Source organism: Trichococcus paludicola, from assembly GCF_003052295.1.
GTDB lineage: Bacteria > Bacillota > Bacilli > Lactobacillales > Aerococcaceae > Trichococcus > Trichococcus paludicola.
Genome location: NZ_QBLC01000004.1, coordinates 57,672 through 115,342, shown reverse-complemented (window position 1 = coordinate 115,342; position 57,671 = coordinate 57,672). Strand labels below are relative to the sequence as shown.

Here is a 57,671-nt window from a genome sequence, read left to right as displayed (position 1 = left end):
GTGTATCTGAAACAAACCTTGCAGGAAATCAGTCTCCGTGTTTATGACGATGGCGTCGGCTTTGATACTTCGGTCGAAAAATCCGGCAGCTATGGTCTGATGAACATTAAGGAGCGCGTGCAGGGGATGGGTGGGAGCTGTAAAATCATTAGTTTCCCTAAAAAAGGGACCGTGATCGAAATACGCATCCCTAATACGAATGTGAATACAAACGACGCAAGTGCTGAATAGGATGACAAAAATTTCTGAGAAAAAGTTTCTTTAGGAGGGTTCAGATTGATACGTGTATTGATTATCGACGATCACGAGATGGTGAGGCTGGGATATTCGGCCTATTTGTCCATCCAAGATGACATTGAAGTAATAGGGGAAGCGGAAAATGGCTTAATTGGCTATGAAATGGCCTTAGATTTGCGCCCAGACATCATTTTGATGGATCTGGTCATGGAAGTCATGGATGGCATTGCTTCGACAAAAGCGATACTGAACGAATGGCCCAAAGCAAAAATTATCATCGTCACCAGTTTCATCGATGACGAGAAAGTCTATCCGGCATTGGAAGCTGGGGCTTCCAGTTACATGCTGAAAACTTCTTCAGCGCATGAAATCGCAGACGCGATCCGTTCGACTTATCACGGCGAGTCAGTCCTGGAGCCAGAAGTGACGGATAAAATGCTGGAGCGCTTCTCGAAAAGAAATATCCGGCCGTTGCATGAAGAGTTGACCGCCAGAGAGCGGGAAGTATTGCTGCTCATCGCGCAAGGTTACTCCAATCAGGACATTGCCGACCAACTGTTCATCACACTGAAGACAGTCAAAACGCATGTATCCAACATTTTGACAAAATTGGAAGTGGATGACAGAACCCAGGCTACGATTTATGCATTCAAGCATCATCTGATCCAGTGACTTTGAGCAAAGTGTTATAAAATGATGCTTCCTTATGATAAGATGATTATGATAGAGAGTAGTGAGGGGGGCAGGCTGATTATCCGATCAGCGACTAGATGAAAATAGAGATCAGTGAACGCGCACAAAAGTGGTTTGAACAGGAAATGGGCATTTCAGGCAAAAAAGGGGTTCGTTTCCTTGGGAAAGTGTATGGCAGTAGCCAAATACATGAAGGGTTCTCGGTTGGGCTTGATGTGGATGAGCCAGTATCTCCGATTGGAAAAGCCGAGTACAATGGCATTTTATATTATGTAGAGGATGCGGATGATTGGTTCTTTAATGGCTATGACCTGCAAGTCGGTTTCGATGAAAATCAACGCGAACCGGAGTATAACTTCATCGCACAAAATAAAGAGGATAAATGAAAAAGAGGGCATTGGATTTTTGATCCAGGCCCTCTTTTTGTGTTCAGTTCAGGTTTTCAGGTTCAGACGCCCATAATGACGGGAACAATCATAGGACGGCGCTCCGTTTTTTCATACAGGTAAGGCTGAATGGCGTTCGTAACCGTGTCCTTCAATTTCTTCTCGGTTACAGCATCAGGGCTCTTCAACAAAGAAAGAACATCCTGGCGGACGATTGCTTGTGCTTCATGGATCAAATCGCCTGATTCACGCATATAGATGAATCCCCGCGAAAGGATGTCCGGCCCCGCCAATAAATCTTTGTTGCGGAAATCGACGGTCAATACCACGACTACAAGGCCATCCTCGGAAAGGACACGGCGATCGCGCAGGACGATGTTCCCGATATCACCGATGCCTTTTCCATCCACATAGACGTCCGTTGCCGTAAAGCTACCGGCGCGTCTCGCCGACTCAGCCGTCAAAGCAAGGATCTCCCCATTATCGGATATGAAGCAATTCTCGGTTGGAATGCCGACTGCTTCTGCTAATTCTGTATGAATCTTCAGCATCCGGTACTCTCCATGGACAGGCATGAAGTATTTTGGTTTCATCAAGGTCAACATCAACTTCTGCTCTTGTTGCCCACCATGTCCGGAAGTGTGGACGTTGTTTACTTTACCGTGAACAACGGCTGCCCCAGCTTCCAAAAGCAGGTTGATGACGCGATTGACACTGGTTGTGTTGCCCGGAATCGGTGAACTTGAGAAAATGACCGTATCACCCGGTTGAATGGAAATCTGTCTGTGTGTGCCATTAGCAATCCGGCTTAATGCAGCCATCGGTTCGCCTTGCGATCCCGTACACATGATCAGAACCTTATCCGCAGGAAGGCTATTCAATTCACGCGTGTCGATGAACAGATCATCCGGTGCCACGATGAAGCCTAATTCTCTAGCCGTACGGAAGTTCGTCTCCATGCTGCGACCAAATATAGCGATTTTCCGGTCCGTTTCGAGCGCGACTTCAGTGACTTGTTGCAATCTGTAGATATTGGACGAGAAGGAAGCAAAAATGATTCTTCCCGAAACTTTTTGAATGATGTTTTTAAGGGATTGACCAACAATTTGCTCAGATTGGGTAAATGTCGGTGTTTCCGCATTTGTGCTGTCGCTCAGAAGTAAAAGCACGCCTTCTTCACCGATTTTAGCCATCTTATGGATATTTGCCGGTTTTCCGTTTGCAGGTGTGAAATCGAACTTGAAATCTCCTGTAAACACAATGTTACCAGGAGGAGTCTTGACCACGATCCCCATAGTGTCCGGTATGCTGTGCGTTGTTCCGAAGAAGCTGATGCTGGTTTTACGGAATTTGATGATTGAATCTTCATTGATTTCGTGCAGGATAGCATCCCTGAGCAAGCCGTGCTCATCCAATTTGTTGCGGATCATGGCAAGCGCCAGTTTGCCTGCATAGATAGGGACATTCAATTCTTTCAAAAGAAACGGGACACCACCGATGTGATCTTCGTGTCCGTGAGAAATGAATAATCCTTTGATTTTGGATTGGTTTTGCACCAAGTAACTGTAGTCGGGTATCACATAATCAATGCCAAGCAAGTCATCTTCCGGAAACATGATCCCGGAATCAAGAATGATGATTTCATCCTGGAATTGTATGCCATACATATTTTTGCCGATTTCCCCTAAACCCCCGAGGGCAAATACACCGACTTCATTATTTTTTATGTTAGGTTTCATACATTGAACTCCGTGATTTTAAAATTCGGATCTTTTTGTTCGTATTCTAAATGGCTGCCTTCCAAAGGTTGAATGAATTCAATGTTGTAAGGGGTATTTTGTTCAACTAATCTTCTGGCTATTACGATGTCTGATGCCTCCACGTATAGAGATTCCGTGTTCTCTCTGGTAGGTGCATCAAATTTTGCTGGTTGGTATGTTACTTTAAATATCATATAGTTCACTCCATTTTTCTTATTGTTTTTGATAGTACTGTACTTAAAAATTACAATCTTAGTTTGTTAACTTGGTCAATAGTTGTATTTTTTCATACAATCGGTACTATAAGTTTACCACAATTAAGGCAGTTAGTATAGAAATGACTGGCAAAATCATTTTTGCAGAGGTGCAAGCCTTTCCAATAGTAAGGCAATTCTCTTTTGTTTTTTTTAACGAAAGCAATCAATATTTTTGTAGACTTAAACACAGTAATTGGCTAGACTGGATACAGAGGGTTTGGAAGGCTGGACAGAAAAACGAGAATGTTTTTTTTTTGCCCTGAAGAACCCCGACGAATCGTTTTTATTAAGGTAGGTGTATCGAAATGTCTTTAATTTGGCGTTATATCAGTCGATATAACAAATTATTTTTATTAAATGTCTTGGGAGCTTTTGGCTTTGTGCTTGTGGAATTGGGATTGCCCACGATGCTTGCGGGCTTGATCAACGAGACGGTTGCAGGTGGCGGAAAAGGGAATATTTTGCGCACGACTGCGGTTATGGTCGGCTTGGCCTTGATTGGTTTTGTGGGCAGAATCATTGTCGCCTATGCAACGGGCAGAATCACTACCAACATGGTAGCGGATATGCGCAATGACATGTACCAAAATATCCAGACTTTTTCCCACGAAGAATATGATCGCATCGGCGTTTCATCATTGGTGACGCGGGTCACCAATGATGCCTTCATCCTGATGCAATTCGCCCAGATGTTGCTGCGTATGGGGTTGATGACCTTCATTATGATGTTCGCAAGCGCATTTATGATAGCGCGCACGAGTCCGGACTTATCGATTATCTTGTTGCCGGCTTTTCCGGCATTGCTTGTGATGATCATTGTAATCGGCAAAAAATCACAGCCGTTATCTGAGGCGCAACAGCAAAATCTTGATGACATCAACGGGAATTTAAGGGAATCGCTTTCCGGTATGCGTGTCATCCGGGCCTTTGTACAGGAAGCTTTCCAAGCTGAACGTTTTGAGGGAGTCAACAATGCCTACAGCGTGGTTTCAAAAAAACTCTTCCGCCTGATGGCCTGGAATCAACCTGTGTTTTCTCATGTCATCAATCTGATCATCATCGCCATAATGTGGTTTGGTTCCGAGCAAATCGAGGGAGGCAGCCTTCAGCTGGGGGACATGACAGCTTTCATCGAATACAGTTTCCATGCCTTATTCTCGTTTCTGAATTTTGCGGTCGTCTTCATGATGTACCCACGGGCGTCGGTTTCCGCAAAGCGGATCCAGGAAGTGTTGGACACTGCCAGCAGCATTTCCCCGAACGAAGAAGGGATTACGGAAACCCTGACGCATGGTTATCTGAGTTTTGAAGCAGTCAGTTTTGCCTATCCTGGGAACACTGACACCCCGGTGATCAAGGATATTTCCTTTTCGGCTGAACCTGGACAAACGATCGCTTTCATCGGCAGCACAGGGAGCGGCAAATCGACGTTAATCCAGTTGATTCCGCGTTTTTATGATGTCACAAAAGGGCGCATCCTGCTTGATGGGCATGATGTGCGCGATTATAATCTGAAATCTTTGCGCAAAAAAATCGGCTTTATTCCGCAGAAGGCCTTGCTTTTCACCGGAACGATATCCGAAAATCTTCGTTACGGGAAATGGGATGCCTCAAAAAAAGAAATCGAAGAAGCTTCCGATATTTCCCAAGCCAAGGAATTCATAGCGCGCAAACCGAAACGTTTCGATGAACATTTGGCGGAGGGCGGAAGCAATCTTTCCGGCGGGCAAAAGCAGCGCTTATCCATCGCCAGAGCCATTGTCCGCAAACCGGATATCTATATTTTCGATGACAGTTTCTCGGCATTGGATTACAAGACGGATGCGACCTTGCGCGCGCGGCTCAAAAAAGAGACCGGAAAAGCGACAGTCATCATTGTGGCCCAACGCGTGAGCACGATCATGCATGCAGATAAGATCATTGTAATGAATGAAGGTGAGGTCGTCGGTCAGGGGACCCACAGAGACCTGTTGCGGAATTGTGAAATCTATTATGATATCGCGTCCTCGCAAATGAGCAAGGAGGAACTCGCATGAAAAAAGTGGACAAAAAAACGTTGCTCCGGGTATGGGATTACCTCAAATTTTACAAACTGAAGTTCTTCGGCTCCATCCTTTTGAGCATAGCGATGACGATACTGAACGTACTGGAGCCTTTCATCATCGGATTTGCCATCACGGAAATAGGCAGAAATGTTTCGGATATGTTGAAAGGCGTGGAAGGTGCCGGCATCAATTACGATTATTTATCGAGAGTGCTGATCATCTATTTTGTTCGGGCACTGTTTTACCAAGCTACGAATCTCTATTCGCAATTGTTCATGACGGATGTCGTTCAGGATGCCATGCGTGATTTGCGCAAGGATCTGAGCGACAAATTGAACCGGTTGCCGATTGCCTACTTTGACCGCAACCAATTCGGCGACATACTGAGCAAAGTGACGAACGATGTCGATTCCATCGGCAATGCGCTGCAGCAATCGTTGCTGCAGGTGCTGAATGCCGTTTTGGGAATCACCTTCGCGCTCATCATGATGTTTGCGATCAGTTGGAAGCTGGCTCTCACCATGGTCGTGCTGATTCCGATGGCCACCATCCTTTCCAAAAAGATCACGCTGCTGTCGCAGCCGTATTTCCGTGGGCAAGCGAAATATCTCGGGCAGCTGAACGGGTTTGTCCAGGAATCGCTGACCGGCTTCTCCATTATCAAGCTTTACGGCAAAGAAGGGGATGCTTTCGATGAGTTCCATTCCATCAATGAATCCCTGACAAAGAATGGTTTCAAGGCGGCTTTCATTTCCGGATTACTGTCACCGGCTGTGGCACTCGTCACCAATGCTTCCTATATCATCATAGCTGTGCTCGGGATTCTGCAAGCGATGGCTGGAGCGATGACGATCGGTAATGTGCAGGCTATGGTGCAGTACGTCTGGCAAGTGAACCAGCCAATCTCGACGATCACACAATTATCGGCCATCATCCAATCGGCTGCTTCTTCCATCCAACGCGTCTTCGATCTCCTTGATCAAGAAGAAGAGGTGCAAGCAGAAGTGAAAATGAGTTTGCCGAAGGAAATCCGCGGAGATGTCACTTTTGAAAATGTCTCCTTCAGCTATGACAAAGAAGATCCACTGATCAAAAATTTCAACATCGACGTAAAAAGCGGCGAAACAGTGGCTATCGTCGGTCCGACAGGCGCCGGCAAGACTACGATGATCAATCTCTTGATGCGCTTCTATGAGGTGGATTCGGGCTCCATCAAAATAGACGGTTATGACACGAAAGATTTGACTCGTGCTGATTTGCGCTCCCAATTCGGCATGGTGCTGCAGGACGCTTGGCTCTACAAGGACACGATCACAGGGAATATCCGTTTCGGAAAACTGGATGCGACCTTCGAAGAGGTAGTGGATGCGGCGACCACAGCCAATGTGCATCACTTCATCCAGACTTTGGGTGCAGGCTACGATACGGTCATAAACCAGGAAGCCTCCAATATTTCCTTGGGGCAAAAGCAATTGCTGACGATCGCCCGCGCTTTCATCGCGGATCCTAAAATCTTAATACTTGACGAAGCGACTAGTTCCGTAGATACTAGATTGGAAGCTTTAATCCAAAAAGCGATGAAACGCATCATGCAAGGCAGGACCAGTTTTGTGATCGCGCACCGACTTTCCACCATCCGCGACGCTGATTTGATTCTCGTTATGGATCAAGGTGAAATAATCGAACATGGCAAACACGTAGAGCTACTGGAAAGAAAAGGATTTTATTACGATTTGTACACGAGTCAATTCAAAAATGAGGCAGAATAAGAGGAGCAAAAAATTTGGAAAACAAAAAATTCATTTTCTTTGATATCGACGGAACATTGCTGAACGATGAAAAGATGCCGCTTGAGAGCACTCTCCAAGCTTTGCGCCAACTGCAGAAGAATGGGCACGAAATCGCGATCGCGACGGGACGGAATCTGTTTTTGGCCCAAGAGGTCATCGATACGTTCCAATTGGACAATTATATCGTTTGCAACGGTGCTGCAGGTTACTTCAAACATGAACTCAAGTATGAAAACAAATTGGATCTGAATGCATTTGAAAAATTGCTGCAGATTTCCGATCAGAGTGGCCATCAGATTGTCTACGAATCAGCACATGCTCTGGCTCGTCGCCACGAATCGATTGAGAACAACGCAACTGAAGCAATGCAGAGCATCGAGTTCGATGTCCCTGACCATGATGAGGCTTTTTATCTGAACAATCCGCTTTATCAAGCACTCTTGTTTTATAAAGAAGACGAGAAAGCAATCTATGAAGACGGCACTTTTCCGGAATTCCGCTTTGTGCGCTGGCACGATGCCGGTGTCGATGTGTTGCCGAATCCGGGATCAAAAGCACAGACTGCCCTGTGGATGGCGAAACATCTGGGCTTTGCGCATGAAGATACAATAGCTTTCGGTGACGGAAACAACGATTATGAACTCATTTCCAGCGTCGGCTATGGGGTCGCAATGGGCAATGCGGTCGATCCTGTCAAGGATGTCGCCAAATTTGTCACGAAAGACTGTAATTCAGGCGGAATTGCCTACGCACTTGAAAAATTAGGCTTGTTATAGAAGTGAAAATAGGGTATCATATCATTCATAAGGCGTTTTTGCCGAACGTCGTTGATACCCTGTTATTTCGGGGGCGTAGCTCAGTTGGGAGAGTGCTTGACTGGCAGTCAAGAGGTCGTGGGTTCGAGCCCCATCGTCTCCATCATGTAAAATTAATAGACCCTAGAAGCGTTGATACAGAGCCATTTCTGTATGTTTCTAAGGTCTGTTTTTTTGTTTTGAGCATGTAATTGACCATGTAATGCTAAAAGTTCACGTATGCGGCAAATTTATCTGCCGTTTCGCCATAGGAGAAACGGAAATTGCTGCCATATTGCGGCCGGGACTTTTGTTTGAAAAAGGCAGGGGTTAAGTCGCCCATCAAGTGATAATATGAGGAAGAGGTGAAATGATGAGAAAGACAAAATATTACATAACCACGAGGGCGAATCGGAAAAATTTCCTTTTGAAATACGGCGACTGGATGTTTAAATACGTCCCGGAGAGCAGAGCCTGGGAATCATCCGATTATTGGTACGAAGAAATCATCATGAATGACTTTGCAGATTTCGAGGAAATAACCGAGGAACGCGCGAAAGAGATAATCGCGAATGGCGGCGTCTTTCAAATTTAATTTTAAAAATGAGTATCTAATTTTTGTGTGCAAAATAAAAGGAAACAGAATCACAGGCAGCATCAATGGCATCCTAATATTGTAGAAGTAGGCAAAAAAACTGTTGTCCTTCTTTCTCAAACGCTTCGACAACGGGTGGCGGATGTTTTGTTTAAAATCGACATCCGGTACGGAAAAATAAGCGGAAGGTTTGTTATTACTCATGGGATTACGAGGTCCATCAATAGAAAAAAGCACCTATTCTTCTTTACAAGGAGAAAGGTGCTTTTTTCGTTTCCGCATATCTTTGTGCAGATTGGATGTTTTGTCCGATATCAAAAAATGAGAGAGAAGAAAAGTAAGCACTGCAAACGTTAGCATGCCAGAGCATAAAGTTTAGGTGCCTTTCACCAAAAGCGATGTAAACGCCGCAAAAAATTCTCTCGATTGGCTTGGGAAAATCCATGGTAAAACCAGCCTAAACCGCTGTTTTGGAGCTGAAACGCTCGCTAGACAAGTTATAGGTGTTCCCAGAGGCTCGTTACTTCAATGCCGATGTAGTTCACCTGTTTATTTTTGCTTTTTTTTCAAATACTCCGCACGTATTTTTTCAAGTTGCTGCTTTTTATCAAATTTGGCAGGCGTCTGTTTTTCATGATACTTCGTCACAGATGCCTGACCTTTGTAATCCAATTGATATTTCCCCACTTTGTTCACCTACTTTTCTTGTCCTTAAAGAGAATCTCTTCAACAAATATATTATACCGTATTTTACTGAAGTAAACCTTATTACTTTATTGTCGCTGAATGTTATGAATTCGCTCTACTGAAGACTGAACTGGAGCGGATGGGCATATGGGATAACCCGAGCAAGATTCGGTATCAAAATGAGTACGACAACCACCAGGTACCGAGTGCGCCTATCTTTCTCAAGTGCTTCGACTGCGGGTAGGCAAATGTTTTGATGAAAATCTATATCTGTTACGGGAAAAAAGCAGTAGGATTGTTGTTACTCATGGGATTATTTTCAATGCGCATGTGCAGATGAGTGTCCAGGAGGTCCATCAATCAGAAAAGCACCACGAATTTATAAATACACGATTAAAACCAACGCAGACAGCGAATTTTTCGGTGTCTGCGTTGGTTTTATTTCCATCCGTGTTGATTAAAATATCAACTGATATTTTTAAGTGATTAGTCTATGTCGTCCGTCGGTTCATTAAACACATATACATTCAAATCAACGGAGTTATCCGTTACACTTTTTGCCATAATATGCATACCTTCACACATTAATTCCTCTCCCACAAATATTGGTGTTACGCGATAACGAACAACTGAGCCATGTTGAATAGCTGTCTTAACAATATCTTCTGCAGCAAAATACATTGTTGGATAATTAGCATTGCGGTATAGAGTGACCAGATTACGCCAGTCTTCTCCACTTCCGCCCAGTACATCTGCTAACAGATGCCCTCTATTAAGTTGTTCTGGGTTGCCTGCGTTCTGCTCACTTTTTTTCCATCCAGTTGGCAGTATACGACCGTCGGCATCTGTGCCGGTGTCATACATATTAGGTGTTACCATAGCATCCATGGTCGTCACACGATTCCAATTATCTAAATTTCCATACACAGCCCATCCTACACCGTCATACTTTAACTCTGCTGCTGTAAAGGTACTGTTTCCACCATTCAGTATTACTTCATCTACCCCAGTGTATAGCGGAACGTCTGCTGCTGTTAAGATAGCAGAATATGATTGTTCTGGTGTATCCACTGTTGCTTCAACAGAAGTGGAATTTTGGAGGTCTGAATCTGAAGAAACCTCAGAATCCATTTCTTTTATAGACTCAAATTCTATTTCTGGATCTATTATGCTAGTGGATTCGATTATAATTGATTCTTTCTCTTCAACTTCGAAGCTAGATATTTCGTATGTTTGACTCACTTGTTTTTCTGTTTTTGCATTCGATGGATCGATGCTCACCACAATGGAAAAAACAATAGCGGGAATAAGCAACATCCCTAAGAGGTCGAAAAAAGGATTATTATTATTTTTTTTTGACATATATCTATCCTCCTTTCAATTACTATTTCTATCTTAACATCGCAGATAAAAATTTTCCTTAGTATAATTGCTATTTATATATATTAATATTAAACTATGATTATAACGGTAATGTGTTTGTTATAAATTCTTAATAAAGGAGTAATGAAAATGAAAAAGATTATGAAATTATTTGGCGTATTACTTGCTTCTGTCTTTGTTATTGCTATTTTCCAGCTAATATCCCCCGTGCTTTTAATAATTTTCGGATATGGTATTTGGCATTACATGAAAAAGACTCCCAATCCTAAAAAAATGAAACTTGCTATTGTTGGTACGGTCATCAGTTTGTTTGGTACCTTCGCATTAATGACATCTGGGGAGGGAAGTACTGCCTCAGAATCAACGGCAAAGCAATCCCTAGTAGAGACTGCATCTACGAAGGGAAATACGGAGAAAGAACTTGCAGCAGAAGAAAATGCAAAAGCAGAATCAAATCAAAAAAAATTATTGAAAAGTGCCACTGCCGCGATTACTGTTGCTGATTCATGGCCATCTCGATCTAATTTTGAGACTGCCACAAAAACCTTAGATAAAGTAGATGAGCCTTCCCAAGCACTTCAAAATAAATTGAAAGCTATTGAGGAAGAAGTAATTCGAGAAGAAGAAAACATAAGATTAGCGGAGGAAGCAATAGCATCGGCAGAAGCAAATTTAACGGGTGAATCAATTGAGAATGCAAAAACCTATTTAGCGGCTGTCGTCACCCGGCAAAAGGACTTTTCTTCACGTATATCTAGCGTAGAAAGAACTATTGAAGAGCAGGCTGCTCAAGCAGAGGCTGATAGAATCGCTGCAGAGCAAGCTGCTGCGGCTCAAGTAGAAGCTGATAGAATCGCTGCAGAGCAAGCTGCTGCGGCTCAAGTAGAAGCTGATAGAATCGCTGCAGAGCAAGCTGCTGCGGCTCAAGTAGAAGCTGATAGAATCGCTGCAGAGCAAGCTGCTGCGGCTCAAGTAGAAGCTGATAGAATCGCTGCAGAGCAAGCTGCTGCGGCTCAAGTAGAAGCTGATAGAATTGCTGCAGAGCAAGCTGCCGCAGCCCAAGCAGAGGCAGATAGAGTAGCAGCAGAGCAAGCAGCGGCTGCCCAGGCGGAAGCCAACAGAGCGGCCGCAGCTCCACAACAAAATTATGGGCAGGTTGTTTTAATTACTCCAACTGGCTCAAAATACCATAATCATAAATGTGGAAATGGGACATACATTGAATCGACAATGGACCAGGCTCTATCATTGGGATTAGAACCGTGCTCGAAATGTTATTAAGTAATAAAATGTTCCGTTGATGAGTTTAGTTTAATAAGTTGGCTTTAGGATTTAAATTCACACTAAATAATCTTCTCCATCACATTACAAATTTAACCTTCAGAAGCGTTGATAGGACAGTTTTCCTGCGACGCTCTGAAGGTTATTTTTTTATGTTCACGCCTATTTCCGCTACATTTCGTTTGGAATATCCATGTGTCATGACAGCGGATGCTTTTGGCAGGGCTTCCAGATTCAAAAAGTTGTTGACATTATTCCCCGCAGAACGTAATGTGTGAATAATATATTATGTTGGATGAAGAGAGGATGAGAATTCGGGTGAAGAAATCGGTTTTGACTTTCCGCAATGCCAAGCAGAAAAATGAGCGTCTCACGATGCTGACTGCTTACGACTATTCCACTGCCAAACTGATTGATGCTGCAGGGATCGACTCAGTATTGGTTGGCGACTCGCTGGGGATGGTGATGCTGGGGTATGAAGACACCTTATCGGTAACGATGGAGGATATGATCCACCACACGAAAGCTGTCGCCAGAGGGGTAAAGGATGCGTTGGTCGTAAGCGATCTGCCGTTCATGTCCTATCAGACCTCCGTCTATGACGCGGTCTCCAATGCAGGCAGGCTGATCAAAGAAGGCCGGGCGCAGGCAGTCAAACTGGAAGGCGGCCTTGAAGTCTGCCCGCAGATCAAGGCGATCGTGGAAGCTTCCATACCGGTCATGGCGCATATCGGACTGACGCCACAATCCGTCAATGCTTTCGGCGGATTCAAAGTCCAAGGTAAAGATGAAGAGGCTGCGCGCAGCTTGATTGAGCAGGCGAAAGCGGTGGAAGCGGCAGGAGCTTTTGCGGTGGTGCTGGAATGCATCCCGGCCAGGCTGGCCGATCTGATCACAAAGAGCATCTCGATTCCGACAATCGGCATCGGCGCGGGGAACGGCTGCGACGGCCAAGTGTTGGTCTACCAAGACATGCTGGGGCTATATTCCGATTTCACACCGAAATTCGTCAAGCGCTACGCGGAGATCGGACCGCAGATGCAGACAGCCATCGAGGGCTACATAACCGAGGTGAAAAGCGGCGCGTTTCCGGCAGCGGAGCACACCTTTGCGCTGTCCGATGCGGTCATCGAAAAATTATATTAGAGGAGTAACCACGAATGAAGATTGCAGCAACGGTTGAAGAAATCCGCAGTGCCGTGAAGGCCTGGAAAAAGGAAGGTTTGTCGGTCGGCTTCGTACCGACGATGGGCTATCTCCATGAAGGCCATCAAAGCTTGATGCAGAAAGCCGTCAGCGAAAACGATCGGGTGGTCGTCAGCATTTTTGTGAATCCGATGCAGTTCGGCCCATCCGAAGATTTGGAAAGCTATCCAAGGGATCTGGAAAAGGATGCCGCCTTGTGCGAAGCCAGCGGAGTGGACCTGATTTTCCATCCCGAGCCGAAAGAGATGTACCATCCCGATTTCAGCAGCTTTGTTGACATGCATGGTCTGACGGAGAGCTTGTGCGGAAAGAGCAGGCCGGCTCATTTCCGGGGCGTCTGCACAGTCGTGACAAAGCTGTTCAACATCGTGCAGCCGGACCGCGCCTATTTCGGACAGAAGGATGCCCAACAATTGGCGGTCATCCAGCAGATGGTCCGCGACCTCAATATGGACGTCACAGTCATCGGTTGCCCGATCATCCGGGAAGCGGACGGATTGGCGAAAAGCTCGCGCAACAGTTATCTGTCAGCGGATGAGCGCAAGGCAGCGTTGGTGCTGAGCCGGGCGCTCGAAGTCGCGAAGCAAATGCTTGCGGATGGCGAGCAGGATGTTGCCAAAATCCTCAAGGCCATTTCGGAAACCATCCAAGCGGAACCGATGGCAAAGATCGATTATGTGGAGTTGGTGGATGCGCGTACGCTGCAGCAAGTGGAAAGCGCCGAGCGACCTGTATTGGTGGCTTTGGCAGTCTATATCGGTAAAACGCGTCTGATCGATAATTTTATCACGGAATAAGTGGGGGGGAAAAACAATGCAACTAAATATGCTAAAAAGTAAAATACACCGCGCCGTCGTTGTCCAGGCGGAGCTTTCCTATGTAGGCAGCATCACTGTCGACAAGGATCTGTTGGATGCTGCAGGCTTGATCGAATATGAGAAGGTCCAGATCGTGGACATCGACAACGGGGCCCGGTTCGAAACTTACGTCATCGCAGGCGAACGCGGCTCGGGCATGATCTGCCTGAACGGTGCCGCCGCCCGTTGCGTTCAAGTTTCCGACAAAATCATCATCATGGCTTACTGCATGATGGATGAACAGGAAGCGAAGGAACACAAGCCGCTTGTCGTGTTTGTGGATGAGCAGAATGCCATCACAACCGTGACAAGATATGAAGAACATGGCAGACTCAGCATGTAGGCTGGCCGTATAGGGACAAAAAAGAAGCGCCACCGCATCGATCCAGTCGGACCTGATGCGATTGCGCTTTTCCTATTGCACGGATTGCAGCGTGAGCTGGATATCTTTGATGGAGAGTTGCAGTTTTTCGTATTCCTCGTCATCGAGAGGCAAGGGAATCTGTTTCTCCAAGCCGTTCCTGCCGATGATGCAAGGCATGCTGAAGGCCGCTTCACCTTGGCAGTTGTATAAGCCATTGACAGTTGCGGTCACAGGGAAGATGCTTTTCTCGTCCAGCATGACTGCCCGGGCCAAGGCTGCTGCGACTTCCCCGATGCCAGAATTGGTCCAGCCTTTCCAGTTGAAGACATCGGAAGCTGTGTGCACGACTTCTTGGCTGACGAATTTTTGGTCCAATGGTTCGGTTGGATCCAATAAGGCATCACATTGGGGAAGGGTGAGCGCACCCACAGTCGTGCTGCTGAAAGCCGGGAAGGCTGTGCTGCCGTGTTCGCCCATGATGTAGCCGCTGACGGTTTTGGGATCGACCTGATAGTGGGAAGCAACAAGCTGACGGTAGCGGAAAGTATCCAAAGTCGTTCCGGTGCCGAAGATTTTGCCTTTCGGATAGTCGAACTCATTCTCGGCGATATAGGTGATCGTATCGACCGGATTCGTTATCAGGATGATGATGGCGTCTTTTGTGTGCTGGGTGATGCCGGCCATGATCTTGCGTATTTCAACGGCATTTTCTCTGCCCATCAACGCTCTTGGGGGCATCGCCTCACCCGGGCGAGGCTTCTCGCTGACGCCCGCGGAAATGATGATGACGTCCGCATCGGCGCAGTCCGCATAATCACCGGCATAGATTTTGCTGTTTGTCCGGTAGCTGGCGGCCAGCGCATGGCGGTGGTCCAATGCTTCTCCTCTTGCCGTTGCTTCATTGCTGTCGATCAGGACGATGTCGGAAAATAGGTTGAGGTGGCTGCAGTCGGTCAATACTTGCGAACCGACATGGCCGATACCTATGATGGCTAATTTTGTTTGGATCATAAGTCACATTTCCTTTCGTTTTGAGATATTGTCATGAATGGCTTGGTGCATGTCTGCTACAGAATAGAAGGTTGGCTCCAGCACCACTTTTTCATCTTCCGGTTTCCGGCGATGGTTGTACCACAACGATGTCCACCCAGCAGTCTGTCCGCCGATGATGTCCGTTTCGAAGGTATCCCCGATGAAGAGCAGCTCATCAGGGTTCGCTCCCAAAGCCTCCTGCACATGCGCGAAAGCCGCTGCGTGGGGTTTTGGATAACCGATTTTTTCGGAAATGAAGATGCGCACTGGCGGCACCCATCTCTCCAGTCCCAACGCGTTAAACTTTTTCATCTGGTGCTTTTCAGGGCCGTTTGTGAAGACCGCAATCGGAATGTTCTGACTTTTCAGCTCATTCAACAGCTGCCCGATCCCTGGGCTTAACGTGATTTCTGCTTGCCTTTTTTGGTAGGTTTCCTGGAAGTGCATGGCCTCTGCGGTAGTGAGCGTAAGACCCAAGTCGGCAAACGTATGCTGTGTGCGCATAATGTGGGACTCGGCCAGCGTCAGATTCCCGTTGGAGAACAGGTCGAAGGCCGCATCGCAATGCTCGCGGAAAAGAGCAAATGTGGCTTCGTCGTTGTAGCTGGTCTCCAAGCGGTAATTTTCCAACGCTCGGAAAAACGGACTTGCTGTGTCGTATAAAGTATCGTCCAAATCGAATAGAATAGTAAGCATTATTGAAGTAGTTCCTCCCTTTGGTTGTTGCAGTCAGTATAGCATCCGAAACCGGTTTTTTGAAATGGGAAAAATAGGGAAGGCGCGCCAAGATGCACGGCAATGGAATTGGCTGCTCAAATGGCGGGGCAAAGCGCTTTTTGTTGCAAATTAAAAATCAGTACAGTATAATAACATACAATAATGTCATACGATCATACAATAATGGAAGAGGCTGCGAACATCAAGAGTAAAATGCCCGTTTGAAAGGGGTGTTCGCCGAAATGCAGCGTTTGCTGTGTTGGGGTCAGGGTTAAGAATCCTGACACTGTCAGAACGATTTGCCCAAAATCGTTTGTGGAGTACTTTCGGTATTGCGGGCAGAAGGAAGCTGGATTATAGGGCCTTTTGCTTTATAGTCTATTTTTTTGCACAAAAACGGACTGAATTATCGTTGTTATGACGCTCTATGGGTAGAAAGGTGGATAAAAAGCGGCCGTATAAGAAGGGTTATTTGTTATTATTTTTGAGCAGTTAAAAAGGACTATATACATTAGGAGGAAATAGAGATGACAGTAAAAACATGGAAAAAAACAATGGCGGCATTGACAGGCTTGTTTATTTTGGCGGGTTGCGGTAACGGAGCCACTGATGATTCATCCGCGGCTAATGGCACAGCGGATTCTGAAACATTCACAGTTGGAATGGAAGCGGGCTATCCTCCTTTCAACTGGACCCAAAATGACGACAGCAACGGTGCTGTGAAAATCGACGGTGCTGATGGTTATGCAAATGGCTATGATGTTCAGATGGCACAAAAAGTGGCAGATGGATTAGGCAAAGAACTGGTCATCGTCAAGACGGAATGGGATGGCTTGGTGCCGGCATTGGTTTCATCCAAAATCGATGCTATCGTTGCAGGTATGTCGCCAACGGAGGAACGTAAAGAAGCGATTGATTTCTCGGATTCCTACTACACGACTGAACTTGTGATTGTCGTAAAAGCGGATGGCGCTTATGCAGATGCGACAGCTTTAGCTGACTTCGCGGATGCGAAAGTCACAGCACAGTTGAATACATTGCACTATGGCGTCATCGATCAGATCGAAGGCGTGCAAAAGCAACCGGCAATGGACAGTTTCACTTCCATGCGCGTAGCTTTGGAGTCAGGTACAATTGATGCTTACGTATCGGAACGTCCAGAAGCCATCAGCGCTTCAGCAGCCAATTCTGCATTCAAAATGATCGAATTGGATGAAGCGGATACGTTTGAATTGTCCGCAGCTGATTCAGAAATCGCAATCGGTTTGATTAAAGAAAGTGAATTGAAAGATCAGATCAATGAGATTTTGAGCGGCATCACCGAAGAAGAACGCATCCAAATGATGGATGAAGCAATCCAAAACCAGCCGTCAGCTGAATAATCAAGGCGGACGGAATATCAAAAAGGAGCATACATTAAATGGAGTTTAGTTGGGTTATCCGAATCATCGAAGAAAACTGGAGACAGTTTTTATCCGGTGCATGGACAACATTATATATCGCTTTAATCGGAACTGTAATCGGACTGGGTATCGGTCTTATGATCGGCGTCATCCGTACGATCCCGGTTGCGGAATCGGGCTGGAAAAAACACGCGTACAATGTGGTGAATTTTTTGCTGTCATGCTACATCGAAATTTTCCGAGGAACGCCGATGATCGTGCAAGCGATGGTCATCTATTATGGGGCGGCTTTGGCATTTGATATCGACATGAACCGCATTTTTGCAGCGTTGCTGATTGTATCAGTCAACACGGGAGCTTATATGTCGGAGATTGTCCGAGGTGGGATCATATCCATCGACAAAGGGCAATTCGAAGCTGCTCAAGCGATCGGGATGAATCATCTGCAAACGATGCGGAATGTCGTCATGCCGCAAGTAATCCGGAATATTCTGCCGGCTACAGGGAACGAATTCGTCATCAACATCAAAGATACATCCGTATTGAACGTCATATCCGTTTCGGAATTGTTCTTTACGACCAAATCGATTTCCGGGAATAACTTCCGTTATTTCGAATCATTCTTCGTGGCTTCAATCATTTACTTCGTCATGACCTTCACGGTGACGCGCGTCCTGCGTGCCATTGAAAGAAAAATGCAAGGTCCTGATAATTATCAGATGATGGGTGCAGGGCAAGACCAATTGACTACACCAGAATTAATGGCTCGCAAAAAACAAGTAGGAAGAGACAGAGCAAATTAATTGCCACAGGAGGAATCATTTGATGGAAAAAGTAATTGACGTACAGCATCTGAAGAAAAACTTCGGTCAACATGAAGTGCTGAAGGACATCGATTTCAGCGTGAATAAAGGAGAAGTTGTGTGCATCATCGGTTCATCGGGATCCGGTAAATCGACTCTGTTGCGCTGCATCAATCTGCTTGAAAAACCTACAGCGGGAGAAATCATCTACAACGGCGAAAACGTTTTGGATTCGAAGCATGACATCTTCAAGTACCGCAGCAAATTGGGGATGGTATTCCAGCAGTTCAATCTGTTCAACAACTTGGACGTGTTGCATAATTGCACGGTAGGGCCTGTGAAAATCCTTAAAAAATCCCAGCAGGAAGCCGAAAAGATCGCCATGGGTTATCTGGAACAGGTCGGCATGGGGAACTTCATCAACGCCAAACCGGATCAATTGTCAGGCGGCCAAAAACAACGCGTCGCTATCGCCCGCGCGTTGACGATGGAACCGGATGCGCTATTGTTCGATGAGCCGACATCGGCTTTGGACCCCGAAATGGTGGGAGAAGTATTGAAGGTCATGAAGGATCTTGCCAACAGCGGTTTGACGATGATTGTTGTGACGCATGAAATGGAGTTCGCGAAGGAAGTTTCCGATCGCGTCATCTTCATGGATCAAGGCGTCATCCTGGAGCAGGGAGCCCCTGACCTTATCTTCAATCATCCAAACGAAGCGCGCACAAAGCAGTTCCTGGAAAGATATCTTACAAAATAAAAACAAAGAAGAACGGTTCTGCAGTAGCTGCAGGTCCGTTCTTCTTTTTCATTTCCTATTCAATTATGATGACGTCGTCTTCAACGGCAAAAGGCGCTTGCTCATTGATGTGGTCGTAGAACATGACCCCGTTGAGATGGTCGATTTCGTGTTGGACCACGATGGCTATGTAGCCTTTGTAGCGAGCCTTATGTGTCACTCCTTCGGCATCCTGGTAAGATACCGTAATACGGCTATGTCTGACGATGAACCCTGGTACTTCGCGATCCACTGAAAGGCAACCTTCGCCACCTTTAAGGCAGGCACTTTCGATGGAATGGCTGACGATTTTAGGGTTGAACATCACTTTGGCCAATTCTGGAGGATCATCTTCATACTCCCCTGGTATCAATAGTGCAACGATGCGCTTGGAAACGTCGATTTGCGGAGCTGCCAAACCGACGCCTGCCCGCAAGTTGAGTTGCTCGGCGATTTTTTCATCCTGACTGTTCGAAAGGAACTCCATCATTTCTGTGGCGATTTTTCGATCCTCTGCAGATAAAGGGAAAGTGACCAAGTCAGCCGACCTCCGCAATGTAGGATGACCTTCACGGATGATGTTATCCATAGTGATCATTCATGCATTCCTCCTTTTGCTGGTTTTTATATTGAAATGATTGGGCTAGCAAACTACAAAACACTTCACGTTACATAGTACACGTTTCGAAAAAAAAAAGCTAGACCGATCTTTTCCCTTGTAATAAAGAAGGGGTATGTGTAAAATAGGAAAATGAAAAAATGATTACACGACGGTGTGAGGTTTTTTTAACTTTATAGCGAAAGAAGAGATGATTTTTATGACAGTTGCTAAAGATTATATTGAAAAAGTCTATAAAAAGGTTGAAGACAGAGGCCCGCATCAAAAAGAATTTTTACAGGCGGTAAGGGAGTTGTTCGACACGATCGAACCAGCTTTGGAAAAGAATCCGCACTACATAAAATGGAATATCCTTGAAAGAATGGTAGAACCTGAACGCATCGTTTCCTTCCGTGTTCCTTGGATGGATGACAAAGGGGACGTTCAAGTCAGCAAAGGTTTCCGTGTCCAATTCAATTCAGCAATCGGACCATACAAAGGCGGTTTGCGTTTCCATCCGACCGTCAATGAAAGCATCTTGAAATTTTTAGGTTTCGAACAAATCTTCAAAAACAGCCTGACCGGATTACCGATTGGTGGCGGTAAAGGTGGATCTGATTTTGATCCTAAGGGCAAAACGGATGCAGAAGTGATGCGTTTCTGCCAATCCTTCATGACTGAGCTGCAAAGGCACATTGGTCCTACTTTGGACGTCCCAGCTGGCGATATCGGTGTTGGTGGACGCGAAATCGGCTACATGTATGGCCAATACAAACGCTTGAACGGCGCTGAGACAGGCGTTCTGACCGGCAAACCGGTAGTCATGAACGGAAGTTTGGCTCGTACAGAAGCGACTGGATACGGACTGGTCTACTATACACAAGAAATGCTGAAAGCGAACGGAAAATCGTTTGCCGGCCAAAAAGTGGTAGTGTCCGGAAGCGGAAATGTTGCCATTTATGCTATCCAAAAAGTTCATGAATTTGGCGGAACCGTTATCGCTTGTTCCGATTCCAACGGATATATCTACGACGAATCAGGTATCGATGTTGCTTTGCTTCAGGATATCAAAGAAGTTCGTCGCGAAAGATTGACTGCCTATGCTGCCGAAAAAGCGACAGCGGTATACAAAGATGGCAGCGTGTGGGACTTCGATCTGAACTACGATATTGCCTTGCCTAGCGCAACCCAAAATGAAATCGATAAAGAACAAGCTGAAAGATTAGTCAAAGCTGGTGTTTATTGTGTCAGCGAGGGCGCGAACATGCCGAGCACTTTAGAAGCTGTAGAAATCTATGCAGCCCATAACATTTTTTATGGGCCGGCAAAAGCAGCCAATGCAGGCGGAGTAGCGACTTCCGCGCTGGAAATGGCGCAAAACAGTGCCCATAGTCATTGGACATTCGAAGAAGTCGACGGCAAGTTGCAAGAGATTATGACAAACATCTTTAAGACAGCTGAAAAAACAGCTGAAGAATATGGCATACAAGGCAACTATTTAGCCGGTGCCAACATCGCGGCGTTTGTGCAAGTTGCCGATGCTATGATTTATCAAGGTTTAGTTTAAAATAAGTTTCAGCATAAATTTTAATATAAAAGGTTATTTCTTAATTGAAATGGCCTTTTTTCTTTGTTTTTGAGAGGAATGCACATGCGTTTTAATCCTATTTTCATAGTGACGAGATTGTGATTTCGTGAATGAATGGAATAGCGGGCTGAAAACCGCGAAAAAATAGCAAACTGGTTATGAAAAAGTACTGAAACTGGTTATCCTAAAAAGGGTAGTTATAATAAAAAGACTGTTATACTTTTGAAAGCCTATTCCATCAATGATTTACAATTTTAATAGAAACAGTTTTCGTGAAGTTTTAATACAGAGTCTTTGTGTCTGATTGCGGCAATCTGTAAACATACATAACAATAATGAATCAATAAAAAAACACATATACAAAAAGAATGTTCGTTACATACTGAACAAAACACTAATGTTAAACGCTTACAATTAAGTAGTAGCAGATATTCTGTGCACAAAATATGAAAACTTTCCTTTTGCCTTGCATATATCTCGGATGCGTGGTAAATTATTCATGTAACAACTGTGAATTGATACAGTTGAAATCATCTGTATAAACCTCATCGACAGAGATGAAATATCAAGGAATAGAGAGGAAAGTGTTAGCATGGCTACAAAACAAACAAAAATCGACATTGACGCATTATTAAGCAGCACGAACACAGATTTTCGCATGGTCCAAATCATGGATGAAGAAGGGAATATTGTAAACCCTGACCTTATGCCAGATCTTTCTGATGAACAATTGGTTCAATTCATGACAGATATGGTATGGTCCAGAATTTTACATGAACGTTCAACTGCATTGAATCGTCAAGGTAGATTAGGTTTCTATGCGCCGACAGCCGGGCAAGAAGCAAGCCAATTAGGAAGTATCGCAGCAATCGAGAAGGAAGATGTCTTGTTGCCTGGTTACCGTGATGTTCCTCAACTGGTCAAACACGGTTTGCCATTGACGCAAGCTTTCCTTTGGTCAAGAGGCCACGTGGATGGCAATAAATACGCTGAAGATATCAAAGCTTTACCACCACAAATCATCATCGGCGCACAATACGTGCAAGCTGCCGGAGTCGCGTTGGGCTTGAAGAAGCGCAACAAGAAAAATGTAGCGATTACATATACTGGTGACGGCGGAAGCTCGCAAGGGGATTTCTATGAAGGAATCAACTTTGCCGGATCCTACAAAGCACCTGCTCTCTTCTTCATCCAAAATAATGGATGGGCGATTTCAACACCTCGCCACGTGCAGACCGCTGCTCAAACTTTGGCGCAGAAAGCTGTCGCTGCCGGAATCCCTGGTATCCAAGTAGATGGAATGGACATGCTGGCTGTATACGCTGTAACTAAAAAAGCAAGAGAATATGCTGTTGCAGGAAATGGCCCTGTATTGATCGAAACAATCTGCTACCGCTTTGGTCCGCATACCTTATCAGGTGATGATCCAACGCGTTACCGTGACACTGCTGAATTGGAAGGCTGGCAAGCAAAAGACCCATTGATCCGCATGCGCAAATTTTTGACGGCAAAAGGTTTATGGTCTGAAGAAAAAGAAAATGAAGTAATCGAATCAGTCAAAGAAGAAATCAAAGATGCCATCAAGGAAGCTGACCAAGCTCCTAAACAAAAAGTATCTGACTTCTTGAAGAGTATGTTCGAAGAACCAAACCAAACTATGGCAGAACAAATCGCGTACTACGAAGCAAAGGAGACTAAATAATCATGGCACAATTAACTATGATCCAAGCCATCACTGATGCACTTGCAATTGAACTTGCAAACGATCCAAACGTTTTGATCTTCGGAGAAGACGTTGGTAAAAACGGCGGTGTATTCCGTGCGACACAGGGACTTCAAGAGAGCTTCGGAGAAGACCGCGTGTTTGATACTCCTTTAGCTGAATCCGGTATCGGTGGTTTGGCATTCGGTTTGGCACTGGAAGGTTTCCGTCCTGTTGCGGAAATCCAATTCTTCGGTTTTGTATTTGAAGTAATGGATACTGTTGTAGCACAAGCTGCACGTACACGTTACCGTATGGCAGGCACGCGTAATCTGCCTATCGTTTTCCGCTCTCCTTTCGGTGGCGGTGTGCATACACCTGAATTGCACTCGGATAACTTGGAAGGCTTGATGGCTCAATCGCCAGGTTTAAAAGTGGTTATCCCTTCGAACCCATACGATGCAAAAGGGTTGTTGATTTCAGCTATCCGTGACAACGATCCCGTTGTCTTCTTGGAGCACATGAAATTGTACCGTTCATTCCGTGATGAAGTTCCTGAGGAAGCATACACTGTTCCTATCGGCAAAGCTGCCATCACAAAAGAAGGATCTGACGTGTCCGTCATCACATACGGCGCGATGGTCCGCGAAGCTATCAAAGCTGCAGAAACACTTGAAAAAGAAGGCATTTCGGTTGAAGTAATCGATTTACGTACTGTTGCTCCACTTGATGTCGAAACGATCATTGCCTCTGTACAAAAAACAGGCCGTGTCGTAGTAGTTCAAGAAGCGCAGCGTCAAGCAGGTGTGGGCGCGATGGTCATGTCCGAAATTTCTGAACGCGCAGTATTATCTTTAGAAGCTCCTATCGGACGTGTAGCTGCTCCGGATACTGTCTTCCCGTTCGGTCAAGCGGAAAACATTTGGTTGCCGAATGCTACTGATATCGAAAATAAAGTAAGAGAAACTTATCATTTCTAAGAGCTGAAAGCTTGAACAAATACAATTCCATATCCCATAGAATTGTATTTGTTCGCTTTTGTGCGTTGGAAATCCAAAAATAGACAAATGAAGGGAAGTTAAGAAAATGTCTTTTAAATTCAAGTTGCCTGCTTTAGGCGAAGGTATCATGGAAGGTGAAATCGTTTCTTGGTCAATCAAAGAAGGCGACACCATCAATGAAGATGACACATTATTAGAAGTGCAAAATGATAAATCAGTCGAAGAAATCCCATCCCCAGTGACCGGGAAAGTCTTGAAGATTGTTGCGCCAGTAGGTACGGTTGCAGTCATCGGTGATGTATTGGTGGAAATCGACGCTCCAGGTTATGAAGATGAAGGTTCTGCAGCTCCTGCAACAGCTTCAGCGGCATCAACTCCAGCAGCACCTGCAGCTTCGACAGGAGGATTGTTCCAATTCAAATTGCCTGCTTTAGGCGAAGGTATCATGGAAGGTGAAATCGTTTCTTGGCCCATCAAAGAAGGCGATATGATCAACGAAGATGATACATTGGTTGAAGTACAGAACGACAAATCTGTTGAAGAAATCCCATCTCCTGTCACAGGTAGAGTTGTCCGCATCGTAACGCCAGTAGGCACAGTAGCGGTCATCGGCGATGTATTGGTCGAAATCGATGCACCAGGCCAAAACGGCCCAGCTGCAGCAGCACCAAAAGCAGCCGCAGCACCTGCAGCAGCTTCAAATGCACCTGCGTCATCAGGCGTGGTTGAAGCAGCAAATCCTGACAAACAAGTTTTGGCTATGCCATCCGTTCGTCAATACGCACGCGAAAAAGGCATCGACATCACTGCAGTTGCACCGACCGGAAAAGGTGGACGTGTACTGAAGGAAGATATCGATAACTTCAGCGGAGTGGCTCCAGTGGCAGCAAAAGCTGTGACTCCAGCAGTTCAAGGTCAAGCTTCGGCACAAGCAGCGGTCCAAGCAGCTCCAGTAGCAGCAGCGGCTCAAGCAGCACAAACTACAGCGCCAGCTCAACCATTCACTTCCAACATGGGCGAAGCGGAAACACGCCAAAAAATGTCTCCAACAAGAAAAGCGATTGCCAAAGCAATGGTCAACAGCAAGCATACAGCTCCTCACGTAACCTTGTTTGATGAAGTAGAAGTGTCCAAATTATGGGATCACCGTAAGAAATTCAAAGATGTTGCTGCAGCACAAGGAACAAAACTTACTTTCTTGCCGTATGTCGTTAAGGCATTGGCAGCGACTGTACGCGACTTCCCTATATTGAATGCGTCTATCGACGATGCAGCTCAAGAAATCGTGTTGAAGAACTACATCAACATTGGTATCGCTACAGACACCGACAATGGTTTATATGTACCGAACGTTAAAAATGCTGATTCAAAAGGCATGTTCAAAATTGCCGATGAAATCAACAACATGGCTGCACAAGCCCATGACGGCAAACTGGCAGCTGCGGATATGAGAAACGGCTCTGTTACTATCAGCAACATCGGTTCTGTTGGCGGTGGATTCTTCACGCCAGTCATCAACTACCCTGAAGTAGCCATCCTAGGTGTTGGAACGATCGCACAACAAGCTATCGTCAATGCAGAAGGCGAATTGGCAGTCGGTCGCGTTATGAAACTTTCATTGAGTTTCGACCACCGTATCGTTGACGGCGCAACTGCTCAAAAAGCAATGAACAACATTAAGAGATTATTGGCTGATCCAGAATTATTATTGATGGAAGGGTGAAAATAGACAATGGTAGTAGGCGATTTCGCAGTTGAATTAGATACAGTTGTTGTTGGAGCAGGACCTGGTGGCTATGTAGCTGCAATCCGCGCTGCACAATTAGGACAAAAAGTAGCAATCATCGAAAGAGAATGGATCGGAGGCGTTTGTTTGAACGTCGGTTGTATCCCTTCAAAAGCTTTGATTTCTGCTGGACATCATTATCAAGAAGCGTTGGATTCCTCCGTTTTCGGTATTACAACTGAAAATGTGAAACTTGACTTCTCGAAAACACAAGAATGGAAAGACAATAAAGTCGTCAAAACATTGACATCTGGTGTCGAGTACTTGCTGAAGAAAAACAAAGTTGAAATTATCCGTGGAAATGCATTCTTCAATGACGGAGAGACATTGCGTGTCTTCACCGAAGATGCAGCACAAACGTATACTTTCAAAAATGCGATCATCGCTACTGGTAGCCGCCCAATCGAAATCAAAGGTTTCAAATTTGGCGGACGCGTCATCGATTCCACTGGCGGATTGAATTTGACTGAAGTTCCTAAAAAATTAGTCATCGTCGGTGGCGGTGTCATCGGTACTGAACTAGGTGGAGCATACGCTAACTTAGGCGCTGAAGTGACTATTCTTGAGGGCTCTCCACAAATTTTGCCGACATTCGAAAAAGATATGGTTAAATTTGTTGAAAAATCATTCCAAGAAAAAGGTGTTACAGTCGTCACAAAAGCAATGGCTAAAGAAGCTGTTGATAACGGAGACAGCGTAACGGTTAAATATGAAGCAAACGGTAAAGAAGAAGTTATCGAAGCTGACTATGTGATGGTTACTGTCGGTCGCCGTCCGAATACGGATGACCTAGGACTTGAAGTAGTCGGAGTTGAAATGACTGAACGTGGCTTGGTTAAAGTTGATAATCAAGGCCGCACAAATGTAAAACACATTTTTGCGATCGGCGATATCGTTCCAGGTGCTGCATTGGCTCATAAAGCTAGCTACGAAGCTAAAATTGCGGCTGAAGCTATTGCCGGACATCCTTCTGCCGTTGATTACCGCTCTATGCCAGGGGTTGCCTTTACGGATCCTGAATTAGCGACCATCGGTTTTACCGCTGCTGAAGCGAAAGACAAAGGTCTGGACGTAAAAGCATCCAAATTCCCATTATCAGGAAACGGCCGTGCTTTATCATTGAACCAAACAGAAGGCTTTGTCCGTTTGGTTACGACAAAAGAAGATAACGTTCTGGTCGGTGCGCAAGTTGCCGGTGTGAACGCCAGCGAAGTCATCGCTGAGCTTGGCTTGGCGATTGAAGCTGGAATGAACGCAGAAGATATTGCGCTGACAATCCACGGTCATCCATCATTATCCGAAACAATCATGGACGCTGCCGAATTGGCTTTGGGTATGCCAATCCACATCTAATTCCAAAATAGTCACAAGTAGAGAGAATCCGGGTCCGGATTCTCTTTATTTTTTTTGTCATGTATAATATAGTAGAAACAGGAATCAGATGGAGGGAATAATATGCAACATTACGACTATCCGTTCGAAGTGGAGTGGTCCAAAGAGGAGATCGTTAAAGTCATCTCTTTATGGAATGCTGTAGAGCGAGCTTATGAAAGTGGAATCAGCAAAGAAGATTTTATGCAGGCTTACCGAGAATTTAAGACGGTGTTGCCTTCAGTCGGTCAAGAAAAGAAATACGGCAATCAGTTCGAAAAAGAGTCAGGCTACTCTTTGTATAAAGTGCTGCAGGAAGTAAAGAGAAGCGAAAAAAACAAAATTTTTCTAGGGGAGCGTTAAATGACTGGATAAGTCGCAGCTAGAAGAGCGGCAGAAGGGAGGAGCCGGATGGATCAAATCGAAAAAAGACACAGCCTGATCAAGTCTTGGTTGTATGAAGCTGCAGACTTGCTGCGGGAATCGTTCAACAAGGAGCTTGAAATTAAAGAAAAAACATCGCGAACGGATCTGGTGACAAACATGGATCGGGAAATCGAGGTGTTCCTGTATGAGAAAATCACCGCACATTTCCCGGATGAACGTATTTTGGGAGAAGAAAGCGTCGGTCATGATATACAGGATCTGGAAGGAATTGTCTGGATCATCGATCCGATTGATGGCACCCTCAATTTCATCAAGCAGAGAGCGAATTTTGCCATCATGATCGGTATCTATGAAGATGGCGTCGGTCATTTGGGATATATTTATGATGTCGTAAGGGACGAGCTCTATTTTGCGATCCGGCATAACGGAGCTTACTGCAACGACCGAAGACTGCCGACAGTAGAGGAAATCCCTCTTTCTGAGGGGTTGGTGGCAATCAGCAACCGTTTGGTGGTCTCGGATGCGGGGGAAGCGCGCAGAATCGCAAAAAACAGCAGTGGGTTACGCGTGAATGGCTCCGCCGGGTTGGAAACAGCTTGGGTTGCTTCCGGCAAACTCGTAGCCTATATTGCTCCTTCCTTGGCACCGTGGGACATTGCTGCTGGGTTGGTCATTGCCGAAGAGGTGGGTTTGGTCTATAGACAAGTCACGGGAGAAAAAATAAACCTGCTTCAGAACAATGCAGTGATTGTCGCCAACAAATATGCTTTCCAGGAGATCAGGGACGAATGGCGATGAGCGATCGAACCTTCCCAACATTAGAAATAAAGTGGACAAGATGCAGAAAAATGCATTTTGTTCATTTTTTTTCGGTTCACGAAAGATGTCAGGATTCATGACATGGAAAGGTATGAGGTAAGCGGTTTTATTCACTTGTGCTGAAAAGTAAAATTACTTTTCTCAGAAAGAGGATTCGATTAAAAATAATAAATGTGAAAAAAATCCATAAAATGATAATAAAATGAGGATATGCGAGCCTTTTTAATGAGATTTCATTAGGCGGAATTCTCATTTTCGAGGCAATCGGAAAGGCTCTCTCATTTATTCTAATGAAAAACCTTACAAATCCATGTAAGGTTTTTCCGGTTGTTCTTGCGTACTTGCGGTATTTTTTTTCTTTAAAACATTTACATTTGATTAAATTATGGTTATAATTTTCGTATTCAGTGAGTTGAATGTGAAACAGATGATAAATGGGGGTTATACAATGTCAGATTTTAATCAAAATGCCATAGCTTCTTTTAGTTTAAATGGTCATCAGTATGAGTACTATAAATTAAAAAAATTAGAAAACAATGAAAAAATAAAAATCGCTAAACTGCCTTACTCGATCCGAGTGCTTCTCGAGTCCTTGTTACGTCAAGTCGGAGAAAGCGGCATCAAGGAAGAACATGTTGTCACTTTATCTAACTGGAGTGCAACGGAAACGAATGAAGGCGAAATACCCTTCAAACCTTCCCGCGTTATTCTGCAGGATTTTACGGGAGTACCGGCAGTCGTTGACTTGGCTTCCTTGAGAAAAACAGTCTTTGATTTAGGCGGAGATCCAGCAATCATCAATCCGGAAGTGCCTGTTGATCTGGTCATCGATCACTCCGTACAAGTCGATAACTTCGGATCTCCACAAGCTTTGTTGGCTAACATGCGGATGGAGTTCTTACGCAATCAGGAACGTTATCAATTTTTGAGCTGGGCGCAAAAAGCATTCGACAACTATCGTGCTGTACCACCTGCTACTGGTATCGTACATCAAGTCAATATTGAATACTTGGCATCAGTCGTCACCGAAAAAGTGATCGATGATAACAGAAGCTTAGTTTTCCCAGACACATTGGTGGGGACGGATTCGCATACGACAATGGCAAATGCGCTTGGCGTATTGGGCTGGGGAGTAGGCGGAATCGAAGCGGAAGCCAGCATGCTTGGCGAGCCTTCCTTCTTCCCTGTTCCTGAAGTCGTCGGGGTACGCTTCATCAATTCATTGCAGGAAGCAGCTACCGCAACCGACTTGGCATTGAAAGTCACACAGAAATTGCGTGAAATGAAAGTAGTCGGAAAATTTGTCGAATTCTTCGGTCCTGGATTATCTTCCATGACGTTAGCGGATCGTGCGACCATCGCCAACATGGCACCTGAATATGGTGCGACCTGCGGCTTCTTCCCGGTTGACGATGAAGTGCTTAACTACTTGACGTTGACAGGAAGAGATGAAAAGCATGTTTCTATAGTAGAAGAGTACGTTAAGGCAAATGATCTTTACTATCGTGTTGAGGATCCGGAACCGGAATATACCACAGTCGTTGAAATCGACTTGAGCACAATCGAGGCCAACGTTGCAGGACCAAAACGTCCTCAAGATTTGGTGCCGGTATCAAAATTAAAAGAAGATTTCCAAAGATCCTTGATTGCGCCGAAAGGCAATGCCGGATTTGGATTATCCGAAGATGAAAAAGAAAAAGAAGTCTCGCTGATCCTCGATGGAGAAGAAGTGAAGATGAAAACAGGTGACATTGCGATCGCGGCCATCACAAGCTGTACGAACACATCCAATCCATACGTAATGTTGAGTGCCGGATTATTAGCGAAACGAGCAGTCGAGTTGGGACTGAACGTTCCGAAATACGTCAAGACTTCTTTGGCACCCGGATCAAAAGTGGTTACTGCTTACCTGGATAATGCCGGCTTACTGCCTTATCTGGAAGAGTTGGGCTTCAATACTGTTGGCTATGGCTGTACGACCTGCATCGGAAATTCAGGACCGCTTTTGCCTGAAGTGGAAGAAGCAATCAAAAACAACGACTTATTGGTTTCAAGCGCATTGAGTGGAAACCGTAACTTTGAAGGCCGGATCCACGCATTAGTCAAAGCCAACTACTTGGCATCACCCCCATTGGTAGTCGCTTATGCGTTGGCCGGTACGATGAACATCGATCTGAAAACAGAGCCAATCGGTAACGGCAAAGACGGTCAACCTGTCTACTTAGCTGATCTGTGGCCGGAAAGACACGCTGTCGAAGCGATGATCCGTGATTTTGTGACACCTGAGATATTCAAAGAGGAATATCTGCATGTATTTGATGACAATGCGGAATGGAATGCGATCGAAACGAATGATGACGCTTTGTACCAGTGGGAAGAAGGGTCGACTTACATCGCAAATCCGCCATTTTTCGAGAATTTATCGCCTGAACCGAAACCAATCGTATCTTTGAATGGGCTATCGGTATTGGGTAAATTCGGTGACTCGGTTACGACCGATCACATTTCCCCTGCAGGAAGCATCGACATCAGCACACCTGCTGGACAATATTTGTCTTCTAAAGGCGTGGGAGTCCGTGATTTCAACTCATACGGCGCAAGACGCGGAAATCATGAAGTGATGATGCGCGGTACGTTGGCGAATATGCGAATCCGCAATCAACTGGTATCCGGCAAAGACGGTGGCTTCACGATTTACTGGCCGACCGGCGAAGAGATGAGTATCTTTGATGCATCAGAAAGATACCGTCAAAACGGAACAGGATTAGTGATTTTTGCAGGTGACGATTATGGGATGGGTTCTTCCCGCGATTGGGCTGCCAAAGGTGTCAAACTTCTTGGAGTCGAAGCAGTCATCGCCAAGAGTTATGAAAGAATTCACCGTTCGAATCTTGTGATGATGGGTGTATTGCCTTTGCAATACCAAACAGGCCAAGATGCTGAAAGTTTGGGACTGGACGGATCGGAAAAAATCACGATCGATTTGAACGATAGTGTCGGCATCCATGCGGAAATTCCGGTGACAGCAGTCAAATCGGATGGCCAAGAAATCAAATTCACGACCATTGCCCGTTTTGATTCTGAAGTCGATATGACTTACTACCGTAACGGAGGCATCCTGCCGATGGTGATCCGTAAAAAAATGGGGCTTGCCTATTAAGCAGCAAGCCATCCAATTTGCTGAAGAGAGGTTTTTGAGAGGAGAGAAAAATCATGGAAGTACATAAAGGATTAGCAGACGTTGTCGTATCAGAAACCTCCCTAAGCGCAATTGTTGAGGGACAATTATCCTATTCAGGATATAATATCGACGAATTAGTGGAAAAGGATGCATCGTTTGAGGAAATCATCTTTTTGTTGTGGAATTCAAGAATGCCTGATCGGGAAGAATTCGTACAGTTGAAGCACGATCTTCACACGCATATGGCCTTATCTGAAAGTGTCATTGCTTGCCTGAAAATCCAGTGCCGCCAAAATTTGCACCCGATGAGTGTATTGCGCACGACTGTCTCACTATTGGGTGTATTCGATCCTTATGCGGAAGACATGGACGAACGTTCTGTCTATATTCAAGCAATCTCGATACAAGCAAAAATTCCGACGATTGTAGCCGCCTTCGCGCGATTACGCAAAGGTTTGGATCCGATCGCGCCACGCGAGGACTTGTCGTTCGGAGCCAATTTCCTGTATATGTTGACAGGCGAAGAGGCGAATCCGGATTTGGTCAGAGCGTATAATCATTGTTTGGTACTCCATGCCGATCACGATCTTAACGCATCAACCTTTACTGCACGCGTTGCAGCCTCCACACTGACGGATGTCTATTCTTGCATCACTGGCGCCATCGGAGCTCTCAAGGGTCCCTTGCACGGTGGCGCAAATGAGCGCGTATTCGATATGCTCTCCGAAATCGCTGAATCAGAAACCAGAGATGTTCCAGGCTATTTGAAATCAAAATTGGACAATAAAGAAAAAATCATGGGATTCGGTCACCGTGTATACAAAACGGAAGATCCCCGCAAAAAACATTTAAAACGCATGGCTAAGGAATTGACCCAGGAATTTGGAAAAGAAGATTTATATGACCTTTCCTGCGAGGTAGAGGATTATCTATTGAAGGAAAAAGGATTGATTCCGAATGTCGATTTCTATTCTGCCACTGTTTATCACTGCTTCGGTATAGAACATGACCTCTTCACGCTGTTATTTTCAATGAGTCGTGTTTCCGGGTGGTTAGGGCATGTATTTGAGCAAAAACGTGAAGCTACCTTGATCCGTCCACGTTCAAAATACGTGGGAGCGGTTAATCTTACTTACATCCCTTTGACTGAAAAAGAAACTATTGGAGGTACTGCACAATGACAGTTGGCGAAAAGATTGTTATGAATGAAACAGGGTTGCATACACCTGATTTTCCGATCATCCCTTTCATCGAAGGGGATGGCATCGGTCCAGAAATTTGGCAAGCATCCAAAAAAGTATTTGAAGCCGCAGTTGAAAAAGCCTACGGCGATTCCCGGAAAGTAGTTTGGAAAGAAGTTCTGGCAGGTGGAAAGGCTTTCGATTTGACCGGTTCTTGGTTACCTGATGAGACCATGGACGTCATCCGTGAGCATTTGGTGGCCATAAAAGGACCACTGACGACACCAATCGGCGGAGGAATCCGCTCCTTGAACGTCGCTTTGCGTCAGACGTTGGATCTGTTCGTCTGTCTGCGCCCTGTCCGTTATTTTGAAGGCGTGCCGACACCATTGAAAGAACCTGAAAAAACCGATATGGTCATCTTTCGTGAAAATACTGAAGATTGCTACGCAGGGATTGAATTCGAAGCGCAAAGCGAAGAGGCAAAACGAATCATCGAGATTCTGCAGACCCAATTCGGTGTGGACAAAATCCGCTTCCCTGAGACATCAGCAATCGGGGTCAAACCTGTTTCGATCGAAGGATCGGAACGCTTGATCCGCAGCGCCATCCAGTATGCGTTGCAAAATGGACGCACTTCCGTGACGTTGGTCCACAAAGGCAACATCATGAAATTCACGGAGGGTGGCTTCAAGAAGTGGGGCTATGCCCTTGCGGAACGCGAATTTGGCGATAAAGTCTTCACTTGGGCGCAATATGATGCCGTAAAAGCTGCGGATGGCAGAGCGGCAGCGGATAAAGCTTATGAAGACGCTATAGCGGCAGGCAAGTTGATCATCAAGGACCGGATTGCTGACATCTTCCTGCAGGAGATTTTGATGAACCCAGAAAACTATGACGTCATCGCTACATTGAATCTGAACGGTGATTATATTTCTGATGCGTTGGCTGCTCAAGTGGGCGGAATCGGGATTGCACCGGGTGCGAACATCAATGAGGACACTGGGCATGCCATTTTCGAAGCTACACACGGTACTGCACCGGAATATGCCGGTTTGGACGAATTGAATCCTTCGTCGGTGTTGTTGTCAGGCGCTATGTTGTTCGATTACATCGGCTGGAATGAAGTCAGCGACTTGATTACTCGTGGAATCGAAAAGACGATAGCGAACAAAACGGTCACACGCGATTTTTATTATCTGATGAAGGACGAAGCTGCTCAAAAAGTAAGCTGCTCCGGATTCGCGGAACTGGTCATCAAAAACATGTAGGAACCAATCAAAAAATCAGAGACATAATCATTCTGGATTATGTCTCTTTTTGCGGATAAATCCATAAAGAAGGCAGGGGCCTGAATCCGTGCTGGCCAGGGGCATCCAAGGCGGAGGGACAACAGAAAGAATAACTTTTCCAAGAAAGCCGTTACATTGAACTTTTTTCTTTCCAAATGGTTCCGGAGGTGATAGACTGGATAAGTTGATAGTTGTCTTCATGAGTTTTCAGCGGATTTTCACCTACTCCGCAAACGAAAACTGATGGGAAGTTCAAATTCAGAATTGTGATCGACTATATAATGGCAGTAGCAGTTGGCATATCAAACAGCAGTGAAAAACAAGTAAAATTTTGGAGGAAAACAACAAATGGAATTTAGAAAAGATATTCGTAATGTTGCAATCATCGCCCACGTTGACCATGGTAAAACAACATTAGTAGATGAATTGTTGAAACAATCGGATACATTGAACGCTAGAACTGAGCTTATGGAACGTGCAATGGACTCCAACGATCTTGAAAAAGAACGCGGAATCACGATCTTGGCGAAAAATACAGCCGTACAATACAAAGGTACGCGCATCAACATCATGGATACACCAGGCCACGCGGATTTCGGTGGAGAAGTAGAACGTATCATGCGTATGGTTGATGGTGTAGTGCTTGTTGTTGATGCTTACGAAGGTACGATGCCGCAAACGCGTTTCGTATTGAAAAAAGCCTTGGAGCAAAAACTGATTCCTATTGTCGTAGTAAACAAAATCGACAAACCGACTGCTAGACCAGCTGAAGTTGTTGATGAAGTTCTGGAATTATTCATCGAATTGGGCGCTGATGACGAACAATTGGAATTCCCGGTTGTCTATGCTTCTGCAATGCATGGTACTTCAAGCATGTCAGATGATCCAACTGAACAAGAAGATACAATGGATAACGTTTTTGATGCAATCATCGAACACATCCCGGCTCCAATCGACAACTCTGCTGAACCATTGCAATTCCAAGTAGCTTTACTTGACTACAGTGACTTTGTTGGCCGTATCGGTATCGGACGCGTATTCCGTGGCACAATCAAAGTTGGGGACCAAGTATCCTTACTTAAATTGGATGGCACATCCAAGAATTTCCGTGTATCAAAACTGTTCGGCTACTTTGGTTTGGACCGTATCGAAATCGAAGAAGCAAAAGCGGGCGATTTGATTGCCATTTCCGGTATGGAAGATATCTTTGTTGGTGAAACAGTGACTCCGGTTGATCACCGTGAAGCTTTGCCGGTTCTGCATATCGACGAGCCTACATTGCAAATGACTTTCCTTACAAACAACTCTCCTTTCGCAGGCCGTGAAGGTAAATGGGTCACTTCCCGTAAAATCGAAGAGCGTTTGATGAAACAATTGCATACGGACGTATCTTTGCGTGTTGATCCTACCGACTCTCCTGATGCTTGGATCGTTTCCGGACGTGGCGAATTGCACTTGTCCATCCTGATCGAAAACATGCGTCGTGAAGGTTACGAATTGCAAGTATCCCGTCCAGAAGTTATCATCAGAGAAGTTGATGGCGTTAGATGTGAGCCGTTTGAACGTGTTCAGATCGACACCCCTGAAGAATACATGGGTTCCGTAATCGAAACAATCAGCCAACGCAAAGCTGAAATGCAAGATATGCAAAACAGTGGCAATGGCCAAGTCCGTATCATCTTCCTTGTTCCATCACGTGGACTGATCGGTTACTCTACTGAATTCTTATCCATTACACGCGGTTATGGTATCATGGCTCATACGTTTGAAGCGTACTTGCCAGAGTTGCCAGGCAAAATCGGCGGACGCAGCAAAGGCGCGCTTGTCTCTACTGAAACAGGCAAAACAACAACCTACGGCATCATGGGCGTAGAGGATCGTGGAACGATCTTCATCGAACCTGGTGTGGAAATCTACGAAGGTATGATTGTCGGCGAAAATGCCCGCGACACTGACATCGCTGTTAACATCACAAGAGCGAAACAAATGACAAATATCCGTTCTGCAAATAAAGATTCTACAAACGTGATTAAACGTCCACGTTCATTGACGCTGGAAGAATCGCTTGAATTCATGGGAGAAGATGAATATTGCGAAGTAACGCCTGAAAGCGTCCGTCTGCGTAAACAAATCTTAGACAAAAATGAGCGCGAAAAATCTGCTAAACGCAAGAAAAAAGCAGAATAATCCGACAGTAAGTTCTGAAAAAGGGTCCTTGGCAACCATTGCCTCGGGCCTTTTTCTCTACCATTCTCCGCAATCCGCTAGGGGATGAATGGCGGTAGGCGTCAGCCTATTTATTTGGTATAATAAACTTGAAAGACCATACGTTTTTTGTGTCAACCGCAAAGAATGCGGGGTAATTTGAGATTAAATGAAGTAACTTTTGAGGGGAGGAATTAAAATGGATAGCATCAACAAAACGACTGCTTTGGAAATCTTGATGCAGGATGCTGAAAAGATCTACAAATTAATCAATAGCCAAAAAGAACACCTCTGCTTTGCGAACTGTCCAGCCTTTGAGGATGTGGTGGATACGCAAATGTACGGATTCTCCCGTGAAGTTGATTATGCCGTGAAATTGGGGATCATCTCGAAAGAAGAAGGACACAAGATATTGAGTGATTTGGAGTCTTCTTTGAACGCCATGTACACGAACTATTTTGATCAATCGAAAAACGATTCCGCCGACAAAGGGGTTTAGTTGTCTACATGATTAAAAATACAATCAAGAAAAAATTCTCCTATATGGATTGGCGTCTTCTGATCCCATACATCATCCTGTCAGGTTTCGGAATACTGATGGTCTACAGTTCCAGCAGTTATCGTGCCATGACGGATTACAATAATTCGGAACATTTCTTTTACAGGCAAATGTTATTCGCAGTCCTGGGTTTGTTCGGTGCGCTGTTTGTTTCATTTCTTTCAAAACGTCTGCTGAAAGATGAAAAGCTGCTTACGTATGTTTTGTTTGGTCTTTTCGTTATCTTGACTTACCTTTTACTTTGGCCGGGTACGGCGACAAAAGGGGCGCGCGGGTGGATTTACATTGGATCTTTCGGATTCCAACCCGCCGAGTTCATGAAATTGAACCTTATCCTTTACTTATCCTGGTTCATTTCCAAACACCAATCCCGCATCAATGCTGTTTTTTACGATACGATGAAGAAACCGCTCCTAATAGCAGCGGCAGCAGTGGTAATGGTCTTCTTACAGCCCGATCTCGGTGGGGCTGCCATCATTGCTTTCATCTGCCTCGTGTTGTTCCTGCACAGTGGAGTCAAGGTCAAATATGGGGTAATGATTTTTGGGGCAATCGGAGCGACATACGGGCTGATTATTGTAATGGTGAAAACACTCGGGAGCAGCATCCCATTCATCCAGTCCTACCAGATGGAAAGGATCACATCATTCATCGATCCGTTTGCCGACATACAGGATTCCGGTTACCAAGTGGTGAATTCTTACTACGCTTTAAGCAGGGGCGGCCTTTTCGGTGTAGGCATCGGTGAAAGTATCCAGAAGTCCGGGTATTTGCCGGAACCCCACACCGACTTCATATTGTCCATCATCGGGGAAGAATTGGGCTTGGTGGGTGTTGCATTCGTTTTAGTGCTGTTTTTCTATATGGTCTATCGTATTTTTAAGAATGCGATCAAAATCAAAGATCCGTTTGCCCAACTGGTCTGTATCGGAATCGGTACTATGTTCCTGGCTCAAGGAGTCATCAATGTGGGTGGTGCAACCGGCCTTATGCCCTTGACCGGAGTCACCTTTCCGTTCGTGAGCTACGGGGGATCCAGCTTATTGGTATCCGCCGTATCGATCGGTCTGGTCAACAATATGCACATCAACGATCAGATTTCCAAACAACCAAAATAAGCATAGTAAAAGAGCCGGAAAACCGGCTCTTTTTTTGAATGGTGGCTTCGATTCCGCAATCTGTGGGTACCTCCGAACAGCAGCTGCCGGAAAGCTTTTCGTATGAAGCAAAAATAGAGTATAATAGGATTTATCGTGGTATTCTTTGCCATCTTACGTTCAAAAATCACAAGGAGGGATAGGGATGAAATTTTCCATCAAAGTAGTGTCACTGTTCATTTTGTTCACTTTTATTGCCTATACGCTCCCTCTCTATGTGGACAATGGAGAACGAACCACACCGCCTGCAAGCATCGCGAGGAACGAGCAAGCTTCCATTGATGAAAATGAAGGGTATCCTTTGCCAGTGACGGGTTATGAATCCTACATCGGTCAGCCCATTGCCGCCTACACGGCCAAGCATGGCGATCCGATTCGCATCGGCAAAGCCTATGGAGGTAGTGAGTGGTGGGTATTCGGAACAAATGCTGTCGACTACATCCAAATCGGTGTCAAGGATGATATCATTCGCTCCCTCTATATTTTGGGAAACAAAATCGAAACGGGCATGTACACGATTGGCATGACCCATGAGAATGTACTCGATGAGGGTTACTTGGCACGGAACTTTCAGCTTACTGTCGACGATACGCCTTATGAACTGGCATTATCTAAAAAGCAAAAAAAATTGACGCCGTTGATTCAGTTCGAGAACGGAAGCTTTGTGATTTTGCTGTTTGACGACGTGACAGAAACGGTTTATGGGATGTACTTCCTTTCGAATGAGGCGCTGCTGGATTTGGGATATTATTCTGTCGTCTCAGAAGCAACCTATGAAATCGAACGTGACGACTGGGAACGAAGCGTTGCTGCGGACGAGGAAAATCTCCTGCAAATCAAAAGCATATTAGGCGCACTGCGGGAACGTAGAGGGTTGACGATGTTCCAGGAATCTGAAGAGTTGATTGCAGCTGCGGGTGACCTTATGCCGAGTGAAGCAGGCATCAATGACTTTACGGCAGCCTTCACTTTATCGGATCAACGTATCGATAAAAAATTAGCGGAAGTTGTCCCCGATGCGCGAACTGGCTTTGTCTTTGACGATGAATGTTACAGTGTTCCCGCTCTCTTCCTGAAACTGTTGCAAGAGGATAATGTCATTTTTGATGACTATCTGACGCGCTACGCTGTTGCAGGAAATGAACATTACCAATTGATCCTTTTGAGCGAATAGAGTGTGCAGACCGATAAAAAACGGTTGAGTCGCCCGTTATTTCAAGCTATACTACAAAGTAGACATCATCAAAACACACAAGGCAGGGGAAACAGATGATCATAAATGAAGCGTACTTTGCGTTGGAAGACCAAACGTTCCGGCTTGTGGAAGCAATTTGTAGCGGAGAAATTATGTCATCTTATAAGGAAACGAAGCGTCTACTGGCAAAAAATGAAGAGGCTAACGCTAAGATAAGGGCATTTAATGAAGCGAAAGAGGCATTCGAGCGGGTGGAAGCCTACCCTGACTTTGCGCCGGATTATGCGGAAATCAAACAACGCGTTTACCAAGCGAAGAGAATCATGGACTTGGATGAATCCGTCTATCGCTTTCGTGCAGCAGAACGTGAATTACAAGTGCTTTTGGACAAAGTTTCCGAGAGATTGGCGCATGCCATTTCACCGAATATATTGGTTTCTGCAGGGGACCCATTTTTTCAATCAGGGGATTCAAACATGCCTGCAGCTTGTCAGATACATATTTCCAGTAGGGGGTAAACATATGAGCTTAGAAGTGACCAAAAGGCAGGGAATCGTTGTCTGGGTTTATACCTTGAGACAGATCAAGAATTTGAAAAGATATGGTTATATCCATTATGTTTCCAATAGGATGAAATATGTCTTATTGTACGTCGACCAAGAAGAGGCGCAGGCCACAGCAGAAAAATTGAACAGTCTGCATTTTGTCCGGAAAGTGGAATTGTCTCATCGTCCTGAAATCGACATGACCCTGAAGAACGCACTTCCTGACAGGAAAGATCGCAGTAATCCTGAAGCGGAATACAACGTGTCCGCTTTTGAAACGAAGACTTATTCTTTTTAGAATGCATACCGAAATAAAAAATATTTGTTTGTAGGTGAGGACATATGCGAGTTATCGCAGGAGAATACAAAGGCCGCAGATTAAAGAGCGTTCCTGGCAGCAATACACGCCCGACGACCGACAAGGTCAAAGAATCCTTATTCAATATCATCGGTCCGTTCTTTGATAGCGGAATCAGCCTGGATATGTTTGCGGGCAGCGGTGGTTTATCGATTGAAGCGGTTTCCCGCGGGATCGACAGAGCGGTAATGTTCGAAAAAAACCGCAAAGCGCTTGATACGATCAGGGAAAACATCGCCGTAACGAAGGAAGAGGAAAAATTCACTATTTATGCAGGGGATGCGCGAAAAAATCTTCGTGTCTTCGCCTCGGAAAATCCGAACACACAATTTTCTTTGGTTTTTCTTGATCCGCCTTATGCTGAAGAAAAAACGGTGGCTGATATCACTGAAATGATCGCCTTGCAGTTGGTCAACGAAGAAACGGTATTTGTCTGTGAAATGGCAAAAGAAAACACCTTGCCTGAACAGATCGGGCCATACGGAAAATGGAAGCGTGCCGTTTATGGAACCATCGCTATCGAAATGTTCGACTACAATCAGGAAGGTTGATCCCATGAAAAAAACAGCGCTATTTGCGGGGAGTTTTGACCCTTTGACAAACGGGCATATCGATACGATTTCTCGCGCAGCCATTGTTTTCGACGAAATCGTTGTTGCCGTGTCGACCAACACATCCAAGCAATCTTTATTTGACGGGGAACAAAGAATTCAGTTGGTTTCCGAAGCTTTGCGTGACCTTCCACAGGTCCATGTCATCCGCCATACCGGTGGGCTTACGATCGAAATGGCAAGGGATGTGGGTGCCTGCGCGCTTTTGCGCGGAGTGCGAAACGTAAAGGACTTCGAGTATGAACACAGCATTGCCTCGATGAACAAACTGCAGGCTCCAGATCTGGAGACGGTGATTCTGTTTTCTTCGGAAAATTATCGCTACCTCAGCTCCAGCCTGATCAAAGAAGTCGCGATGTTCGGCGGGGATGTATCCACCTTGGTGCCGGACAACATCAACACCGCTATCCTTCAGAAGTTCAAGAACAGCGTATTCAAGGGTAAAAAAATATCGGAATGAACCGAACATTTGCATAAGGTTAGGAGAGGGGCCACTGGTTCCTTTCCTAACCTTTTTATTTTGCTGGCCAAGTGGAGAGATATTTTCGGAATGCTGAATATTTCTGTGCCTTTTCGCGTATGTTATTAATGGATGCGAAAGGAGGGATAGCTTGGATGCTATTCGGGAATGGTTTGCTTGCCATAAGCAGGAAGTGATTAGATTTGCCGTATTGTTTTTATTTCTTGCTGCAGGTCTCTTTGGAGTAGGTAGATTGATATACGGCAATACATCAGAAACCGGCACGGGGGAACTGCAGTTGGATGATGCCTATCTGGCAGCAAGCTCTGCTGAGTCAAACAAGCCGCCGGAGCACCCGGAAGAGTCGGAGCCAATCCAGGAAATCATCATCGTCGACATCAAAGGAGCCGTAGAAAATCCAGGTGTATACCAGGCTGAAGCTGATATGCGCGTCATTGACATAATCGACTTGGCGGGTGGCTTGAGTGAAACGGCTGATGCCGACACAGTGAATCTGTCCCAACGCGTGACGGATCAGATGGTGATCTATATCCCTGCGGTCGGGGAAGAAGCCAATCGTCCGATTGCGGCGCCGGAAAACACGCTGACTGGACAAGAAACTGAAAATGAAGAGGCTGAAACTGATAAAGTGGACATCAATACGGCGGATGCGGTGTTGCTGCAGACATTGAACGGGATAGGTGAAAAAAAAGCTGCGCTCATCATTGCGTACCGTGAGGAGAACGGCTCTTTCCAGACGATCGAGGAAATAATGGAAGTTTCAGGAATCGGTGAAAAAACCTTCGAGGGGTTTAAAGATCTAATCGTGGTCGGAGCAAAATAAAATTGAATCAAGAGAGCGGCTCTTGTATACTTAAATTTATATATGGATGGAGGTTACTGCATGGAAAGAATTCCTTGGAATCAATATTTTATGGCACAAAGCGTGCTGCTCTCGCTGAGGAGCACTTGTAAACGGTTGGAGGTCGGTGCCACAATCGTCAGAGACAAACGCATCATTGCCGGAGGATACAACGGGAGTGTTTCCGGCGACGTCCACTGCATCGATGAGGGCTGCTACGTCGTGAACGGGCATTGTGTCCGCACCATCCACGCGGAAATGAATGCAATCCTGCAGTGCGCAAAATTCGGCGCCCAGACCGAGAAAGCGGAAATATATGTGACACATTTCCCTTGCCTGCAATGCACGAAAATGATTTTGCAGGCCGGTATCAAAAAAATCTACTATTTGGAAGACTATCATAATGACTCTTACGCCGTCCATCTTTTGGATGCAATGGACATTCCGTATGAACAAGTCCCCCTCGATCCGGATTATTTTTCTCAATTACTGAAACGAAAAGAACAATCAGATGATGGCTCTGCTGCTTGTTGTGGTCATCATGACGACTGACCATTAAAGGCTACCTGCTTTTGCCTGCCTTGCTCGTCTTCCCGATAACGATTATCGGGTTCGACAAAAACAATTTTTTTGCATGGGTAATACTCATTGCCATTTTGGCACGTCTTTTCTTTATGCAATCCAAGGTTTTGAACGTCATTGCTGCCGCGGTGGTGACCGCAAGTCTTTTAAGTTTGCTTATCCACCATTGGTCAGGTGCGTCTGAGTTTACTGCTCAGGAGGCGGAATCGATGGGAACAGCTGCGCTGCAGTTGGATCCGAACGACATGCGGATCAACGGCGATTTGTTGACAGGAGAAGCCTTGCTGCAATCGGAAGGCAAGGAAGAAAAAGTTTATTTCTACTACACGATCGAAACGGAAGAAGAAAAGTTCAACTGGGAACAACAGCGATTTCCCCAGTGGGTCGTTGCCACAGTCCGCTTGGAGGAGCCGGAAGCTGAGCGGAATCTGTACCAATTTGATTTTGAAGATTATCTGAATGCGAAAAGCATCCATTGGGTCGTCACGATCGAAGCGCTGCAGCTCCGGAGCGAGGGTCGTTCTTTCTGGTCCTGGCCCAGCAGCATCAGGAGATCCATCATTTTGATGTTGGAAAAGTTGCCTGCTGTCCAGACGACCGACTACATTCAAACCATGTTATTCAATCAGTCGCATGCTATCGCGGGGGATACTTTGGATGCCTATCGTGGGATCGGTTTATTGCATCTTTTTTCCATCTCCGGAATGCATATCCAGCTGTTGCTGTCCCAGATGCGCTTTATCCTGCTGCGGATGAAAGTCAGCCATGAGACCACGGATAAGCTGTTGGTTGTGTTTTTGATCGCTTATGGTGTGTTGACTGGGTGGGGAATCGGTGTCTTCCGGGCTATCTGTACACATTTTATCCTTTTGATGGGGAAAAACACCGGCCATCGGGTTGAAGCGAAAGATGCCTTTGCGCTTACTCTGATGATTGCTGTTTTATATAATCCGCTGCTGATCTATTCGGCAAGTTTTCAATTGAGCTATCTTCTGGCGGGGGTATTGTATTTCGTGGCTCCAGCAAGTGCGGAATGGAAAATGAATGGGCTGTTGAAGGATATCTGCTTGACGGCCCTGATGACATTGGCATCCTTTCCGGTCGTCGCCTATCATTTTTTTGAGGTCTCGTGGCTCGGGGTCTTTGTGAATGTGATCTTTTCGTTCTTTTTTTCTTGGTTGCTTTTTCCGCTGTTTTGGTTGTTGTTCTTTGCAGTGCTTTTTTTCCCGGAAACCCCGTTGCTGGGATTGCTTTGCGCCGTGTCCGATAAGTTGCTCACCTTGCTGGAAAACTTCGCTGGAGCAGCCGCGGATTTGGATTTTGCGTCATTGGTTACAGGAAGACCGCCCGCCTTTTATTTTGCGCTGGTCTGGATCGCCTTGGTGCTGATCTTGCTGAGTGTTGAAAAAAAACAAAGGGATATCCGTGTGCTCTGTTTCCTAGTGGTTGCGGTCGGTTTGTTTTCGTTCGCCCACCAACTTAATCCTACCGGAAAAGTCGTCATGCTTGATGTGGGGCAGGGGGATGCCATTCTGATCATAACGCCGTTTCATCGTCGGGCCGTCCTGATAGATACGGGCGGCATGCTGACTTTTGAAAAAGAAGCCTGGCAAGTCCGGGAAACAGCGACCACCGCCGGCGAAAAGCTTGTGTCGATCATAAAAGCCGAAGGCGTCAAAAAATTGGACAGGGTCTTTCTCACGCATGCCGATCAGGATCATGTCGGTTCGTTGCGTGAACTCGCCGAAGGCTTGCCGATCGAGGCGATTTATTTCCCTAAAGGAGCCGAAGGGAATGCGGCATTCGCAGCAGTGCTCCTTGAACTGCAAAGTCAGCATCAAGTGGGTCTCTACCCTGTATTAGGGAACATGGATTTAAAGATGGATGCTGATTTTATTTTTCACATCCTGGCACCTTTATCTCCGGGTGAAGGCGGAAATGAAGATTCATTGGTCATCCAAACAAGCATAGGCGGTTTGGACTGGCTGTTCACGGGCGATCTCGGTGAAGAAGGGGAAGATTTGCTGATACGCAATTATCCGGATTTGAAAACCGATATCCTGAAAATAGGTCATCACGGGAGCGCGACATCCAGTTCGGAAAGTTTCTTGGATCATGTCCAACCTAAATTGGCCTTGATATCCGCTGGGAAACAGAACCGGTATGGTCATCCGGATGCGGAAATACTGGAACGTCTGAAATTGCGGAATATCCCTGTATTTCGTACGGATCAACAGGGCGCTATCCACTTCCTGTTTGGGTCAAGGGAAACCGAATGGCGAACCATTTTGGTGAACAAAAAATAAAAATGATGAATGGTGGTCCAAACGTGAATTATACAACGGAAATGTCCAAAATAAAAAAAGGTCAGCTTCAGCCGGTCTATTTATTTTTGGGCAAAGAAGATTTTTTTATAGAAGAAGCGAAGCAATTGTTGCTGCACACGGTGGTTGACGAAGCCGACAAGGATCTGAATGTAGGCATATTCAATATGGATGGGACACTGTTGGATCGGGCTCTTGAAGATGCGGAGTCGCTGCCGTTTTTTGGGGAAAGACGTTTGGTCATCATCGAAAACCCGCTGTTTTTTACGGCCGAAAAACCAAAAAATGGGCTGGAGCATGATCTTGATTGGCTGGAGAGTTATCTGGAGAACCCTTCGACATCAACAATTCTGGCTATTTTTGCGCCTTATGAAAAATTGGACAGCAGAAAAAAATTGTCGAAACTCTTGGCTAAGAAGGCCGTCACTGTGGATGTTTCCCCTTTAGCGGAAAAGGATGCCCGCAAATTTTTAGGCGACATGATAAAAAATGAAGGCTATCAGATGAACCGCGACGCACTGGAATTATTTTTCGAGCGGATCGAAAATCAACTGTCGCGGGGAATGAGAGAGCTGCCTAAGCTGTTTCTCGCCGGATCTGAAGACAAGAAACTCACCCAACAGATGGTGATCGACTTGATTCCGCGTAATCTGGAACAAAATATTTTTGAATTGGTGACGCAGGTTCTGAACAAGAACACGTATCAGGCCATCCAGATTTATCGGGATCTGTTGCTCCAAAAAGAGGAGCCAATCAAAATAAACGCTATCCTCTTGGGACAATTTCGGCTGTTGTTGCAAGTGAAGTTGCTTTCAAAAAATGGCTATCAACAAACCGACATCACCAAAGTATTGAAGATCCATCCTTATCGCGTGAAACTTGCTTTCCAACAAGTGAGGAACCTTTCCGAAAAGGTCCTGGGGGATGCTTTTCAGGGATTGGTCGAGACGGAATACAACATGAAGACAGGGCAAGGCTTGAAGGAGATCCAATTCGAACTTTTTCTGATCCGCTATGCAAACGCAATCCCCAAAAAATAAAATAATCGCACGAAAAAGGCCGAAGACGGACCAGCTAAGCTGGTCTGTCTTCGGCCTTACGTTTTGAAGTCTCTTAAATCAAAAAATTATTTTGCTAATTTTTTAGTTAAACGAGAAATGTCGCGAGACGCTTTGTTTTGATGAATTAAGTTTTTAGAAGCTGCTGAATCGATAGATTTAACTGCTGCCTTTAATAATTCTTCGCTATTTTCAGCGCCTTCTGCTACTGCAGCTTCAAATTTTTTGATAGCTGAACGCATAGCACTCTTTTGAGCGTTGTTTTTTAGGTTAGCTTTTTCGCTAGTGCGAACGCGTTTGATTGCTGAATCGATATTTGGCATTGGGTTCACCCCTCTTTCCTTATTTCTATAACTATTAGGCTGTTTTGCCAACATGCCATATTATACATAATTTTGGAGGGTTGTGCAATAAAAAATGAAAGAGATTCCTTTTTTAATCCCAGCGACCTGGAATTTTGAGATACAAATTTTGAAATTTTTGGGTCAAAATCGGGCCAGGCGATGTCGAAAGCTCCAAAGTGTACGAAAGTATGTTTGGGTGGTAGAATAATGTCAACAGTAAGTGAAGAGGTGAATCATCCATATGAAAGATCATTTTGAATTAGTTTCCCCCTACCAGCCCAGCGGTGATCAACCGGAAGCCATCAAAGAACTAGTCGACGGGTTGAATCTGGGCAGACGGGCGCAAACCTTGTTGGGCGCGACTGGGACCGGTAAGACTTTTACGGTAGCGAACGTCATTCAGGAAGTAAACAAGCCGACGCTTGTCATCGCACATAACAAAACGTTGGCAGGGCAATTGTACGGCGAATTGAAGGAATTTTTTCCGAATAACGCCGTCGAATATTTTGTGAGTTACTATGACTATTATCAACCCGAAGCGTATGTCCCTTCCAGTGACACTTATATAGAAAAAGAATCCAGCGTAAATGATGAAATCGATAAACTGCGTCATTCCGCCACCAGTTCCTTGCTGGAAAGACGGGACGTCATCGTTGTGGCTTCCGTATCCTGCATCTATGGTCTGGTGAATCCACTGGACTATAAAGAGCATACCTTATCGTTGCGGCAAGGGATGGAGATGGAACGGAATGAACTGCTGCGCCGGTTGGTGGAAATGCAGTTTGAACGTAATGATATCGATTTTCGGCGCGGCTCGTTCCGTGTGCGCGGAGATGTGGTCGAAATTTTTCTGGCATCACGCGACAACGAGGCCATCCGTGTGGAATTTTTTGGAGATGAAATCGATAGGATCAGGGAAGTCGATGTGCTGACCGGAGAAATCAAGAACGACGTCGAACATTTTCCCATTTTCCCGGCCACTCACTTCGTGGCAAATGAAGAAAAGACTTTGCATGCAGTCGACATGATTCGGGCAGAATTGAAAGATCGTCTAAAAGTGCTGCGTGAAGAAAACAAATTGCTGGAAGCCCAACGCTTGGAACAGCGCACCAACTACGACATGGAAATGTTGATGGAAATGGGATACTGCAACGGAATCGAAAACTATTCCAGACACATGGATGGGCGAGCTCCTGGTGAGCCTCCGTACACGCTGCTTGATTTTTTCCCGGATGATTATTTGACAGTCATCGACGAGTCGCACATCACGATGTCGCAAATACGCGGCATGTACAACGGTGACCGCTCGCGCAAAGAACAGCTGGTGGCATACGGCTTCCGTCTGCCAAGCACCTTGGATAATCGCCCGTTGATGTTGAAGGAATTCGAGGAACGGGTCAACCAGATCCTATATATTTCAGCGACACCGGGCCCTTACGAATATGAACAAAGCCCTTATGTTGCCCAACAAATCATTCGTCCGACGGGCTTGTTGGATCCGATTGTGGAAGTGCGTCCGATCAAAGGTCAGATCGATGATCTGATCAGCGAAATCAATTTGCGCGTCGAACGCAATGAACGGGTATTCATCACCACTTTGACGAAGAAGATGTCGGAAGACTTGACCGATTATCTGAAGGAAGTCGGCATCAAAGTGAATTATCTGCACAGCGAAATCAAAACGATGGAGCGCGCGGAAATCATCCGCAATCTTCGTTTGGGAGAATTTGATGTGCTGATCGGCATCAACCTATTACGGGAAGGGTTGGATGTTCCCGAGGTCTCGCTTGTCGCCATCTTGGATGCCGACAAAGAAGGCTTCCTGCGGAGCGAGCGCTCGCTTGTCCAGACAATCGGAAGAGCAGCAAGGAACGAGAACGGGAAAGTCATCATGTATGCGGACCGCATAACGGATTCCATGGAGCGGGCCATATTTGAAACGAACAGGCGCCGTGCGACACAGGAAGCCTACAACATTAAGCATGGCATCACACCGAAAACAATCATCAAAGAAGTCCGTGACCGCATCAGCATCTCGCATACACCTGATGATGCAGAAGGGGATGTCAGCATGTTGAGCATCTATAAAGCGATGACGATGGAACAACGCCGCGAAGCGCTCGATCAACTGGATAGGGAAATGCGGGAAGCAGCCAAAGCCCTCAATTTTGAAAAAGCCGCTGAAATCCGTGACATGGTATTGGAGCTGAAAGCCGAATACAAAGGTTTATAAAAAAGTGATTTTCACTTGCAATCGGTAAGAAATTACGTTAAACTGTTCCATGTATTATATATACGACCTTCAACTTGGTTAAGCGAATCACCAACGTTTTACTCAGTTAAAGGTAACTTTATGAAAGAGGTGAAAAAAATGGCAATTTCAAAAGAACTTAAAAATGAAATCATCAAAGAATACGCTATTCACGAAGGAGATACTGGATCCCCTGAAGTGCAAATCGCAGTTCTTACGTATGAAATCAACCACTTGAACGAGCACGCACGCGTTCACAAAAAAGACCACCATTCTTACCGTGGTTTAATGAAAAAAGTTGGACACCGTCGTAATTTGTTGGCTTACTTGCGTAACAAAGACGTTCCCCGCTACCGTGAACTAATCCAAAAATTAGGCTTACGTCGTTAATTTCGTGGCTAAGATATATGAAGCGAGATTCCACTGTGAATCTCGCTTATTTTTTGGGATTTTTTGGACAATGAGTGCAAAAATGCTGAGCAATCAGCTATAATGGAATGAGGCTCCCGCTCTACAGACCGCTACTATACAAATGTGAGCTTATCAGCATCAGTAGGTTGACATTTGTTTAGTAGTTGGTAGATGGGAAGCATCGCAAAAGGAGAATGATAATATGTCAGAAAAAAAAGTGTTCCAAATGGACTGGGCAGGTCGTTTGCTGCAAGTCGAAATCGGCCAATTGGCTAAGCAAGCCAACGGTGCGGTATTGGTGAGATACGGAGATACTGTCGTATTGACGGCTGCTGTAGGTTCAAGAGAACCAAAAGATACCGATTTCTTCCCTTTGACTGTAAACTATGAAGAAAAAATGTATTCAGTCGGTAAAATACCTGGAGGATTCATCAAGCGTGAGGGCCGTCCAAGCGAAAACGCAACGTTGACGGCGCGTTTGATCGACCGTCCGATCCGCCCGATGTTCCCTGAAGGATTCCGCAACGAAGTGCAGATCACAAACGTTGTCATGTCCGTTGAACAGGATTGCGCACCTGAAATGGCTGCTATGTTCGGTTCCTCTTTGGCGTTGGCGATTTCTGACATTCCATTTTTTGGACCGATCGCTGGAGTGAATGTTGGCCGTGTGGATGGCGAATATGTTTTGAATCCAACCGCTCCACAGAATGAAGCATCCGATATCGAATTGACCGTTGCCGGTTCGAGAATTGCCATCAACATGGTTGAGAGCAGTGCAGCAATAGTTAATGAAGAAGATATGCTTGGGGCATTGATGTTCGGCCACAAAGCGATCCAGGAATTATGCGATTTCCAAGATAAAATCGTAGCCGAAATCGGCAAGGAAAAAATGACAGTCAAACTTTTATCTTTGAATCCTGAACTTGTAGCTGAAGTTACCGCTGCTTATGGCGAAAAAATGACGGCAGCCATCATGACAGAAGAGAAATTGGCTCGTGAAGCTGCTATTGAAGATGTGAAAGCAGAAGCAATCGTGTTCTTCAACGAAAAGTATCTCGATGACGCCAACTTTGCAAAAATCTCCAAAGAAGTCCGCCAAATCGTGGAAGATATGGAAAAAGACGAAGTGCGCCGTTTGATCACAGTCGACAAAATCCGTCCTGATGGCCGTAAAATCGACGAAATCCGTTCATTGGCTTCAGAAATCGGGTTGTTGCCGCGCGTACATGGTTCCGGCTTGTTCACACGTGGACAGACGCAAGCATTGTCCACTTGTACATTGGCTCCGCTGGGCGAACATCAGATCATTGATGGCCTGGGCCTGGTAGACAGCAAACGATTCATCCACCATTACAACTTCCCACAATTCTCGGTCGGCAGCACCGGCAGAGCAGGAAGTCCTGGACGCCGTGAAATCGGTCATGGTGCTTTGGGTGAACGTGCATTGAAACAAGTCATTCCGACTGAATCCGAGTTCCCTTACACAATCCGTTTGGTTTCGGAAGTATTGGAATCCAATGGCTCCTCTTCACAAGCAAGCATCTGCGCCAGCACGTTGGCAATGATGGATGCGGGTGTACCGATCAAAGCACCGGTAGCGGGTATCGCAATGGGCTTAGTGATGGAAGGCGAAAACTACACAGTCTTGACGGACATCCAAGGTCTTGAAGACCACTTGGGCGACATGGACTTCAAAGTTGCCGGTACAAGCGAAGGCATCACTGCGCTGCAGATGGACATCAAAATCCAAGGAATCACCGAACAAATCCTGACTGAAGCGTTGATGCAAGCGAAAAAAGCGCGTATGGAAATCCTTGCTGAGTTGACAAGCACGATTGCAGCTCCTCGCGAAGAGTTGTCCCAATATGCTCCGAAGATCGAAATGATGCAAATCAAACCTGATAAGATCAAAGTCGTCATCGGTAAGGGCGGAGATACAATCAACAGCATCATCGAAGAAACCGGCGTGAAGATCGACATCGATCAAGATGGTAACGTGAGCATCGCTTCAGCTGATACGGCGATGATTGCCCGCGCGAAACAAATCATCGAAGAATTGACGCATGAAGTGAAGGTCGGCGAAATCTACGAAGGTACTGTAAAACGTATCGAAAAATTCGGTGCATTCGTCGGAATCACAAAAGGCAAAGACGGCATGGTCCACATCTCCGAATTGGCTAACGAGCGTGTCAAAGAAGTTGAAGACGTCTTAGCAATCGGCGACAAAGTCAAAGTCAAAGTCATTGAAGTCGATAGACAAGGCAGAATCAATCTGTCCCGTAAAGCACTATTGACTAAAGAAGAAAAGTAAACTGCTTATAACAGAATAATACTATACGCAAAGAACAGGCATAACCTTCACAAAAGAAGGCGATGGCTGTTTTTTTGCTGATTGTAGTTAAGATCCGTGCCCGAAAGAAAGCTGCTCCCAATTATTCTAATAATCCTGACTAATAGAGTAATATTGATTAATAATAGATTTTAATATTAAATCAATGAATTTTTTCCATAAAAGCGTTATTATGGTGTAAAGAGAAACAAATTTTTACGGCAACATTTTATGGATATATTCTCTGCGTATATCGTCTTCGTTATTGTAAGCGCTTTAAATATTTTTGTGACCTCATGATTCTCTCTGTGCAATCGACAGCAAAGTCAAATAATGGCTCAAATTTCGCCTCCAAGACTCTTTTATATTAAAATTGTGGATATCGCGAAGCTTCCATGTAAGATTTTGTTACAAATAATGGTATCATCAGAGAACAAAATAAAACAGTAAAGGATGAGTGCAATGCTGCCTGAATCTATTTTCTCACAAGGTCAAATGCCGACGCTCAAGGAAGTGTTGGCCTCAAGGGAACAACGTGCCTTTTTTGAAGAAGAAATCAGCAAAACGAACGCAAACCAGACTTTGATTTCCCTTAAATGCAATATTCCTGGACCAGTCAAATATAATGCCATCGTTAGACAGATTTCCGAAATCGGCATCCAAGAAGTAAAAAATGCGATTCAAACAAATAAATGGAAAGTCACCTATGAAAAATTGATGGACTTAGATACTGGTCCGGAATACTTTGTCGTCGTCGATACCTATCCGACTGCCGTGAAGCAAGCCGCCATCATGATAGAAGACGGCAGTTTGCTCGGCCAGCTGTTCACGATCAGCGTGTTTTATCTGGAAGAAGGCAAGATGATCGAGGTGCAGCGAATGGAAATAGGCTATGAACCGAGAACGTGCATGGTTTGTGGGGATGAAGCATTCGAATGCGAAAATGCGAATGTGCATAGTAGGGACGAGATCCAGAAAAAAATCGAATCCATACTGCAGGAGGACGGAAGAGTCCGATTAGATTAAGAAACCTTATCCAGAAAATCCGCGAAATCATCGAAAACAATAAAATAGTCAACATTCAGCATTCCAAGCAGAGATCCCGGACAGGGTTTCTGCTTGGAATGTTTTTTATTGTAATTAAAAAATAGATTAAAAAATTCTAATAAAGTATGGTAAAATGCTTAAGTGAAGGATGTTCAAATCCTAAAAAATAGATAATACAGAAAATGAATAAGTGAGGGATCAATGATGAAAGAGTATAATGTTGCCATTGTAGGTGCTACAGGTGCTGTCGGAGAAAAAATGCTGGGCTTGTTGGAAAATGCTTCTTTTCCGATAAAAAGTTTGAAGTTGTTGGCTTCTAAACGGTCTGCAGGCAAAGTGAAGACTTTCCGCGGACAGGAACTAGAGATTGAAGAAACGACCGACGACTCATTTGAAGGCATCGATATTGCCTTATTCAGCGCTGGGGGCGGCATCACGAAACAATTCTCCCCTGCAGCCATCAAAGCTGGAGCCATCGTCATCGACAATACGAGTGCTTTTCGTATGGATCCGGAAACGCCGTTAGTTGTTCCGGAAGTGAATCCGGAAGACTTGCGCAAACACAAAGGGCTGATCGCTAACCCGAACTGCTCGACTATTCAGATGGTGGTGGCTTTGCAACCAATCCGCGAAAAATTTGGTTTGGATCGCGTCATCGTTTCCACGTATCAAGCGGTAAGTGGAGCTGGCCTGCATGCTTTGGAAGAATTGAAAGCTCAAACCCAAGCGGTCCTGAACGGTGAAGAACCAGTTGCGAATATTTTACCTTGTGGTGGCGATAAGAAGCATTTCCCGATTGCATTCAACGCTTTACCGCAAATTGATGTGTTCAGCGAAGGCGGCTACACGTATGAAGAGTGGAAAATGATCAACGAAACCAAAAAAATCATGGGTGACAAGGACATCAAAGTTTCTGCAACTTGTGTGCGCATCCCCGTGATGTCCGGACACTCGGAATCCGTCTATTTTGAAGTTGACGACAAAAATGTTTCTGTCGCAGATATCTGGGAAGTACTGAAAGATGCTCCAGGAGTTGTCCTTCAGGATGATACAGCGAATCAAGTCTATCCTACCGCCCGCGAATCAGTCGGTAAGAATGAAACATTTGTCGGACGTATCCGTAAGGATGTGGATGTCGACAATGGTTTCCATATGTGGGTTGTTTCCGATAACCTGTTGAAGGGCGCTGCCTGGAATTCTGTACAGATCGCCGAAAAAATGATCGAAATGGGCCTTCTCTAGAATTTTTAAATGCAAATGAAGTAGTCCGTACCATCTGAAGAAAATGAATATGACAGGACCTGTCAAAGGGTGGACCGAAAAGGGTGTTTGATTAAACATCGTTCCCGGTCCGTTCTTTTTGAGAGGCCTTTTTTTTCACTTTCAGAAAACCAAAACAGAAACTGAAGCAAATGCTACAATTTTGCCAATAATCATGTATAATATAACAGAGAGGATATCGGTCACGTTTAGCCGAATGCGAAGAAAACGCATTCGCTTGTAGACCCTGAAGGCAGTTCGGCAAAGCAGCAGTGCTGATTTTCAGGGACGATAATACGGAGAAAGGCATTCAAACGATCAAAATAGATAACAGCATAGAAAGCTGAAAAATAAGAGGTGGTACAATGAGTAAAGTAAGAATAATTTCTCTCGGAGGTGTGAGAGAAAGCGGTAAAAACATGTATTTAGTGGAAGTGGACGATTTAATTTTTGTATTGGATTGCGGTTTGCTCTATCCGGAAAACGAATTGTTGGGAATTGATGTGGTCATTCCTGATTTCACGTATCTGGAGGAAAACAAAAATAAGATAGCGGGTATTTTCTTGACGCATGGACATGCGGATGCTGTAGGAGCATTGCCCTATTTATTGCAGAATATCGATGCACCTGTATTCGGTACTGGTTTGACGATTGCGCTGGCTAAACTGGCGGTTGAATCAACCGGATTGGCTACTGGCTTTGAGGATTACCATGTCATCGACGAGAACACCGAAATTGAATTTGAAAATACCAGCGTCCGATTCTTCAGAACTACACATACGATCCCGGATTCTGTAGGGATTTGTGTGAAGACGGAAGAAGGCAGCGTCGTCTATACCGGTGACTTCAAGTTTGATCAAAGCGCATCTCCGATGTATCGCACTGATTACGGCAAAATTACGGATATCGGCGAAGGCAAAGTTTTGGCGCTATTGAGCGATTCCGGAGATGCCGAGTCAACTACGGAAAATGTCAGTGACCGCAAGATTGAGGAAGAAATGCTTGATACCTTCATCAATGCTGAAGGACGAATCATTGTATCCTGTGTGGCAAGCAATATTTTGCGCATTCAGCAAGTTTTTGATGTCGCACTCCGAGCTAACCGTAAAATCTTTTTGACAGGACCGACTTTGGTTGAGACTGTCGATGTTGCCATGAAACTAGGAAAACTAGTCTTGCCGACTCCTGATCTGCTTGTAAATGTAAAGAACATCAATGATTACCGAGATGGTCAAGTTTTGGTACTGGAAACAGGCAACAGCGGGGAACCGTTGGAAGCATTGCAGCGGATGTCCAAAGGCAGACACAAACAAGTGAATCTTAAAGAAGGCGATTTGGTTTACATCACGACTACACCTTCGACCGCGATGGAAACAACAGTCGCAAAAACCAAAAATTTAATTTACCGAGCCGGTGCATCCGTGCGGGAAATATCGGGAACGTACAAAGCATCCGGACACGCTTCGCCTAACGATTTGAAATTGATGATCAATTTGCTTCGACCTATGTATTTCGTGCCTGTCCAAGGGGAGTACCGGATGCAGGCTGCACATGCCCAGTTGGCGAATGAAGTCGGTATTCCGTTCAAAAACATATTCATCCCAGGCAAAGGCGACGTCATCGAATTTGCAAAAGGCCGTATGCATATGACGGGACAGGTCCCAGCCGGTAATGTACTGATCGATGGTATCGGCGTTGGCGATATCGGCAACATAGTCTTGCGCGACCGCAAGCTGTTGTCGGAAGATGGCATCTATGTTGTTGTTGTGACTATTTCCAGAAGATTGAACAAAATTTTGTCGGGTCCGGAAATCGTTTCGCGTGGCTTCGTCTATATGAAAGCGAGCGAAGAACTTGTCAAAGAAAGTTCGAATATCGTCAGGGAAGTAGTAGAAGATAATTTGCATACAAAAGACTTTGATTGGGCCAAGTTAAAACAAGAGATACGTGATTCGTTGAGTCGTTATCTTTTTGAAAAGACGAAGCGCAAACCGGTCATTTTACCAATTATCATGGAAGCATCCAATTATCAGAAGAAGAGCTGATGTCCGTTTGCCGTAAAGGCAATAAAACGGATCGTTGTTGAAAAGGAGAGATTCATCTTTATGGGTTCTAATAGTATGAAGGCTTGGATCGAGGCAGCTCTGTTTGCTGTCCTCGCAATCGCCTTGGCATATGTGGCCATTCCATTGGGAGAATACACTACTGTGCTTGTTTTGTTGCCGTTGCTTTTCATTTCTCTCCGCAGAGGAATATTGCTTGGACTGGTTTCAGGAACACTGACTGGCCTTGCTTTATTTGCGCTCAAAGGAGAGGGAGCGGATGTTGGTGCAGATATCCTGACCCAAGCGGCACCGTTCGTTTTTGTGGGCATCGCAGGTTTTTTCGCGAAATTCACGCAACGCACATTGAACAATAAACGTTTTCCGAATGCCGCCTTGAATATATTGACAGCATCCTTTTTCGGAACGCTTGTCTATTTTGTTTGGGCACTGATTTCGGACATATTCCTAAGCGAGGAAGCAGTTCCTGCTGGTGTTTCTGCCTTTGCGCATTTTCTTCCGGAACAGGCGCTATCGTTTGCGGCAACTTTTGCCTTTAACGCAGTCGTTCTGGTGTTGATCGCAAAATTCGCGCCTAAAGCGTACATCCCAAAAGGCAGCCGTTTCCTGAGCAGAAAAGAAAAATCGAAACTGTTGAATGATTAAAAAATGGAAGGCGAAGGACGGATTTTAATTATCCGGACTTCGTCTTTCTGTTTTTATGGGCTCGTGTGCTATCATTAGTGGGTAACATATTTTGTCATTTTATTGATTTGGAGTGGTCATATGAGTATTTGGTCAATGATATTTACAGCAATCATCATTTTAAATACAATCGGTGCAATCATCACTGTCTTTAAAGAAAAGAGAGATGTCGCAGCCACTTGGGCATGGTTGCTGACGTTAAACCTCCTGCCGGTAGTGGGCTTCATCATCTATCTCTTTATAGGCAAAAAGATTTCAAAAGAAAACATCTATGATATGCGGACGCAAAAAAGCTTGGGAATGTCCCAGTTGGCGAAGGTCCAAATTGAGATGTTGGAGGATGAAGATCTGGCGCAAGGTTTGGTCGAAACCGACTATGCACAGAAAACAGCTATCCTGTTCCTGGAAAGTGATGAATCCATTTTGACTAAGGGGAACAAACTTGAAATATTCAAGACGGGTGAAGGTGTGTTTGATGCGCTCGTGCAGGACATCTACAAAGCTGAAGATCATGTGCACATGCTTTATTACACTTTTCGCTCAGATGATTTGGGTAAACGCATTCTGGCGGCATTGGAAGATAGGGCGGCAGCCGGAGTGGAAGTTCTTGTCGTTTACGACGCGATGGGTTGCAGAGGGAATGATTCAAAATTTTTCAATAACCTTGAAAAATTAGGTGGAAAGACGGAAGTGTTTTTTGGATCAAAAATACCTTTCGTCAATTTGCGGATGAACTATCGTAACCATCGGAAAATAATGGTGGTGGACGCGAAAGTTGCTTATCTTGGGGGATTCAATATCGGTGATGAGTATCTGGGGAAAGGGGAACTCGGCGAATGGCGGGATACGCATATGAAAATAGAAGGCAATGCGGTCCTGACACTTCAAAGTCGTTTCTTCATGGATTGGAATGCGGTTGCTAAGCCTAAGAATCGAAAAGATTATGCAGAGGCCTATTTCCCGATTGCCGATAAAAAAGGCGATACAGCCATGCAGATTGTAGCAAGTGGACCGGATGATGAAGATCAGACAATCAAAATGGGTTTCCTGAAGATGATCAGCCAAGCGAAAGAATCAATCTATATACAGACACCTTATTTTATACCAGACGAGAGTCTCCATGAAATGCTCAAGATTGCAGCTTTATCCGGTGTAAGAGTCAAAATCATGATCCCTTCGAAGCCGGATCATCCTTTCGTCTATCGGGCAACGGAATATTTTTCCAAAGACATCATAGAGTATGGTGCCGAAGTTTATATGTATCAGAACGGTTTCCTGCATTCAAAGGTGATGGTGGTCGACGATGAAATTGTATCGGTAGGCACGGCAAATATGGATGTGCGCAGCTTCAAACTGAATTTTGAAATCAATGCCTTTATTTATGATCGTGAA

The 57,671-nt window shown here is 45.2% G+C and carries 50 protein-coding genes, 1 tRNA gene, 1 pseudogene and 1 riboswitch (2 of these 53 cut by a window edge); of the genes and pseudogenes, 44 read left to right on the top strand and 8 right to left on the bottom strand.

From position 1 onward, the window contains the following. The 3 genes from C7R56_RS07150 to C7R56_RS07140 form a co-directional block, all read left to right on the top strand. Positions 1–231: the final stretch of a sensor histidine kinase gene (locus C7R56_RS07150; RefSeq protein ID WP_107995877.1), read on the top strand. Its footprint begins 840 nt before the window's first position; the window shows 231 of its 1,071 coding nt (coding positions 841–1,071); its start codon lies beyond the left edge, outside the window; its stop codon occupies positions 229–231. Positions 232–276: 45 nt separating this feature from the next. Then, positions 277–909, top strand: a complete 633-nt coding sequence (locus C7R56_RS07145) for a response regulator transcription factor (protein WP_086985367.1) — start codon at positions 277–279, stop codon at positions 907–909. Between the two features lie 98 nt (positions 910–1,007). After that, a complete protein-coding gene (locus C7R56_RS07140; protein ID WP_107995876.1) occupies positions 1,008–1,316 on the top strand; it encodes a HesB/YadR/YfhF family protein in 309 nt (102 codons plus the stop codon). Between the two features lie 62 nt (positions 1,317–1,378). Here the strand turns inward: C7R56_RS07140 and rnjA are convergent, their stop codons facing one another. Further along, complete coding sequence (rnjA, locus tag C7R56_RS07135; protein ID WP_107995875.1) at positions 1,379–3,055, bottom strand: ribonuclease J1; 1,677 nt, start codon at positions 3,053–3,055, stop codon at positions 1,379–1,381. After that, positions 3,052–3,270: a DNA-directed RNA polymerase subunit epsilon gene (locus C7R56_RS07130; protein WP_086628267.1), complete on the bottom strand. Its 219-nt coding sequence runs from the start codon at positions 3,268–3,270 to the stop codon at positions 3,052–3,054. Before C7R56_RS07130 ends, rnjA begins: the two co-directional genes overlap by 4 nt. 368 nt (positions 3,271–3,638) lie before the next feature. Between C7R56_RS07130 and C7R56_RS07125 the strand changes: the two genes are divergently transcribed. The 5 genes from C7R56_RS07125 (at position 3,639) to C7R56_RS07105 (ending at position 8,557) form a co-directional block, all read left to right on the top strand. Beyond that, positions 3,639–5,369 (top strand): ABC transporter ATP-binding protein, encoded by a 1,731-nt coding sequence (locus tag C7R56_RS07125; protein WP_107995874.1) that lies wholly within the window; start codon positions 3,639–3,641, stop codon positions 5,367–5,369. Then, positions 5,366–7,147 (top strand): ABC transporter ATP-binding protein, encoded by a 1,782-nt coding sequence (locus tag C7R56_RS07120; RefSeq protein WP_107995873.1) that lies wholly within the window; start codon positions 5,366–5,368, stop codon positions 7,145–7,147. Before C7R56_RS07125 ends, C7R56_RS07120 begins: the two co-directional genes overlap by 4 nt. A gap of 14 nt (positions 7,148–7,161) precedes the next feature. Further along, on the top strand, positions 7,162–7,944 hold the full coding sequence (locus tag C7R56_RS07115) for a Cof-type HAD-IIB family hydrolase (RefSeq protein WP_107995872.1): 783 nt from the start codon (positions 7,162–7,164) through the stop codon (positions 7,942–7,944). A gap of 69 nt (positions 7,945–8,013) precedes the next feature. Then, positions 8,014–8,086 (top strand) — tRNA-Ala (locus C7R56_RS07110). A 246-nt stretch (positions 8,087–8,332) separates the two neighbouring features. Then, positions 8,333–8,557, top strand: a complete 225-nt coding sequence (locus C7R56_RS07105; protein WP_107995871.1) for a hypothetical protein — start codon at positions 8,333–8,335, stop codon at positions 8,555–8,557. 549 nt (positions 8,558–9,106) lie between these two features. On the opposite strand, the gene C7R56_RS09045 is transcribed toward C7R56_RS07105, so the two are convergent. Then, entirely contained in the window at positions 9,107–9,244 is a 138-nt protein-coding gene (locus tag C7R56_RS09045) for a hypothetical protein (protein ID WP_107995870.1), read from the bottom strand. Positions 9,245–9,730: 486 nt separating this feature from the next. Beyond that, on the bottom strand, positions 9,731–10,606 hold the full coding sequence (locus C7R56_RS07095; protein WP_107995869.1) for a DNA/RNA non-specific endonuclease: 876 nt from the start codon (positions 10,604–10,606) through the stop codon (positions 9,731–9,733). Between the two features lie 150 nt (positions 10,607–10,756). Between C7R56_RS07095 and C7R56_RS07090 the strand changes: the two genes are divergently transcribed. From C7R56_RS07090 to panD, 4 genes are all read left to right on the top strand, one after another. After that, positions 10,757–11,908, top strand: coding sequence for a hypothetical protein (locus tag C7R56_RS07090; RefSeq protein WP_107995868.1), 1,152 nt, complete (start codon positions 10,757–10,759; stop codon positions 11,906–11,908). A 375-nt stretch (positions 11,909–12,283) separates the two neighbouring features. After that, positions 12,284–13,054 carry a 3-methyl-2-oxobutanoate hydroxymethyltransferase gene (panB, locus tag C7R56_RS07085; protein ID WP_407701484.1) on the top strand — a complete coding sequence of 257 codons (771 nt, stop codon included), beginning with the start codon at positions 12,284–12,286 and terminating at the stop codon, positions 13,052–13,054. 14 nt (positions 13,055–13,068) lie between these two features. Next, a complete protein-coding gene (gene panC / locus C7R56_RS07080) occupies positions 13,069–13,911 on the top strand; it encodes a pantoate--beta-alanine ligase (protein WP_107995866.1) in 843 nt (280 codons plus the stop codon). 16 nt (positions 13,912–13,927) lie between these two features. Further along, positions 13,928–14,314 carry an aspartate 1-decarboxylase gene (gene panD / locus C7R56_RS07075; RefSeq protein ID WP_086628237.1) on the top strand — a complete coding sequence of 129 codons (387 nt, stop codon included), beginning with the start codon at positions 13,928–13,930 and terminating at the stop codon, positions 14,312–14,314. Between the two features lie 72 nt (positions 14,315–14,386). On the opposite strand, the gene C7R56_RS07070 is transcribed toward panD, so the two are convergent. Both C7R56_RS07070 and C7R56_RS07065 read right to left on the bottom strand, forming a co-directional pair. Next, the gene (locus C7R56_RS07070) at positions 14,387–15,346 is read right to left on the bottom strand and encodes a lactate/malate family dehydrogenase (protein ID WP_107995865.1); all 960 of its coding nucleotides are present in this window, start codon (positions 15,344–15,346) and stop codon (positions 14,387–14,389) included. Between the two features lie 3 nt (positions 15,347–15,349). After that, positions 15,350–16,063, bottom strand: a complete 714-nt coding sequence (locus C7R56_RS07065) for an HAD family hydrolase (protein ID WP_107995864.1) — start codon at positions 16,061–16,063, stop codon at positions 15,350–15,352. Positions 16,064–16,263: 200 nt separating this feature from the next. After that, positions 16,264–16,418: riboswitch (Lysine riboswitch) on the top strand. A gap of 193 nt (positions 16,419–16,611) precedes the next feature. On the opposite strand from C7R56_RS07065, the pseudogene C7R56_RS09135 reads away from it, so the two are divergent. Together C7R56_RS09135 and C7R56_RS07050 are read left to right on the top strand one after the other, a co-directional pair. Beyond that, positions 16,612–18,290 (top strand): annotated as a pseudogene (locus C7R56_RS09135) (ABC transporter substrate-binding protein/permease). A 22-nt stretch (positions 18,291–18,312) separates the two neighbouring features. Further along, the gene (locus C7R56_RS07050; protein WP_107995861.1) at positions 18,313–19,050 is read left to right on the top strand and encodes an amino acid ABC transporter ATP-binding protein; all 738 of its coding nucleotides are present in this window, start codon (positions 18,313–18,315) and stop codon (positions 19,048–19,050) included. 55 nt (positions 19,051–19,105) lie between these two features. On the opposite strand, the gene def is transcribed toward C7R56_RS07050, so the two are convergent. Continuing rightward, the gene (gene def / locus C7R56_RS07045) at positions 19,106–19,666 is read right to left on the bottom strand and encodes a peptide deformylase (protein ID WP_107995860.1); all 561 of its coding nucleotides are present in this window, start codon (positions 19,664–19,666) and stop codon (positions 19,106–19,108) included. Positions 19,667–19,886: 220 nt separating this feature from the next. Between def and gdhA the strand changes: the two genes are divergently transcribed. The 22 genes from gdhA (at position 19,887) to holA (ending at position 45,872) form a co-directional block, all read left to right on the top strand. Beyond that, complete coding sequence (gdhA, locus tag C7R56_RS07040; protein ID WP_107995859.1) at positions 19,887–21,233, top strand: NADP-specific glutamate dehydrogenase; 1,347 nt, start codon at positions 19,887–19,889, stop codon at positions 21,231–21,233. Positions 21,234–21,846: 613 nt separating this feature from the next. Next, entirely contained in the window at positions 21,847–22,956 is a 1,110-nt protein-coding gene (gene pdhA / locus C7R56_RS07035; protein WP_107995858.1) for a pyruvate dehydrogenase (acetyl-transferring) E1 component subunit alpha, read from the top strand. 2 nt (positions 22,957–22,958) lie between these two features. Then, positions 22,959–23,936 (top strand): alpha-ketoacid dehydrogenase subunit beta, encoded by a 978-nt coding sequence (locus tag C7R56_RS07030; protein ID WP_086985345.1) that lies wholly within the window; start codon positions 22,959–22,961, stop codon positions 23,934–23,936. 106 nt (positions 23,937–24,042) lie between these two features. Further along, positions 24,043–25,680 (top strand): 2-oxo acid dehydrogenase subunit E2, encoded by a 1,638-nt coding sequence (locus tag C7R56_RS07025; RefSeq protein ID WP_107995857.1) that lies wholly within the window; start codon positions 24,043–24,045, stop codon positions 25,678–25,680. A gap of 9 nt (positions 25,681–25,689) precedes the next feature. Further along, positions 25,690–27,096, top strand: a complete 1,407-nt coding sequence (gene lpdA / locus C7R56_RS07020) for a dihydrolipoyl dehydrogenase (RefSeq protein ID WP_107995856.1) — start codon at positions 25,690–25,692, stop codon at positions 27,094–27,096. 102 nt (positions 27,097–27,198) lie between these two features. Continuing rightward, a complete protein-coding gene (locus tag C7R56_RS07015; RefSeq protein WP_107995855.1) occupies positions 27,199–27,477 on the top strand; it encodes a UPF0223 family protein in 279 nt (92 codons plus the stop codon). Between the two features lie 48 nt (positions 27,478–27,525). Then, the gene (locus tag C7R56_RS07010; protein WP_107995854.1) at positions 27,526–28,299 is read left to right on the top strand and encodes an inositol monophosphatase family protein; all 774 of its coding nucleotides are present in this window, start codon (positions 27,526–27,528) and stop codon (positions 28,297–28,299) included. Positions 28,300–28,768: 469 nt separating this feature from the next. Next, on the top strand, positions 28,769–31,480 hold the full coding sequence (gene acnA, locus C7R56_RS07005) for an aconitate hydratase AcnA (protein ID WP_107995853.1): 2,712 nt from the start codon (positions 28,769–28,771) through the stop codon (positions 31,478–31,480). A 53-nt stretch (positions 31,481–31,533) separates the two neighbouring features. Next, complete coding sequence (locus tag C7R56_RS07000) at positions 31,534–32,682, top strand: citrate/2-methylcitrate synthase (RefSeq protein ID WP_107995852.1); 1,149 nt, start codon at positions 31,534–31,536, stop codon at positions 32,680–32,682. After that, positions 32,679–33,953, top strand: a complete 1,275-nt coding sequence (gene icd, locus C7R56_RS06995) for an NADP-dependent isocitrate dehydrogenase (RefSeq protein WP_107995851.1) — start codon at positions 32,679–32,681, stop codon at positions 33,951–33,953. The genes C7R56_RS07000 and icd overlap by 4 nt, the downstream gene beginning before the upstream one ends. 369 nt (positions 33,954–34,322) lie before the next feature. Next, the gene (gene typA, locus C7R56_RS06990; protein ID WP_107995850.1) at positions 34,323–36,161 is read left to right on the top strand and encodes a translational GTPase TypA; all 1,839 of its coding nucleotides are present in this window, start codon (positions 34,323–34,325) and stop codon (positions 36,159–36,161) included. A gap of 217 nt (positions 36,162–36,378) precedes the next feature. Further along, on the top strand, positions 36,379–36,678 hold the full coding sequence (locus tag C7R56_RS06985; protein WP_086985336.1) for a YlaN family protein: 300 nt from the start codon (positions 36,379–36,381) through the stop codon (positions 36,676–36,678). Positions 36,679–36,686: 8 nt separating this feature from the next. After that, entirely contained in the window at positions 36,687–37,856 is a 1,170-nt protein-coding gene (ftsW, locus tag C7R56_RS06980) for a putative lipid II flippase FtsW (RefSeq protein WP_107995849.1), read from the top strand. A gap of 184 nt (positions 37,857–38,040) precedes the next feature. Beyond that, positions 38,041–39,069, top strand: coding sequence for a CAP-associated domain-containing protein (locus tag C7R56_RS06975; protein WP_107995848.1), 1,029 nt, complete (start codon positions 38,041–38,043; stop codon positions 39,067–39,069). Positions 39,070–39,164: 95 nt separating this feature from the next. Continuing rightward, positions 39,165–39,608 (top strand): YlbF family regulator, encoded by a 444-nt coding sequence (locus C7R56_RS06970; RefSeq protein WP_107995847.1) that lies wholly within the window; start codon positions 39,165–39,167, stop codon positions 39,606–39,608. 4 nt (positions 39,609–39,612) lie between these two features. Continuing rightward, a complete protein-coding gene (locus C7R56_RS06965) occupies positions 39,613–39,933 on the top strand; it encodes a YlbG family protein (RefSeq protein WP_107995846.1) in 321 nt (106 codons plus the stop codon). A 44-nt stretch (positions 39,934–39,977) separates the two neighbouring features. Next, a complete protein-coding gene (gene rsmD, locus C7R56_RS06960; protein ID WP_107995845.1) occupies positions 39,978–40,544 on the top strand; it encodes a 16S rRNA (guanine(966)-N(2))-methyltransferase RsmD in 567 nt (188 codons plus the stop codon). Positions 40,545–40,548: 4 nt separating this feature from the next. After that, a complete protein-coding gene (gene coaD, locus C7R56_RS06955; protein WP_107995844.1) occupies positions 40,549–41,064 on the top strand; it encodes a pantetheine-phosphate adenylyltransferase in 516 nt (171 codons plus the stop codon). A gap of 151 nt (positions 41,065–41,215) precedes the next feature. Beyond that, positions 41,216–41,908: a helix-hairpin-helix domain-containing protein gene (locus C7R56_RS06950; protein WP_199903005.1), complete on the top strand. Its 693-nt coding sequence runs from the start codon at positions 41,216–41,218 to the stop codon at positions 41,906–41,908. A 60-nt stretch (positions 41,909–41,968) separates the two neighbouring features. Then, positions 41,969–42,478, top strand: a complete 510-nt coding sequence (locus C7R56_RS06945) for a ComE operon protein 2 (RefSeq protein WP_107995843.1) — start codon at positions 41,969–41,971, stop codon at positions 42,476–42,478. A 239-nt stretch (positions 42,479–42,717) separates the two neighbouring features. After that, positions 42,718–44,814 carry a DNA internalization-related competence protein ComEC/Rec2 gene (locus tag C7R56_RS06940; protein ID WP_159072189.1) on the top strand — a complete coding sequence of 699 codons (2,097 nt, stop codon included), beginning with the start codon at positions 42,718–42,720 and terminating at the stop codon, positions 44,812–44,814. 23 nt (positions 44,815–44,837) lie between these two features. Next, entirely contained in the window at positions 44,838–45,872 is a 1,035-nt protein-coding gene (gene holA / locus C7R56_RS06935; protein ID WP_107996022.1) for a DNA polymerase III subunit delta, read from the top strand. An 86-nt stretch (positions 45,873–45,958) separates the two neighbouring features. On the opposite strand, the gene rpsT is transcribed toward holA, so the two are convergent. After that, positions 45,959–46,213: a 30S ribosomal protein S20 gene (gene rpsT, locus C7R56_RS06930; RefSeq protein ID WP_068562182.1), complete on the bottom strand. Its 255-nt coding sequence runs from the start codon at positions 46,211–46,213 to the stop codon at positions 45,959–45,961. Between the two features lie 262 nt (positions 46,214–46,475). Here rpsT and uvrB point away from each other — a divergent pair, with 262 nt between their 5' ends. The 8 genes from uvrB to cls form a co-directional block, all read left to right on the top strand. After that, positions 46,476–48,467, top strand: coding sequence for an excinuclease ABC subunit UvrB (gene uvrB, locus C7R56_RS06925; RefSeq protein ID WP_107995841.1), 1,992 nt, complete (start codon positions 46,476–46,478; stop codon positions 48,465–48,467). 138 nt (positions 48,468–48,605) lie between these two features. Beyond that, positions 48,606–48,875: a 30S ribosomal protein S15 gene (gene rpsO / locus C7R56_RS06920; protein ID WP_086628176.1), complete on the top strand. Its 270-nt coding sequence runs from the start codon at positions 48,606–48,608 to the stop codon at positions 48,873–48,875. Positions 48,876–49,098: 223 nt separating this feature from the next. Further along, positions 49,099–51,207 carry a polyribonucleotide nucleotidyltransferase gene (gene pnp, locus C7R56_RS06915; protein ID WP_107995840.1) on the top strand — a complete coding sequence of 703 codons (2,109 nt, stop codon included), beginning with the start codon at positions 49,099–49,101 and terminating at the stop codon, positions 51,205–51,207. 480 nt (positions 51,208–51,687) lie between these two features. After that, positions 51,688–52,251, top strand: coding sequence for a citrate lyase holo-[acyl-carrier protein] synthase (gene citX, locus C7R56_RS06910; protein ID WP_159072188.1), 564 nt, complete (start codon positions 51,688–51,690; stop codon positions 52,249–52,251). A gap of 222 nt (positions 52,252–52,473) precedes the next feature. Further along, on the top strand, positions 52,474–53,514 hold the full coding sequence (locus C7R56_RS06905; RefSeq protein WP_107995838.1) for an aspartate-semialdehyde dehydrogenase: 1,041 nt from the start codon (positions 52,474–52,476) through the stop codon (positions 53,512–53,514). 383 nt (positions 53,515–53,897) lie between these two features. Further along, entirely contained in the window at positions 53,898–55,577 is a 1,680-nt protein-coding gene (locus C7R56_RS06900) for a ribonuclease J (protein WP_107995837.1), read from the top strand. A 60-nt stretch (positions 55,578–55,637) separates the two neighbouring features. Further along, positions 55,638–56,240 (top strand): energy-coupled thiamine transporter ThiT, encoded by a 603-nt coding sequence (locus C7R56_RS06895; RefSeq protein ID WP_107995836.1) that lies wholly within the window; start codon positions 55,638–55,640, stop codon positions 56,238–56,240. Between the two features lie 120 nt (positions 56,241–56,360). Next, positions 56,361–57,671, top strand: partial view of a cardiolipin synthase gene (gene cls, locus C7R56_RS06890; RefSeq protein WP_107995835.1) — the 5' portion only. Its footprint extends 138 nt past the window's final position; only the first 1,311 of its 1,449 coding nucleotides appear in the window; it begins with the start codon at positions 56,361–56,363; its stop codon lies beyond the right edge, outside the window.

Coding starts and splice junctions, on each gene's coding strand:
- icd (WP_107995851.1), top strand. CDS start 32,679: ATGACAGTTGGCGAAAAGATTGTTATGAATGAAACAGGGTTGCATACA.
- C7R56_RS07065 (WP_107995864.1), bottom strand. CDS start 16,063: ATGCTTACTATTCTATTCGATTTGGACGATACTTTATACGACACAGCA.
- C7R56_RS07015 (WP_107995855.1), top strand. CDS start 27,199: ATGCAACATTACGACTATCCGTTCGAAGTGGAGTGGTCCAAAGAGGAG.
- panC (WP_107995866.1), top strand. CDS start 13,069: ATGAAGATTGCAGCAACGGTTGAAGAAATCCGCAGTGCCGTGAAGGCC.
- C7R56_RS07010 (WP_107995854.1), top strand. CDS start 27,526: ATGGATCAAATCGAAAAAAGACACAGCCTGATCAAGTCTTGGTTGTAT.
- panB (WP_407701484.1), top strand. CDS start 12,284: ATGCTGACTGCTTACGACTATTCCACTGCCAAACTGATTGATGCTGCA.
- C7R56_RS06965 (WP_107995846.1), top strand. CDS start 39,613: ATGAGCTTAGAAGTGACCAAAAGGCAGGGAATCGTTGTCTGGGTTTAT.
- C7R56_RS06905 (WP_107995838.1), top strand. CDS start 52,474: ATGATGAAAGAGTATAATGTTGCCATTGTAGGTGCTACAGGTGCTGTC.
- C7R56_RS07050 (WP_107995861.1), top strand. CDS start 18,313: ATGGAAAAAGTAATTGACGTACAGCATCTGAAGAAAAACTTCGGTCAA.
- C7R56_RS07125 (WP_107995874.1), top strand. CDS start 3,639: ATGTCTTTAATTTGGCGTTATATCAGTCGATATAACAAATTATTTTTA.
- C7R56_RS06985 (WP_086985336.1), top strand. CDS start 36,379: ATGGATAGCATCAACAAAACGACTGCTTTGGAAATCTTGATGCAGGAT.
- rsmD (WP_107995845.1), top strand. CDS start 39,978: ATGCGAGTTATCGCAGGAGAATACAAAGGCCGCAGATTAAAGAGCGTT.
- coaD (WP_107995844.1), top strand. CDS start 40,549: ATGAAAAAAACAGCGCTATTTGCGGGGAGTTTTGACCCTTTGACAAAC.
- citX (WP_159072188.1), top strand. CDS start 51,688: ATGCTGCCTGAATCTATTTTCTCACAAGGTCAAATGCCGACGCTCAAG.
- C7R56_RS07025 (WP_107995857.1), top strand. CDS start 24,043: ATGTCTTTTAAATTCAAGTTGCCTGCTTTAGGCGAAGGTATCATGGAA.
- pnp (WP_107995840.1), top strand. CDS start 49,099: ATGTCAGAAAAAAAAGTGTTCCAAATGGACTGGGCAGGTCGTTTGCTG.
- pdhA (WP_107995858.1), top strand. CDS start 21,847: ATGGCTACAAAACAAACAAAAATCGACATTGACGCATTATTAAGCAGC.
- C7R56_RS06895 (WP_107995836.1), top strand. CDS start 55,638: ATGGGTTCTAATAGTATGAAGGCTTGGATCGAGGCAGCTCTGTTTGCT.
- C7R56_RS07070 (WP_107995865.1), bottom strand. CDS start 15,346: ATGATCCAAACAAAATTAGCCATCATAGGTATCGGCCATGTCGGTTCG.
- panD (WP_086628237.1), top strand. CDS start 13,928: ATGCAACTAAATATGCTAAAAAGTAAAATACACCGCGCCGTCGTTGTC.
- C7R56_RS07000 (WP_107995852.1), top strand. CDS start 31,534: ATGGAAGTACATAAAGGATTAGCAGACGTTGTCGTATCAGAAACCTCC.
- C7R56_RS07090 (WP_107995868.1), top strand. CDS start 10,757: ATGAAAAAGATTATGAAATTATTTGGCGTATTACTTGCTTCTGTCTTT.
- C7R56_RS07030 (WP_086985345.1), top strand. CDS start 22,959: ATGGCACAATTAACTATGATCCAAGCCATCACTGATGCACTTGCAATT.
- typA (WP_107995850.1), top strand. CDS start 34,323: ATGGAATTTAGAAAAGATATTCGTAATGTTGCAATCATCGCCCACGTT.
- C7R56_RS07130 (WP_086628267.1), bottom strand. CDS start 3,270: ATGATATTTAAAGTAACATACCAACCAGCAAAATTTGATGCACCTACC.
- gdhA (WP_107995859.1), top strand. CDS start 19,887: ATGACAGTTGCTAAAGATTATATTGAAAAAGTCTATAAAAAGGTTGAA.
- C7R56_RS07120 (WP_107995873.1), top strand. CDS start 5,366: ATGAAAAAAGTGGACAAAAAAACGTTGCTCCGGGTATGGGATTACCTC.
- lpdA (WP_107995856.1), top strand. CDS start 25,690: ATGGTAGTAGGCGATTTCGCAGTTGAATTAGATACAGTTGTTGTTGGA.
- C7R56_RS06945 (WP_107995843.1), top strand. CDS start 41,969: ATGGAAAGAATTCCTTGGAATCAATATTTTATGGCACAAAGCGTGCTG.
- uvrB (WP_107995841.1), top strand. CDS start 46,476: ATGAAAGATCATTTTGAATTAGTTTCCCCCTACCAGCCCAGCGGTGAT.
- ftsW (WP_107995849.1), top strand. CDS start 36,687: ATGATTAAAAATACAATCAAGAAAAAATTCTCCTATATGGATTGGCGT.
- C7R56_RS06970 (WP_107995847.1), top strand. CDS start 39,165: ATGATCATAAATGAAGCGTACTTTGCGTTGGAAGACCAAACGTTCCGG.
- def (WP_107995860.1), bottom strand. CDS start 19,666: ATGATCACTATGGATAACATCATCCGTGAAGGTCATCCTACATTGCGG.
- rpsT (WP_068562182.1), bottom strand. CDS start 46,213: ATGCCAAATATCGATTCAGCAATCAAACGCGTTCGCACTAGCGAAAAA.
- C7R56_RS07105 (WP_107995871.1), top strand. CDS start 8,333: ATGATGAGAAAGACAAAATATTACATAACCACGAGGGCGAATCGGAAA.
- rnjA (WP_107995875.1), bottom strand. CDS start 3,055: ATGAAACCTAACATAAAAAATAATGAAGTCGGTGTATTTGCCCTCGGG.
- rpsO (WP_086628176.1), top strand. CDS start 48,606: ATGGCAATTTCAAAAGAACTTAAAAATGAAATCATCAAAGAATACGCT.
- C7R56_RS07095 (WP_107995869.1), bottom strand. CDS start 10,606: ATGTCAAAAAAAAATAATAATAATCCTTTTTTCGACCTCTTAGGGATG.
- C7R56_RS06940 (WP_159072189.1), top strand. CDS start 42,718: ATGGGAACAGCTGCGCTGCAGTTGGATCCGAACGACATGCGGATCAAC.
- acnA (WP_107995853.1), top strand. CDS start 28,769: ATGTCAGATTTTAATCAAAATGCCATAGCTTCTTTTAGTTTAAATGGT.
- C7R56_RS06975 (WP_107995848.1), top strand. CDS start 38,041: ATGAAATTTTCCATCAAAGTAGTGTCACTGTTCATTTTGTTCACTTTT.
- C7R56_RS06900 (WP_107995837.1), top strand. CDS start 53,898: ATGAGTAAAGTAAGAATAATTTCTCTCGGAGGTGTGAGAGAAAGCGGT.
- C7R56_RS07140 (WP_107995876.1), top strand. CDS start 1,008: ATGAAAATAGAGATCAGTGAACGCGCACAAAAGTGGTTTGAACAGGAA.